Origin of the sequence: Dyella sp. EPa41, from assembly GCF_016586165.1 — a bacterium.
In the GTDB taxonomy this organism is placed as follows: Bacteria; Pseudomonadota; Gammaproteobacteria; order Xanthomonadales; family Rhodanobacteraceae; genus Dyella.
Genome location: NZ_BCPR01000035.1, coordinates 1 through 47748 on the forward strand (window position 1 = coordinate 1; position 47748 = coordinate 47748).

Below are 47748 nucleotides of genomic sequence, written 5' to 3' on the forward strand. Positions count from 1 at the left end.
CCGCCATCGAGCTGCTGCGAGTTGCCCGCGAGCGACCACGGCTCCATCGTTACTGCACCTTGCCCAGGCCCGACTCGCGGCGCGGATCGCTGGCCGCATCGAGCTTGTTGCTCTTGAGGTCCCAGGTCACCACGTTCATGAAGCCCCACGAGCTGCGCTCTTTCAACGTGTGCCCCATGCGGGTGAGGCCTTCGGCGGTGGCGGCGTCGAACGTACCCGACTCGACATCCACGCGATCTGGCATGTACTGGTGATGGAAACGCTTCTGTCCGGCGATGCCGGCAGCATCCTTGCCATCGACGAAGGCGAGGATGCCTTCCAGCACCTGCGTGATGATGGTGGAACCACCCGGCGAACCGATCACGCCCACGCGATCGGCGCCGAACACGATGCTCGGCGTCATCGAGGACAGCATGCGCTTGCCCGGGGCTGGCGCATTCGCGTCGCTGCCGAGCAGGCCGTAGACATTGGGCTTGTTGGGCACCAGCGCGAAGTCATCCATTTCGTCGTTGAGCAGCACGCCGGTGCCGGCCGCGACGAAGGTGGAACCCATCGTGTAGTTCACCGTCTGCGTGATGGAGGCGATATTGCCGTCCTTGTCGATGATCGAGAAATGCGTGGTGTGCATGCCCGGATCGGTGCCGGCGCTCATCGGCAGCATCGACGACGGCGTGGCCTTGTCCATCAGGATGGTCTGGCGCAGGCCTGCCGCGTAATAAGGCGACAGCAGCATGTCCATCGGGATCTTCACGAAGTCCGGATCGCCGAGGTAGTCGTTGTGATCGCGGAACGCGCGACGCATCGCTTCGATGACCAGGTGCGTGCGATGCACCGTATCGAGCTTGGCGAGGTCATAGCCGGAGAGGATGTTGAGGATCTCCGCCACGGCCACACCGCCGGACGAGGCCGGTGGCGCCGTCACCACGCGGTAGCCGCGGTAGTTCACCACGATCGGCGTGCGCTCCTTCACCTGGTAGCCTTCCAGATCCTTCGCGGTCCAGTTCCCGCCGGCGGCGCGCACGGCATCCACCAGCTTCTTGCCGACTTCCCCGCGATAGAACCCGTCGAAACCGTGTTCGCCCAGCAGCTCCAGCGTGCGTGCCTGGTCCGGGTCGCGCCATACCTCGCCCGCGACCGGCGGTTTGCCATCGGGCAAGTACTTGGAAGCGGACGCCGGCCAGCGGCGAATGTCTTCGGCGCGCTCGCTGATGGCATTGATCAGCCGGCCATCCGGCTTGAAGCCGTCGCGCGCGATGCGTACGGCCGGCGCCAGCGAGTCCTTCAGCGGCAACTTGCCGTAATGCGCCGCCAGCCAGGCAAGACCCGCGGCTTCGCCGGGAATGCCCGCGGACAGCGGCCCATTGAGCGCCGTGTCCCGGTTGGGCGTGCCGTCCTTGTTGAGATAGTCCTTGGCATTCACCGCGGCCGGCGCGGTTTCGCGCGCGTCGATGAACACCTCGCGGCCATCGGAAGCACGATGCAGCACGGCCATGAAGCCACCGCCAATGCCCGAGCTCTCCGGTTCGACCACCGAGAGCGTCGCGGCCACGGCGATCGCCGCATCGAATGCGTTGCCGCCCCTGGCCAGCACTTCGTGGCCCGCTTCGGTGGCGTGGAAATTGGCGCTCGCGATACCGGCATGTCCGGGGCGCTGCGCGATGACTTGCGCGGCAGGCGCCGCAGGTGAAGTAGCCGGGCGACTGTCGGCGGCGTAGGCCGCGCTGGTGGAAAGCAGCAGGCTCAGCAGCGCTACGCGCCAGTTGAACGGAGACGTCATGCGTTGTCCTTTGCCATCAGGTGTTGGTACTTCAGCATCAGCTGCTCGTTCGTCTCGGTGTGCCCGGGGTCGATGATGATGCATTCGACCGGACACACTTCCACGCACTGCGGCTGGTCATAGTGACCGATGCATTCGGTGCACAACGAGGGATCGATCACGTAGTACTCCTCGCCCAGCGAGATAGCCTTATTGGGACAGACCGGTTCGCAGACGTCGCAATTGACGCAGGTATCGAGGATTTTCAGGGACATTTGCCCAGTTTACATGGTGAAGCTGGCCGGTGCGCCGCAAGATTTCCCTGCAGGAGCGCACCCGGTGCGTGGCCGCGGAGTTTCGGCGTTGTCGCGCCGCAGGCTTTTCGCGCACCGGATGCGCTCCCGCAAAAGCCCGGCGGCCCCAAAAAGAAAGGCCCGCGGCAAGCATGCCGCGGGCCCTCGCGTTCGCTCCGGAAAAACCGGAACTTAGAAGTTCACGTAGCGGATGGTGGCGCCGGTCGGCTGCAGCGCGGCCGTCACCTTGTCCTTGTCGCCGGCATCGCCGATCACCAGCACGATCACGTCCTTGAAAGCGCCCGGCTTGGCGTCCTTGAACGCATCGGTCACGAACTCGGCGGTCTTGGCCGAATCCGGGCCGGCGAACACCAGCATGTTGCCCGGCAGCACGCCACGGGCCACCGTGTCCTGCACCTGCTCGAGCTGGCGCTGGCGCACCGCGTTGGCGTCGTCGCTGTCGCCAGCCGGCACCAGGTACGGGAACGGACGGTCAGCCGTCATGCCCTGCATGTTCTTCTGGACGATCTGGCCCAGGTAGGTGTTCCACGCCTTGCTGTCGTTCGGATCGGTCGGCTTGGAAACCGCCGCGACCTGTTCGGTCGGCTGCTGGGCTTCTTCCTGCTGGCTGCAGGCGGTGACGCCGGTGAGCGCGAGGGCGGCGAGGAGAGCGTACTTGTACATGATGGTCACCTTGGATGGTGGAATTCTTGGAATGGCGAATCCATTGGATGACGGGACCATCCGGCCGTCGTACGACGGAGCCGGTAACCGGGAGCCCGGGCGGGCCGTAGGCACCCCCTCGTTCCCCTGGTCCGCGGCGACGACTGTCCTGTCCGCAGGATGCCCGCGAGGATACACGACGATGGGCCGGGCCGACACCGCGGGGCGTGCTGCAGTGCGATGCACAACCATCGCGCTCTTGCAGCTGCGCACCCGGCGCGCGACCACAGGGTAGCGGCGTCACCGCGCCGTAGGCTTTTCGCGCACGGGGTGCGCTCCTACAGACACCCGGATAGGGCGCCGCTCAGCGCCAGCGCTGCCGCATCGCCTGCTGCACGGCCGGATGCACGAAGCCGGTGATATCGCCGCCCAGACGGCCAATCTCGCGCACCAGCGTGGAGGAGATGAAGCTGTACTGCTCCGCCGGCGTGAGGAACAGGGTCTCCGCCTGCGGGATCAGGTGGCGATTCATGCTCGCCAGCTGGAACTCGTATTCAAAGTCGGACACCGCGCGCAGGCCACGGATGATCACGCCCGCCCCCACTTCCTCCACGAAATGCGCCAGCAGGCCATCGAAACCGCGCACTTCCACGTTCTTGAGGTCGGCCAGGGCAAGCCGCGCCAGGGCGATGCGTTCGTTGAGGCTGAAGCCCGGCCCTTTGCCCTTGTTGGGGCTTTCGGCGACAGCCACGATGATCCGCTCGAACAGCGGCGCGGCGCGCGTCACCAGGTCCGAGTGACCGTTGGTGATGGGATCGAACGTGCCCGGATAGACGGCAAGACGCTTGTTGACCGGAGGCTTGTCCACGAGAAATCACTGGGGTGCAGGGGCGGCTAGCTTAGGCTCGTTCGCGCTCATCGCCTAGCCCGCGCACGACCTGGAAATCCATACGCCGCCGTCAGGTTGCGGCCGCCCGCCGATAGAGCGCATAGCGGACTTCTCCCGCCGAGCCCTCGCGATGAAGCGTCCATGCGGGAGGCAAGACCAGGCCGGCATGCTTCGGCGATTCCACGTAGATCCACGCGGCGGGCGTGAGCCAGCCGCCCTGCTCCAGCCTCTGGGCCAGCGGTGCCCACAGGTCCATGGCGAACGGCGGATCGAGGAACACCACGCCGAACGCCTGCGGCGTGCCCTGCAGGTAGGCCAAGGCGTCGGCGGTGGCCACCTGCCCGCCCGGCGCCTTCAGACGGGCGAGGTTGTCGCGCAAGGCCTGGGCTGCCCGCGCATCCCGCTCCACGAACTGCACGCCGCTCGCGCCACGGGAGATCGCCTCGACACCCAGCGCGCCGGTGCCGGCGCACAGGTCCAGGCAGCGCGCACCCGAAATCACCGGCGCCAGCCAGTTGAACAAGGTCTCGCGCACGCGCTCGGCAGTGGGCCGCAGTCCCGGCAGGTCGGGCACATCGAGACGGGAATTGCGCAGCTGGCCGCCGATGATGCGGATGCGTCCCGGGGCACGGCCCGTCATGGACGCCACTGCTCAGCGGTGAGTACGGGTGGGGGTGGTAGCATGCCGCCCATTGTCTTTGAATCGCCGCCGCAATGCTCAAGTTCTGGAAGAAGAAACCCGCCGAGACGCCACCGGGCCAGCCTGCCGCACCCGTGGCCGACGAGGCACCGGCCGAGGGTTTCGCGCACGACACGGATGCCGCTTCGCTGGACCAGGGCACGCCCGCGCTCGACGAGGCGCTGGCCGAGACCCCGCCCCGCCCCGGACTCCCCGCCGAGGATGAAGCCTTCGAGCTTGCCGCGATCGCCGAAACCGCCGTGCCGGCCAAGCGCAGCTGGCGCGAACGCCTGTCCGGCAGCGCCTTCGCCCGTGGCTTGTCCTCGCTGTTCGTCCGCCATCCCAAGCTCGACGACGACCTGCTGGACGAACTGGAAACCACGCTGATCACGGCCGACGTAGGCATCGAAGCCAGCACGACGCTGGTCGAGGACCTGCGCAAGCGCATGCACAAGCGCGAGTTCGCCGATGCGTCCGCACTGCTGGCCGCGCTGCGACAGGCGCTGATCGCCCTGCTGAAGCCCGTCGAGCAGCCACTCGACGTCACCGGCCACAAGCCGTTCGTGGTGCTTACCGTGGGCATCAACGGCGTCGGCAAGACCACCACCATCGGCAAGCTGGCGCGCCGCTATCGCGACGACGGCCGCCAGGTGATGCTTGCCGCGGGTGACACTTTCCGCGCCGCCGCGGTGGAACAGCTGAAGACCTGGGGCGCGCGCAACAACGTGCCGGTGATTTCCCAGGGCCAGGACGCCGATGCCGCCAGCGTGATCTTCGATGCGCTGCAGGCCGCGCGCTCGCGCAACGCCGACGTGCTCATCGCCGATACCGCCGGCCGCCTGCATACGCAAGGCGGCCTGATGGACGAGCTCGGCAAGATCGCCCGCGTGATGAAGAAGATCGACGCCGATGCGCCGCACGAAGTGCTCATGGTGATCGACGGCACGACCGGCCAGAACGCGGTGAGCCAGGTGCGCCAGTTCCGCCAGATCGTCGGCGTCACGGGCCTGGTCGTGACCAAGCTCGACGGCACCGCCAAGGGTGGCGTGGTGTTCGCGCTCGCCCGCGAATTCGGCCTCCCGATCCGTTATGTCGGCCTGGGTGAAACCGCTACCGACCTGCGGGTGTTCGACGCCGAGGCCTACGTCGATGGCCTCCTTCCCGCCAGCCTGGGTCAAGGCTGAGGGGGCCGGGCCGGTGCCGCGCTGGCTCCGAATCACCCTGCTGATCGCCAGCAGCGCCACGCTGGTGCTGGTGGCGGCGGCACTGATAGCCGTGCACTTCCTGCTGCAGCCCGAGCGCATCACTGCCGTGCTGCAATCGCAGGCCCGCGAGGCCGGACTGGAACTCAACCTGGCCAGCCCCGCCACGCCTGCGTTGTTTCCCCGTCCCGCGCTGGAGCTGCAGGGCATCACCCTGAGCGCGCAGGGCGCCAGCATGCCGATCCTGCTGGCGGCGCGCGGCACGCTCGCGCTGCCGTGGCGAACGCTGTTCCGCGGCGAAACGATCATCTCCCAGATGCAGATCGACTCGCCGCGCGTCGACCTGGACGCTTTGCAGTCATGGGCCTCCGGCATGCCATCGGGCCCGTCCACGCCGCCGGCGGAAATCCCACGCATCGACGCCGGCGTGCACATCACGCGCGGCAGCCTGGTGCGCGGCAACCAGATGCTGCTGGGCGACATGGAACTCGACGCCGGCAAACTCGCCGCGAATCAGCCGTTCCTGCTGACCATCGTCGCGAAAGACGCGCAAGGCACGCCCACGCAACTGCGCCTGTCGCTCACGCCGAGCATCAATCGCGGCGCGTTGCAGCTCGACAACATCGCCCTGCATCTGGCGCACAGCAGCACGGTGACCTTGCAGCTCAAGGGCAACGCCCGCTGGCGTGGCGCGGCCGATGCCTCGGCGCACCTCGAAGGCAAGCTCGATCACGCCAATTCCGGCGAGTACGCCACGTCGATCGAGTTGGCGCCGGCCAACGAAAGCAATCCGCTGATGCTCGGACTGAAGCTCGATGGCCCGGACAACCATGCCGACCTGCGGGTACCACCGCTCGCCCTCGCCGACTGGTGGTCACAACTCGACCACGACGAAGGTCCTCGTCTCGCCGTGCCTCCCGGCAACGGCCACGCCGAGATCGCCAGGATCGACACCGGCAACGTGAGCATCGAAGGCCTCACCATCCAGGCCGGCACCGACGTGCCCGCGCCCGCGGCCAGCAGCGCGCCTCCCGCGCAGCCGAATGTCGCCAAGCCCGCCAAACCCGCGACGAAGCGCAAATCGCCATGAATCCGTTCGCTGCCGCGCTGCTGGCCTGGTTCGACGACCACGGCCGCAAAGACCTGCCTTGGCAACATCCGCGGGACGCCTATCGCGTGTGGCTCTCCGAAGTGATGCTGCAGCAGACGCAGGTGGTGACGGTGATTCCGTACTTCCAGCGCTTCGTGGCATCGCTGCCCACGCTGCGCGATCTCGCCGCCGCCGACGAGGACACCGTGCTAGCGCTGTGGTCGGGTCTCGGCTACTACCGTCGCGCGCGCTTCCTGCAGCGTGCCGCGCAGATCTGCGTGGAGCAGCACGATGGCGAACTGCCGCGCGATTTCGACGCGTTGGCCGCCCTGCCCGGCATCGGCCGGTCCACGGCAGGCGCCATCCTTGCGCAAGCGCATGGGCTGCGCTTTCCCATTCTCGACGGCAACGTGAAGCGCGTGCTCACTCGCCACCTCGGCATCCACGGGCATCCCGGCCAGGGCGCCGTGGAAAAAGTGCTATGGCAACACGCCGATGCACTGACACCCGCGGAGCGCGTGGCTGATTACACGCAGGCCATCATGGACCTGGGCGCCACGCTCTGCGCGCGCACGCGTCCACAATGCGACGCCTGCCCACTTGCGACCGATTGCGTGGCGAAACGCGACAACCTCACCGCGCAACTGCCCAGCGCGAAGCCAAGCAAGGCAGTGCCCACGCGCGACACGGTGATGCTGATCCTGCGCGACACGCAGGGCCGCATCCTGCTGGAACGCCGCGGCCCGCAGGGCGTGTGGTCGGGCCTGTGGAGCCTGCCGGAGGCGGGCGACCACGACGGTGCCTGGCGCGCCGCGCAATCGCTCGCAAGCATCGACGACGCGCAGGCGCTGCCTACGTTCGTGCATGTGTTCAGCCACTATCGCCTGCAGGTCGAGCCATGGCTGTTCGACGAGGCGACAGCGCACCCGCGCATCGCGGATAATCCATCCCTGCGCTGGTGCAGCGTCGACGAACGCGCCGCCCTGGGCCTGCCCGCTCCCGTCCGCAGCCTGCTGCAGGACCTTTGAACCCACATGAGCCGCATCGCATGAGTCGTATCGTCCACTGCGCCAAGCTCGGCCGCGACGCCGAAGGCATGGATTTCGCACCCTGGCCCGGCCCGCTGGGCCAGCGCATCTACGCCGAGATTTCCAAGGAAGCGTGGCAGCAATGGCTGGCCCACCAGACCATGCTGCTCAACGAATACCGCCTCAATCCGCTTGACCCCAAGTCGCGCCAGTTCCTCACCGCCGAAATGGAGAAATTCCTGTTCGGCGGCGGCGCCGACAAGCCCCAGGGCTATGTCGCCCCCGACACGGAGTCTTGACGACGCGCCCAGCTTCCGATTTAATGCACGGCTCCACGCAGCATCTTCGATGCGCGTAGCCATTCTGGCCGGGTAGCTCAGTTGGTAGAGCAGGGGATTGAAAATCCCCGTGTCGGCGGTTCGATTCCGTCCCCGGCCACCATCGATTTCAGGGGCCTGCAGCGATGCAGGCCCTTTTCTTTTGCCCGTCACTCCGCTGTCCGTTCGCGTGGCTTCGCAACCTCGCCGGGCGGCAAGAGGCACCCCCCGCGGCGCGCAGCCTGGGATGGCACAAACGCCTACGCGCAGCGCCGGCAATGCGCGAACGCTCAACCGTGCCTATCTGCGCTGCCGCCTGTCCCACTCGGCGAAAATCCCGTGCATCGCCTCCAGGCCATCGAACAACGCCGCCGGCCCCGGCTGCAAAATGATCGGCGATTTGATCTCGTAGAGATCGCCGTGGCGCACGGCGGGAATCGCATCCCAACCTTCGCGCGCCGCCACCTTGTCAGGTCGGAAGCGCTTGCCGCACCACGAGCCCAGGATGATGTCCGGCGCCTGCTGCACGACCTCGCCCGGATCGGCGAGGATGCGGTGCTTCGCCAGCGACTCGCCCGACATCCGCGGGAACACGTCGTCGCCACCGGCGAGGCGAACCAACTCGGCCACCCATTGAATGCCGGTGATCAGGGGATCATCCCATTCCTCGAAGTAGACCTTCGGACGACGGGAAAATGCGGCGGCGGCCTTCTCGATCACGGCGATATGCCGCTCTGCCTGCCGTGCATAGACTTCGGCCTTCTCCGCCGCGCCCACCATGGCACCGAGCCTGCGGATGTAGCCGAGAATGCCGTCGACACTGCGATGGTTGCTGATCCACACCTCAACCCCGGCCTTGATCAGCTCGCGCGCGATATCGGCCTGGATGTCGGAAAACCCGACCACGAAATCCGGCTGCAGCTTGAGGATCTCGTCGATCTTCGCGCTGGTGAACGCGGAGACCTTGGGTTTCTCCTTGCGCGCCTTCGGTGGCCGCACGGTGAATCCGGAGATGCCCACGATGCGATCCTGCTCGCCGAGCGCATAGAGCACTTCGGTAGGTTCCTCTGTCAGGCAGACGATGCGTTTCGGATAACGGTCGATGGTCGGCACTACGTCAGTCACGCGTTCAATGTCCCAGCACCGTCACCACCACCTTGCGCTGGTGCGGATCGAGACGGTGCTCCCACAAGTAGATGCCTTGCCAGGTGCCCAGCTGCACCTTGCCCGCATGCACGGGCACCACCAGGCTCACGCCGGTGAGGATGGCGCGCACGTGGGAGGGCATGTCGTCGGGGCCTTCTTCGTCGTGACGGAAGATGGCGTCGCCATCGGGCACCGCCCGCGTGAACCAGCGTTCCAGGTCGTCGCGCACGGCGGGATCGGCATTCTCGCTGATCAGCAACGAGCAACTGGTGTGCAGGCTGAAGATGTTGGCGATGCCGGTGTGCACACCGCTGGCCGCCACCACTTCACCGATCTTGTCGGTGATCTCGGTGAAACCGCGGCCGCGCGTGTGCACGGTGAAGCCATTCTGGGCGACGTGATCGGCGGGCGTGGCACGCATGCTTCAGGCCTCCGGATGGCGGGTGGTTTCAGGGATACAGCAGGCGATGGGTCCAGGTCTGGCCGTGACGGCTCCAGCGCACGCGGTCGTGCAGCCGGAATTCCGCGCCATACCAGAACTCCACCATGTCAGGCTCGATCACGTAGCCACCCCAATGCGGCGGACGCGGCACGTCATGGCCTTCGAACTCCTTCTCGTAGCGGGCAAACCGCTGCTCGAAGGTGTCGCGGTCAGGCAAGGTCTGCGATTGCAGCGACGCCCACGCGCCGATCTGGCTCGCGCGCGGACGCGTCGCGAAGTAGGCATCGGACTCTTCATCCAGCAGCTTTCGCGCCGCACCTTCCACGCGAACCTGCACGCCCTGGCGAAGCTGTTTCCAGTGGAAGCACAGCGCGACCTGGTGGTGCGCATTGAGCTGCGTGCCCTTGTCGCTTTCGTAATTGGTGTAGAAGCGGAAGCCGCGCTCGTCGGCGCCCTTCAGCAGCACGATGCGCGAACTCACGCGCCCGGCCGCATCGACCGTGGCCAGGTTCATCGCCGTGGCATCGGGATCGCCTCCCGCCGCGGCCTCGTCCAACAGTTGCAGGAAGGTGTCAAGGATCTCTTGTTTCAACATGGGGTCTTGAATCGTGGCCGCCGCGCGCCATCATGGCCGGCATGTCTCCAGATGCTAGCACGCAGAATTCGACCTTGGCCGGGCACCTGCTCGACCAGTTTGCAGGTCGCATCGCCCGCTCCCGCCGGCCGTACCTGCTTGGCCTTTCCGGCCTGCAGGGCAGCGGCAAGAGCACCCTCGCCCGGGAAATGAAGGCGCAGGCCGAGGCCCGCGGCTGGCCCACCGAGGTGCTGTCGCTGGACGATTTCTACTATTCGCGCAGCGAGCGCGAGGTGCTGGCCCACCAGGTTCATCCCCTGCTGCGGACGCGCGGCGTGCCGGGCACGCACGAGATCGAGCTGCTGCTGTCACTGCTGGCGGCCATGCCGCAGGCCTCGGACAAGCTGCCGGTAAGCCATCCGCGCTTCGACAAGGGCCGGGACACGCGCATGCCGCCGTCGAAGTGGCCGAATGTGGCGCGGCCGCCGAAGCTGGTGATCCTGGAGGGCTGGGCCATCGGCCTGCGTCCGCAGACCCTGGCCGCGCTGGATGAGCCCGTCAACGCGCTGGAGCGCGACGAAGATCCCGACGGCGTCTGGCGCCACTGGGTGAACAAGCAGTTGCGCGCCTACCAACCGTTGTGGCGCAAGCTCGATGCCCTGATCGTGCTGCAGGCGCCAAACTGGGAAATCGTGCGCAAGTGGCGCAGCGAACAGGAGGAGGAGCTCCTCGCCCGCCACGCCCCCCTGGCCATGGACGCCGAGACCATGGTGCGTTTCCTCGCCCACTTCGAGCGGCTGAGCCGGCACGCGCTGGCGACCTTGCCGGACCTCGCCGATACCACGGTCGAGTACGACGACAACCGCCACGTCATCGCACTCAACCACAGCTGATCAGGCCAGCGGCTCCACCTGCACGGCCGTGCCGTACGCGAGCACTTCGGTGACGCCTTCGGCGACGTCGTTCGCGTCGTAGCGCATGGCGATCACCGCGTTGGCGCCGCGTTCGGCCGCATGGCGCATCATCAGTTCGAACGCCTCCTCGCGCGCCTTCTCGCACAGCTCGGTGTAGATCGAGATATTGCCGCCCACCAACGTCTGCAATGCGGCGCCAAAGTTGCCGATGACGCTGCGTGAACGCACCGTGATGCCGCGCACGATTCCCATCGGGCGAACCACGCGATAACCGGGAAGCTCGTTGCTGGTGCTGACCATGTGAAGCGGGATGTTGGCGGGCATGGGCATTCCTCCGTGGAAAGGATCATTGGCCGCATGGTCATCCGGCCGGGCGGCCGCTTCCAGTGCCGTTGCTCACGGCCCGGTCAGTCGCTGCCTTCGCCGCGCAACAGCGCGGCATAACCCCGCCGCGCATCCGGCCATTGCGGCACGAAGCCGCTGGCACGCAGTCGCGCGTTGCTGAGGCGTTTGCTGCCCACGCCGGCGGGCGCGGGGCCTTCATTCGGCAGGGAGGCGCCAAGCAGCGAAGCGAGGTGGTCGTACAGCACGTCCAGCGGCAATGGCGTGTCGTCGACGCCCAGGTAAAGCGGCTGCGGGTTTTCGATGGCCAGCAAGTGCGCAATCGCGGCCGCGGCATCGTCGACGTGGAAGCGGTTTGCCCAATGCGTCCGCTGCCGTGGCGCGCTCACGCCGCCGGCACGCAGGCGCTCGATCAGCTGCAGGCGGTCGGGTCCGTAGAGCCCCGCCAGGCGCAGCACCACGGAGGCGACCGGCTGCGTCGCCAGCCAGCGCTCCGCTTCCAGCAGCACTTCGCCATTGAATCCCGGCGGGTCGGCGGGCGTTTCTTCGTCCACCCACGCTTCGCCGTGCTCGCCGTATACCGCGGTGGAGGACACGAGCAGCACGCGTCGAAGCGCCGCGCCGCCGAGCGCATCGAGCAGATGGCGCAGGCCCTCCACGAACAACGCGCGATAGACCTGCGCATCCCGCGTGCCGGGCGCCGGCATATAGACGAGTTGCTCGATGTGCGTGGGCAAATCGCGCCATGTCTCCGGGCGCGTCAGGTCGCCCCGCAGCCACTGGATGCCGCCGGTGCCTTCGCTTGCACTGCGCCGCAGCGCCCAGACCTGGTCGCCCCGCGCCAAGAGGCGATGGGCTACGCGCATCCCGACGTCGCCGCAGCCGGCGATTAGTACCCGGGTGCTCATGCGGAACATCCCATGCTGCAGCGCAGCCATGCGCTTTCGCGCCTGTTAGCATTCACCCATGAATCCTTCGTGCAACCTGTTCATCGTCGGCCCGACCGGCGCCGGCAAGACGTCCATCGGACGTCGGCTGGCCGAGCATTATGGGCTGAACTTCCTCGATCTCGACCAGGAGATCGAGCGGCAGTGCGGTGTGCCGGTCAGCGCGGTGTTCGAAATCGAAGGCGAAGTGGGCTTCCGCCGCCGCGAAAGCGCGCTGCTGGACGAGTGCAGCCGGCAACGCGGCGTGCTCGTGGCCACCGGCGCCGGTGCGGTGCTCGATCCGGCCAACCGCCGCTTGCTGGCCGAGCGCGGCTTCGTGCTGTGGCTGCAGGCCACGCTGGAACAGCAACTCGAACGACTCGCCCACGACAAGCAGCGACCGCTGCTGGCCAGCGGCGACCGCGCGGAACGCCTCAGCACCATGGCGCAGGCACGCACGCCGCTGTACCGGGAAATCGCCGACCTGGTGATTCCGGGTGAACACGAACACGTCCACGCTGCCAGCGCGCGCAGCATTGTCCTGATCGACCAGCATTGGCAGCGCCAGCAGGCCGCATGAGCACACACGCCTCCTCCTCCCTCCGTACGATCGACGTCGCCCTGGGCACGCGTGGCTATCCGGTCTGGATCGGCCCCGGCCTGATCACCGACACGGCACGCTGGCGCGCGATGTTGCGCGGCCGGCACGCCCTGGTGATCAGCAATACCACGGTGGCGCCGCTCTACCTCGAGCGCGTTGCCGACGGGCTGGACGGACTGCAGTGGTCGCCCTTCCTGATCGACGACGGCGAAGCGCACAAGACGTTCGCCAACGTGGGGCGCGCGCTCGAGGCGCTGGCCCAGCTCGGCGCGACGCGTGATGCCTGCGTGGTGGCGCTCGGCGGCGGCGTGGTCGGCGACCTCGCGGGCTTCAGCGCCGCATGCTGGATGCGCGGTATCGATTTCATCCAGATGCCGACCACGCTGCTGTCGATGGTGGATTCTTCGGTCGGCGGCAAGACGGGCGTGAACCTGCCCGCGGGCAAGAACCTGGTCGGTGCGTTCCACCAGCCACGCGCCGTCGTGGCCGACATCGACACGCTTGCCACCTTGCCGGAGCGCGAATACCGCGCGGGTCTTGCCGAAGTAGTGAAAGGCGCAGCGATCGGTGATGCGGCTTTCTTTGCATGGCTTGAGCAACGCGCGGCGGCGCTGAATGCGCGCGAGACCGCGCCGCTGATCGAAGCCATCGCACGCAAGGTGCAATACAAGGCCGGCGTGGTGGCGCGCGACGAAACCGAACAGGGTGAACGTGCGCTGCTCAATCTCGGCCACACGTTCGGCCACGCGCTGGAAACCGCCGGCAAATACACCGTGCTGCTGCACGGCGAAGGCGTAGCGATCGGCATGCTGCTTGCCGCCAAGCTTTCCGAGCGCCTGGGCATGAGCGATGCCGGGGACACCGGACGCCTGCATCGCCTGCTCGAAACATTGCGGTTGCCCACGGCGATTCCCGCGGGCATGGATCCGGCGCAACTGCTCGCGCTCATGCGGCTGGACAAGAAGAACCTCGCCGGCACGCTGCGTCTGATCCTGTGGCGCGGCGTGGGTCGCGCAGAGATCGTCAGCGGCGTCGGCGAAGCCGATGTCATGGCCGTGCTGGAAGCGGCCACGCGCTGATCGCCAACGCCCCTTTTGCAGGAGCGCACCCTGTGCGCGACCGGGGAGTGGTGGCGGTACGCTCCGTAGGCTTTTCGCGCACTGGGTGCGCGACCGGGGAGTGACGGCGTTACCGCTCCGTAGGCTTTTCGCGCACTGGGTGCGCTCCTACAGCCAAGGAAAAGCCGCACGCAGGGAATGCCACGCGCCGCGCGTTCGTCCACCCTCCTTTGTAGGAGCGCACCCTGTGCGCGACCGCGGAGTGGCGGCGGTACCGCTCCGTAGGCTTTTCGCGCACTGGGTGCGCTCCTGCAGAGGGAAAAATCCGCGCGAATGGAACGCGGCGCATCGCCACGCTCGCCCCCGCGTGCCAAGCCTTCTAGAATGCGGGCTCCAAGGCCATTCGCCGTCCCTGCTCCGAATCGACCTCCATGCGCCTCTACCTGCAAGCCATGCCCGCCACCTCCGAGGCGCCGCGCTATGTCCAGATCGCGCTGGAACAAGACCTGCTGGGCGGATGGACGCTCTATCGCGAGTCGGGCGTGCAAGGTGGCAAGGCCACGCTCAAGCGTGAGCAGTTCCTCGAACGCGACGATGCGCTCGCCGCGTTCCAGAAGGCGCGCGACGCGCAGATCAAGCGCGGCTTCCGCGTGATGTTCAGCCAGGGCCTGGACGGCCCTTACGGATCCTGAGATGAGTGACACCCTGAAGAACGACCGCTTCCTGCGCGCCCTGCGCCGCGAAGCCACCGACACCACGCCCGTGTGGGTGATGCGCCAGGCCGGCCGTTACCTGCCGGAGTATCGCGCCACCCGCGCACGCGCCGGCAACTTCATGGGCCTGGCGCAGAACCCGGACATGGCCTGCGAAGTGACGCTGCAGCCGCTCGACCGGTTCGAGCTGGATGCGGCCATCCTGTTCTCCGACATCCTCACCATCCCCGACGCGATGGGCCTGGGGCTGAGCTTCGCCCAGGGCGAAGGTCCGCAGTTCGCGCACCCGGTGCGCAACAAGGCCGACATCGAACGCCTGGGCGTGCCGGACATGGAGACCGAGCTGCGCTACGTGATGGATGCGGTACGCCTGATCCGCCGCGAGCTGCACGGCCGCGTGCCGCTGATCGGCTTCTCCGGCAGCCCGTGGACGCTGGCCTGCTACATGGTGGAAGGCCAGGGTTCGCGCGATTTCGCGCGCCTCAAGGCCATGTGCTGGAACGAGCCGGCGCTTGCCCACCGGCTGCTCGACACGCTGGCCCGGTCCGTGGCGGCTTACCTGATCGCCCAGGCCACTGCCGGCGCGCAGGCGCTGATGGTGTTCGACACCTGGGGCGGCCTGCTCGGCCCCGCACCGTTCCGGGAATTCTCGCTGCGCTACATGGCGCAAGTGGTCGACGCGCTGAAAGCCGACGCCGCCAGCCGCGACCTGCCGGTGATCCTGTTTTCCAAGGGCGCGGGCCAGCACCTGGCCGCCATGGCCGACACCGGCTGCGCGGGCCTGGGCGTGGACTGGACCATCGACCTGGCCGATGCACGCCAGGCGGTGAACGGCCGCGTGGCGCTGCAGGGCAACCTGGACCCGGCCATCCTGCTCGCCAGTCCCGAGGTCATTCGCCGCGAAGTCCGGCGCGTGCTGGACAGCTACGGCAAGCACCCGGGCCACGTATTCAACCTGGGCCACGGCATCACCCCGGAAGTCGACCCTGAAAACGTGAAGGTGCTGGTCGACGAAGTCCACGCCTACAGCCGCCAGCTGCGCGGCAGCTGAGCACCCTCCCATGGCCTGGCTGCTGACCAAGTACCTGATCACCGCTGCCGTGGTGGTCGCGGTCTCCGAATTCGCCAGGCGCAGCGACCGCCTTGGAGGCTTCGTGGCCGCCCTGCCCCTGGTGACGGTGCTGGTACTGGTCTGGCTGCAGGTCGAGCACCAGCCGCCGGCCAAGATCGCCAACCACGCCTGGTACACGTTCTGGTACGTGGTGCCTACGCTGCCGATGTTCCTGGCCTTCCCGGCGCTGCTGCCGAGGCTGGGTTTCTGGCCCACCCTGCTGGCCTGCGTGGTGATCACGGTGGCCTGCTTCGGCCTGTTCGCGCTGCTGGTGCGGCGCTTCGGCATCGAATTGCTGCCCTGACCCGCTTTCGGGCGCTTTTGGCACCCCGGGGCCCCGCCCCGTACAATTGCCCTCTTTGCCTTTTTCCTCACGCGCCGGCCCCGGCGCGCAACCGCGAGCCCCCGATGGAAAAGAGTTTCGAGCCCGGCCAGATCGAATCGAAGTGGTATGCCGCCTGGGAAGCCAGCGGCGACTTCAAGCCGTCCGGCCAGGGCGAGCCGTACTGCATCCTGCTGCCGCCGCCGAACGTCACCGGCACCCTGCACATGGGCCATGCGTTCCAGCAGACCGTGATGGACATGCTGATCCGCTACCAGCGCATGCGCGGCATGAACACGCTGTGGCAGGTGGGCACCGACCACGCCGGCATCGCCACCCAGAAGATCGTCGAGAACCAGCTCGCCGTCGAGAACAAGACGCGCCATGACCTGGGCCGCGAAGCCTTCATCGGGCGCGTGTGGCAGTGGAAAGAGGAATCGGGCTCCACCATCACCCACCAGATGCGCCGCCTGGGCGTCGCCGCCGACTGGTCGCGCGAGCGCTTCACCATGGACCCGGGCCTGTCGGAGGCCGTGCGCAAGGTGTTCGTGGAGTGGTTCCGCGCGGGCCTGATCTATCGCGGCAACCGCCTGGTGAACTGGGACCCGGCGCTGGGCACTGCCGTCTCGGATCTTGAAGTGAACAATGTCGAGCGCGACGGCCACCTGTGGTCGATCCGCTACTACACCGTCGACGGCAAGGACAGCGTCGTGGTCGCCACCACGCGTCCGGAGACCATGCTCGGCGACGTCGCCGTGGCCGTGCATCCGGAAGACGAGCGCCACGCGCGCCTGATCGGCCAGAGGCTGCGCCTGCCGCTGACCGGCCGCGAGATTCCGGTCATCGCCGATGATTACGTCGACCGCGAGTTCGGCACGGGCTTCGTGAAGATCACCCCGGCGCACGACTTCAACGACTACGCCATCGGCCAGCGCCACGGCCTGGCACCGATCAACATCTTCACGCTCGACGCCAAGGTCAACGAGAACGCGCCGGAGAAGTACCGCGGCATGGACCGCTACGAGGCGCGCAAGGCCGTGCTGGCGGACCTGGAAGCCGAAGGCCTGCTGGTCGAGACCAAGCCGCACAAGCTGCAGGTGCCGGTGAGCCAGCGTTCCGACGCGGTGATCGAGCCGATGCTCACCGACCAGTGGTTCCTCGATCTCACCAGCGAGGTGCAGGCCGATGGGCGTCCGGGCGGCCGCAAGGCCATTACCGAGCCGGCGCTGGACGCGGTGCGTGGCGGCGACATCAAGTTCGTGCCCGAAAACTGGAGCACCACTTACACGCAGTGGCTGGACAACATCCAGGACTGGTGCATCAGCCGCCAGCTGTGGTGGGGCCACCGCATCCCGGCGTGGTACGACGAGGCCGGCAACATCTTCGTGGGTGAGGACGAGGCCGACGCGCGTGCGCACGCCACCATCGCGCCGGTCGGCGCGCTGCGCCAGGACGAGGACGTGCTCGACACCTGGTTCAGCTCCGCCTTGTGGCCGTTCTCCACCCTGGGCTGGCCGATGGATGGCCCGGTGAAGGACGAGCGCGGCAATGTCGTGGCGAACTGGCAGACCGACCAGGTGTTCCTGCCCAGCGCCGTGCTGGTCACGGGCTTCGACATCATCTTCTTCTGGGTCGCCCGCATGGTGATGGCGACCAAGTACTTCACCGGCCGCGTGCCGTTCAAGCACGTCTACATCAACGCCATCGTGCGTGATGCGGAAGGCCAGAAGATGTCCAAGTCCAAGGGCAACACGCTGGACCCGCTAGACCTGATCGACGGCATCGAGCTGGAGCCGCTGGTGGCCAAGTCCACCCGGTCGCTGCTGATCCCGCAGGTGCGCGAGAAGGTCGAGAAGCGCATCCGCAAGGATTACCCCAACGGCATCCCGGCCATCGGCACCGATGCACTGCGCTTCACCTTCGCCGCCCTGGCCAGCTACAGCCGCACCATCAACTTCGACATCAAGCGCGCCGAAGGCTACAAGGCGTTCTGCAACAAGCTGTGGAATGCGGCGCGCTTCGTGCTGATGAACCTTGATACCCCTCCCCTCTCGGGAGAAGGTGGCGCGAAGGCGCCGGATGAGGGCTCGGGCAGCGCGCAGACTGCCGCTTCGGCCGCTCCTCTCGCCCAGAGGGGCTCACAGCCGGTGACCGAAGCCGAGCGCTGGATTCTCACGCGCCTGAAGCAGACGCTCACCGACGTCGAACAGCACTTCGCCAGCTACCGCTTCGACCTGCTGGCGCAGGAGCTCTACGAGTTCACCTGGAACGAGTTCTGCGACTGGTTCCTGGAGCTGTCCAAGCCCGCCTTGAACGGCGACGACGCAGCCGCCGCGGCATCCACCCGCCAGACGCTGGCGGTGGTGCTGGAAACCATTCTGCGCGCGCTGCACCCGATCGTGCCGTTCATCAGCGAGGAGATCTGGCATTCGGTGGCGCCGAAGCTCGCCCTCGACGCGAAGTTCCTGCTGGAGCGTCCGTGGCCGCGTGCCGACGAGATCGTCGCCGACGAGGCCGCCACCGCCGAGATCGAGTGGTTCAAGAACGTGCTGAGCGGCATCCGCCGCATTCGCGCGGAAATGAACATCGCTCCGGGCAAGACCATCCCGCTGCTGCTCGCGGACGGCGACGCCACCGATCGCGCGCGCGCCGCCAAGTTCGCCGCGCAGATCAGCTTCCTCGCCCGCGTGGAAGCGCCGCAGTGGATCGAAACCGGCACGGACGAACCGGCCGCCGCGGCTGCGGTGGTGGGCTCGATGCGCGTGCTGATCCCGCTCGCCGGCCTGATCGATCTCGGTGCCGAGAAGGCCCGCCTGGGCAAGGAGATCAGCCGCATCGAAGTCGAGATCAAGAAGTGCGAAGGCAAGCTGGGCAACGCCAGTTTCGTAGCCAACGCGCCGGCGGAAGTCGTCGCACAGGAACGCCAACGCATCACCGACTGGACCACCCAGCTCACCGCCCTGCGCGAGCAGGCGCAGAAGCTGGGCTGATGACGCCACCGGGCGCCCTCGCAAGGCGCCCGCATTAGCCCCTCCTGTGGGAGCGCACCCTGTGCGCGACCGCCTTTCGTGGCGACGCCCACGATGCGTGGCGATGCGCCCAGATGGGTCCCATTTCACCAATGCCTGAACGACGCAGCGTTGCGGTCGCGCACTGGGTGCGCTCCTACAGAGAGAGGCTGTCGCTCGCGATGTGCCGCGCAGCGGCACGAGCCTTCGAATATCCCCTGTGTGGCGGTGAGGGGTGGACGAGCAGGCCCCGCAGGGGTGCCCGACAGGACGTCGGGCACTTTTCGTCCGGGCAGGAGCCCGGTCGAAAAGCCCGGCCGCCCCTCACGGACTGGCTGGGCGTAGCCCAGACAGCGCCACGCGGGGTGCCGTTCTCTTTGGTTACTTTCTCTTGGGCAAGCAAGAGAAAGTGACCCGGGCCGCGGCAGCGGCTCGGAAGCCCGCCGTCCCACGGGGACTCCCTTCGGTCGCAGGCGAGCCAGGTCGCGATAAGGAAGAATGCAACCGAAACATCGACAATCTTTGTCTATCGAAAGATGATCATGCAGAAAAGATGATCATGCGGACCGGCGCGAAAGGCGGTCGCGCACAGGGTGCGCTCCTACAAGGGAACGCCACGCAGAATGGACCGAGCCGGACAGTGGCAGTGTGCGGAGGCTACTGCCCCTCGACCAGATCCCGCGCCATCACGATGGCATCCTCGCGCCCGTCCTTGGCCGGGTAGTACTTGGGTCGCCGGCCGATTTCCTCGAAGCCCATGGCGCGATAAAGGTTCTGCGCCACCGGATTGGAGGGGCGCACTTCCAGGAAAACGCGGCCTGCGCCGTTCCAGCGCGCGATGTCCATCAAGCGCCGCAACAGAAAACGCCCGAGGCCAAGGCCTCGATAGTCCGGGCCAACGCACACGTTCAACACATGCGCCTCGCCAGCGGCCACGGACAGCACGCCATAGCCGGCAATCACCCCTTCCACCCACATCGTCCAGCTGGGATGGCCGGCCTTCAGGCAGTCGGTGAAGATGCCGGGCGTCCAGGGAAAATCATAGGACGCCGCCTCCATCGCAGCGACGATGGGTACGTCGTCGCGTCGCATGGCGCGGATCTCAGCATGGGGACGGGCCACCGCGACCATGAGCGATCACTCCGACGGTTGGGACAAGGCGCGCCGCAGGCTGCGCAAGGCGTTCCACAGGCGGCGCTTGCCGGCGCCCGACGACAATACGCCGCTTGGCTCGTCCGCGAGCACGATGTGCGCGCGACTCAGCGTGGCGGCCGGCAGCTCGCGTCCCAGCGCATGGGCCTGGGCCTCGCCGAACACCAGGTACGCGCGTGCCTGCGGTGCCCGCGGCAGTTGGCCATTGCTCACCTCGACGCGCGGCGCCCTCGCCAGCGCCGGGCCGCAGCTCATCAGCGCCCGGCCCACCAGGTCCAACTCGCGCGGCGAGCATCCCGCCGGCAGCACCACCACGCAATCCCCGGCGCCCATGGCCATGGCCGGCACGTCGTCGGCCGTGACGGCGGCGATCGCGGGTGAGGGTATGTGCCGCCGTGCCCACGGCGTGATGCCGAGCGCGCGCAGGACGCGTCCACGATGGGCCTGCGTGGCGTGTGCCGTCGCGGCCATGTCAGGCCACTCCGCGGCGGCGCCGGTGCGTGGCGCGCCCCCAAAGGGTCATCACCGGGCCGGACAGCAGGTAAAGCGTGAACACCACGAACAGCACGCGCGGCGGGTCGATGAAGAACGGCACCAGCACCAGCACGCCGACGATGATCCACAGGAAGGGCACGCGCCCGTCGCCGCCCATGGGCAGCGATTTGAAGCTGTAATAGCGGAAGCGGCTCACCATCAACAGCCCCACCACCAGGGCGAGCACCGGCGTGATGAAGCAGACCTCTTCGCCGATGATGCCGAACTTGTCCATGCTCCATACGAAGGACATGCACACGGCCGCCGCCGCGGGACTCGCCAGGCCCTGGAAATAGCGCTTGTCGATCACGCCCACCTGCGTGTTGAAGCGCGCCAGCCGCAGCGCGGCGCAGGCCGCATAGACGAAGGCAGCCGCCCAGCCGATCTTGCCCCAGGTCGGGCCGTAGGCCTTCAGCGTGGACAGCGACCAGGTGTACATCACCAGCGCGGGAGCCAGGCCGAAGCTGATCAGGTCGGACAGCGAGTCGTACTGCACGCCGAACTCGGTCTGCGTACCGGTGAGGCGGGCGACCCGGCCATCCATGCCGTCAAGCAGCGCCGCCACGAAAACGGCGATGGCCGCCGAGCTGAAGTCCCCGCCGATACTTGCCACGATCGCGTAAAAACCGGCGAACATCGCGCCGGTCGTGAACAGGTTCGGCAGCAGGTATATGCCCCGATGACGCGGGGGACGGACGGGTACGCTATCGCTCATGAATCAATCCGTGACGGAATGCGCGCAGTGTAAACCATCCTCCGCTTGAGTCCGGCCGTGGGGGGTGTTAACAAATGCGCACCTTCTGTCCGATACCCCGGAGTACCCGATGCGCCGCCTGCTGATCGCCACCGCACTGCTGCTTGCCGCGCCTCTGGTCGCCGCCCAGGCCTACAAGTGGACCGATGCCAACGGCACCGTGCACTACTCCGACGCGCCGCCACCGCAGGGAACGAAATACAGCAAGGTCACCACCACGGGCACCATCGAGCCGTTGGCCGAGCCGACGCCGTCCAAGCCCAACGAGACCACTTCGGAGTCCAAGCCGGCTCCCGCGCCGTCGTCGCTGCCCATGGTCGACACGCCGGAGAATCGCGCCAAGCTCTGTGCCAGCCTCAAGAGCAACCTCGAGGCGCTCAAGAGCAGCGGGCCGATCGTGATGCAGCAGAACGGCCAGCAGAAGCTGCTGGACGCCGATCAGCGCCAGGCGCAACAGTCCACCGCGCAGAGCCAGTACCAGCAGTACTGCTCGGGCAACTGAGCCTCCTGCAGGCCGGGCCCGTGCGCGGGCCCGGCCTGCGGCGCCGCGGATCGCTATAATCGGCCTCTTTCACCCGCCGGATCCGCCACATGCGCCTCAGCCAATTCCACTTGGCCACCGTCAAGGAAGTCCCTGCCGACGCCGAAATCGCCAGTCATCAGCTGATGCTGCGCGCCGGCATGATCCGCAAGCTCGCCGCCGGCCTCTATACGTGGTCGCCGCTGGGCCTGCGCGTGCTGCGCAAGGTGGAAAACGTGGTTCGCGAGGAAATGGACCGCGCCGGCGCCGTCGAACTGCTGATGCCGACCATCCAGCCGCAGGAGCTGTGGGAGGAAAGCGGCCGCTGGGCGAAGTTCGGCCCGCAGCTGCTGAAGATCAAGGATCGCAAGGAGCAGGAGTTCTGCTACGCACCCACGGCCGAGGAAGTGATCACCGACTTCGCGCGCAATGAGCTCAAGAGCTACAAGCAGCTGCCGGTCAACTTCTACCAGATCCAGACCAAGTTCCGCGACGAGATCCGTCCGCGCTTCGGCGTGATGCGCGCGCGCGAGTTCCTGATGAAGGACGCCTACTCCTTCCATCTTTCGCAGGATTCGCTGCAGCAGACGTACGACACGATGTATCGCGCGTACTCGAACATCTTCACGCGCCTGGGCCTGAAGTTCCGCGCGGTGCAGGCCGACACGGGCGCCATCGGCGGCAACGCCAGCCATGAGTTCCAGGTGCTGGCCGACTCCGGCGAAGACGCGCTGATCTTCTCCGACGGCTCCGACTATGCGGCCAATATCGAAAAGGCCGAAGCGCTGGCGCCCACCGCCGAACGTCCCGCGCCGTCCGCCGGGCTCACGCGCGTGGACACGCCCACGCAGAAGACCATCGACGAGGTGGCCGCCTTCCTCAAGGTCAGCCCCGGGCAGTGCATCAAGACCATTCTCGTGCGCGGCAGCAAGGGCCTGGTGGCCCTGTGCGTGCGCGGCGACCACGAGGTCAATGAAGTGAAGGCCGGCAAGCTGGCCGAAATGCCGGGCGAATCGGTGCTCGCCACCGAGGAAGAGATACTTGCCGTGACCGGCGCCCGCCCCGGCTTCATCGGCCCCGTGGGCCTGCCGGCGGAGATTCCCGTGATCGTCGACCGCAGCGCGGCGGTGCTGGCCGACTTCGTCTGCGGCGGCAACCAGGACGGCACCCACTACACCGGCGCCAACTGGGACCGCGACGCCCGCGTGACCCGCGTGGAGGACATCCGCAAGGTGGTGGCCGGCGACGCGTCGCCCGACGGCAAGGGCACGCTGCAGATCGCGCGCGGCATCGAGGTCGGCCACGTATTCCAGCTCGGCAACAAGTACGCCGAAGCGCTCAAGGCCACCGTGCTCGATGAGAACGGCAAGGCGCAGGTGATGCTGATGGGCTGCTACGGCATCGGCGTCAGCCGCATCGTGGCCGCCGCCATCGAGCAGCGCCACGACGACGCCGGCATCATCTGGCCCGAGCCCATGGCGCCGTGGCGCGCGGCGGTGTGCGTGATCAATCCCAAGAACTCGCCGGAGATCGCCCAGGCAGCCGAAACGCTGTATCGCGAGCTGCAGCAGCGGGGCGTCGACGTGGTACTGGACGACCGCGGGCTGCGCCCGGGCGCCATGTTCGCGGACATGGAACTGATCGGCGTCCCGCATCGCGTGGTGGTCAGCGAGCGCGGCCTGGCGGCCGGCACGCTGGAATACCGTGCCCGCGACGAAGCCGAAGCCCGCGCCATCACCCAGGACGAGCTGTTCGCTCTTTTGGCCTGACGCGTTCCGACGCGCCCGGCAAAACGGCCGCGAAAGCGGCCGTTTTGCGTTTCCGGACCACTGCCGGATTAATCCGGCATGGGCGGCAATAGGCCATTAAGGAGGCTCTGATTTATCCCCTCTATTGGCTGCCGGTTAATGATCGATAATGCCGCGCCTTTGCAAAACGTCGCAATTATCGGTAAGAATCGAAGAATTCTTATGAATGCGCTGCCTTATATCGCGGCGCCATGCATTAGCCGCACCCACCCCGGGAGTTACCCATGGCAGTTGACATCAAGAATCTCAATCACAACCAGCTCAATGACCTGATCACGAAGGCGCAGTCGCGCCAGCAGGAGCTGCGCAAGGAAAAAGTGGCGAAGCTGCGCGACAAGATCCATGCGCTGATCAAGGCCGAGGGATTTTCGTTCGAGGACGTCTTTGGCCAGGGTCGTGGCGGCAAGGGCCGTCGCGCGGGCGGCACCGTGGCGCCGAAATACCGCAATCCGGCCGATCCCGAGCAGACCTGGTCGGGCCGCGGCAAGCGTCCGCGCTGGTTCAACGATGCCTTGAAGGCAGGCAAGAAGGAAAAGGACCTGGCGATCTGATCGCCATCCCTTTCATGCCGCGCGAAGAAAACGCCGCGCATTTGCCGGCGTTTCTCTTTTGATAATCCGTTACAGCGACCGGCGCGGCGCAATCAGCAAATCGCCGAACAGCAATCCCGCGACCAGGGCAATAAGCAGGGTAATCAGCAGCATGCCGCTATCCATGCCGAGCGTGGTATCGCGTTCCAGCAAATAGGAAACGCTGCGGAAACCCACGCTTCCCGGCACCAGCAGGATAATGCCGGGCTCACGGATGATGGCGCCCGGGCGATGCACGAAGCGCGCATACAGATTGGCCAGGCTGCTGAGCGCCAGGCCGCCAAGGAAAACACCGAATGGCGCGGCCGGCAGCTTGCCCGCCAAGGCGCCGCCCCAGCGCGTGGCGAGATAACCGGCCACCACCGCCGCCATCACCACCAGCCAGTCGCGCCGTGCCGCGCGAAAGGACACGGCAAAGGCGAACGCGCCCACCAGCAAGGCCGGGTAATCGGTCCACGGCGGCAAGGGCGTCAGCGCGTAATCACGCCCTTCGATGCCAAAGGCATTGCACAGCTGCGTCGCGGCGACCGTGCCGAAGGTGAGCTTGATCAGCGTGGCGATGGCGCCCCCCATGCGCGCCACGCCCGCCACGAGATGCTGGCTGGATATCTCGCGCACCGCCGTGGTAAGCGACATGCCGGGCATCAGCACGATGAGGCCGGCCAGGATCACCGACTTGATCGCCAGCGGCACCACGAACTGGCTGACCACGATCGCGATGACGGTGGCGACCAGGGCGCTGATCGCCTCGCTGGCCACGGCCAGGCGCGGGCGCGTGGCGGACAACACGGTGATGGTCCCGATGATGAGTCCGATCAGCGCCGCCGTGAGCAGGTCGGCCCACGAGCTGTGCAGCAGCAGCGCCACCACGCTCGCCGCGGCGAGGCCATAGCTGGCGATCACGCCGGCCTGCTCGCGGCGGGTGTCCGGCCGGCCAAGCTCACGCAGGCGCCGAAAGCCCTCACGCAATTCGATATCGCCGGCGATCACCTTGTCCGCGATGGCATCGGCCTCGCTGAGGCGCGCCAGGTTCACGTCGCCCGGCGCCAGTCGCATCACCTGGGTGACCTGGGCGACGTCGTCCTCGCCCTGGTCCAGGTCGGTGAAGGAAATGATGATCGCGGTGGGACTGGACCACACGTCCGCCAACAGGCCCAGCCGCTGCGCCGCGCCGCCGATGGCGCCCTCCAGGCGCGGCGCGGCCGTGCCGTACTGGTGCAGGCGGCGCGCCAGCTCCAGCAGGAAGGCGATACGGGTATTGAGCGGCGCGGTAGCCAGGGGCGTGACGACCACTGGGTGATTCATCGCGCGCGGGCCCTTTCCGGGATCGCGAAGGGCGGCAAGACAGCGAAACGGGAGGGGTCCATGGGCATGCCGCTAGTAGACCTGATTTGGATGGCCATTGTCAGCGACATGTCTTCGCCAGCCGCCTTTCCCAGATGCGTACCCGCTGCGCGAAAGGCCTGCACGAAGGCCGCGCAAATCATGGCTGGGCCGAAAGGCCACGCCAGGGCGTGGTCGGGCGCACCTGGCGCGCCCCTGCGGCTGGAGAGGGCCCGCGCTGGATTCGGGGGAAACACCCCCATCTAGGACGAGGTAAACTTAGCGGTTCCGCCACCTAGCACGGGTTTCGAGTTTCCGATGTCCACCGATAAAGCCACCGTTGAACCCACCACCTCGCCCGCCACCCCGCAGGCCGAGGGGCAACGGGACTTCATCCGCCAGATCATCCGCGAGGACCTGGCCACGGGTAAGCACCACGACATCCGCACCCGCTTTCCGCCCGAGCCCAATGGCTACCTGCACATCGGCCACGCCAAGGCGATCTGCCTGAACTTCGGCATCGCCAGGGAGTTCACCGGCTGGTGCAACCTGCGCCTGGACGACACCAACCCGGGCAAGGAAGACCCCGAGTTCGTCGAAGGCATCAAGGACGACGTGCGCTGGCTCGGCTACGAATGGCACGACCTGCGCCACGCCTCGGACTACTTCGAGGTGTTCCACGACGCGGCGGTCAAGCTGATCAAGGATGGCGTGGCCTACGTCGACGACCTGAGCCCGGAGGACATGCGCGCCTATCGCGGCACGCTCACCGAGCCGGGCCGCAACTCGCCGTTCCGCGACCGCAGCGTGGAAGAGAACCTCGACCTGTTCCGCCGCATGCGCGCGGGCGAATTCGCCGACGGCTCCAAGACGCTACGCGCGAAGATCGACATGGCGTCGGGCAACATGAACATGCGCGACCCGGCGATCTACCGCATCCGCAAGGTGGCGCACCAGAACACCGGCGACGCGTGGCCGATCTATCCGATGTACGACTACGCGCACTGCCTCTCGGATGCGCTGGAAGGCATCACCCATTCGCTGTGCACGCTGGAGTTCGAAGACCATCGCCCGCTGTATGACTGGTTCGTCGACAAGGTGGACCTGGTCAATCATCCGGAGCTTTGGCAGCACCTGCGCGAAGGCGGTTTCCGCACCGAGCCGGCCAAGCCGCGGCAGATCGAGTTTTCGCGCCTCAACCTCTCCTACTCCATCACCAGCAAGCGCAAGCTCGCGCAGCTGGTGAACGAGAAGCTGGTGGACGGCTGGGACGACCCGCGCATGAACACGCTGCGCGGCCTGCGTCGCCGCGGCTTCACGCCCGGCGGCCTGCGCCTGCTGATCGAACGCCTGGGCGTGAGCAAGCAGAACAGCATCATCGACTACTCGATCCTCGAGAACTGCATCCGCGAAGACCTCGACGCCACCGCGCCGCGTCGCATGGCGGTGCTCGATCCGCTCAAGCTGGTGATCACCAACCTGGCGGAAGGCCATGAGGAGACGCTGACCTTCTCCAACCATCCGAAGGACGAGAGCTTCGGCACGCGCGAGGTGCCGTTCTCGCGCGAGCTGTGGATTGAGCGGGAAGACTTCGCCGAGGTGCCGCCGAAGGGCTTCCATCGCCTCAAGCCCGAAGGCGAGGTGCGCCTGCGCGGCGTGGGCATCGTCAAATGCGAGGAGCTGGTGAAGGATGCCGACGGCAACGTCGTCGAACTGCGGTGCACGCTCGACCTCGAATCGCGCCAGGGCATGCCGGGTGCCGACCGTAAGGTAAAGGGCACCATCCACTGGGTGAGCGCGAAGCATGGCGTCGCCACCGAAGTGCGCGTGTATGACCGCCTGTTCAACGTGGCGGACCCGGACGACGAGAGCGACGGCAAGACCTGGATCGAGCACATCAACCCCGAGGCCAAGCGCGTGGTGCGCGGATGGCTGGAGCCGGCCGCGGCTTCCGCCGACCCCGAGCAGCGCTTCCAGTTCGAACGCCTCGGCTATTTCGTGGCCGATCGCGTGGATCACAAACCCGGCGCCCCGGTATTCAACCGTGCCGTCACCTTGCGTGACGCCTGGGCCAAACAGGGCGGCTGACGCCGACGCCACAGGGAAACAAGAGCCGGCTTATGCTCTCCACATCGCCCGCATCGAGCCGGTGTGCCCATCATCCGGCGGCATTACCCGGTCGTCTATCGACATACACTCCATCGTTCTTACCTGGCTTGCCCGCGAACCGATCCCGGCGCGGGCCAGCTGGAGAGCATAAACAGGCTCTGGCATGCTAAGCCTTCAGATTCACCTGACCCTGCCGCCGTGGATCGGCGAAGTGGTCGACGAGCGAAAGCGCTACGTCACCGACGAGGAGCGCGTGGGTTTGGCGATCGAACTGTCACGACGCAACATCGAGCATGGACAGGGCGGCCCGTTCGGCGCCGCCGTGTTCAATGCGGATGGCCGCGTCGTGTCGGTCGGCGTCAACCGCGTCGTGCCGCAGACCTGCTCGGTCGCCCACGCCGAGATGATGGCGTACATGACCGCGCAGCAACGCCTCGCCGCGTTCCGTCTCAACCAGGACGGCGGCAGCTACACGCTCGCCACCAGCGCCCAGCCGTGCTGCCAGTGCTACGGCGCCACCGTGTGGGCCGGCGTGGATGCGCTGCTGATCGGCGCGCGCGCCGAGGACGTGGAAGAACTCACCGAGTTCGACGAAGGCCCGCTGCCGGCAGACTGGGTGGGCGAACTCGAGCGGCGCGGCATCGCGGTGCGACGCGACATCCTGCGCGACGAAGCGCGCGGCGTGCTTGCGGCGTACGGCCAGACCGGACAGCACTATTGAGCCGCCTGCGCGCTGCCTTGCCGTTGATCCTGCTGGTCATGGCCGGCATCGTGCTGTTCAGCTCCGGCGCGCTCGACCGGCTGCATCCCGAACAGCTGGTGATGCACCAGGCGCAGCTGCGCGCGGACATCGGCAACGCGCCTTGGCTCAGCCGCATCGCCTTCATCGGCCTGCTCACCCTGGCCATGTCCACCGGCATCCCCGGCACGGTCGTCATCATCATGGCCGGCGGCTTCGCCTTCGGGGCATGGGAAGGGAGCATCTACGGCTCCATCGGGCTCACGCTGGGCACGCTGATCCTGTTCCTGGCCAGTCGTTACGCCTTCGGCACCGGCAGCAAGCATCCGCCCGCCATCGTGGACAAGCTGCACCACGGTTTCGAGCGCCACCCGGTGGCCTACACCATGTTCCTGCGCTTCATACCGGTGGCACCCTTCGGGTTGATCACGGTGGGGCTCGCCTGGCTGCGCTGCCCGTTGTGGCTGTTTCTCGGCGCCAGTTGGTTGGGCGGGACCGTCTCCCTGATTTTCGAGACGTCCATCGGGGCCGGACTCGGCGAGGCACTGGCTCAAAGCCAGGGCCATTTCGGCCTGGGCCTCCTGATGCAGCGTTCGATCTGGATGCCCTTGGGCGCCATTGGGCTGCTTGCCCTGCTGCCCTTGCTGGTCGAACGCTTCAGCCGGCGCCGGCGCTCGTCCGGACTCGCCGCGTCAGCAAAATCCCACGATCGCTAAAGCAATAGTCCTCGGCCAATGGGCTAGCTGCCCTACTCCATGAATCGCGCTAGGCTGGCAGCGCCTGGCGCATGGACGCCGGAAGGGGTCAACGGCCGATGGGTGCAGGGGCGAACTCCCGAGCGGGACGGTGGTGGCGGCGCACGTCGCTGATGCAGCGGCTGGCCCTGGTCGCGCTCGTGCCCACGCTGGTGACCGCCACGCTGCTGGTCGTGATCCTCACCCAGCATCAGCTCAACAGCCTGCGCGGCATGGCGCAGATCACCGCCGACGCCATCGCGACCCAGGCCGCTTCCGTGTCCACCACCGCGCTGCGCGACATGCAGCGCCGCGAATTGGTGCGCATCGCCGAATCGATCGGCGATCTTCCCCATGTGGCGCGCGTGCAGATCCGCGCGGCCGACGGCGAGATCCTCGCCGACAACCTCGGCCGCAGCGGCGGCGGCAACGCCGAGACGCTGACCGTGGTGCGCGACGTCATCGACACCGAACAGCCCGGTCGTCCGGTGCTGGGTTCGGTCATGGTGGATGTCAGCCTGAGCGATGCGATCGCGGCGCAGCAGGCCAGCCTGCGCAATGCGCTGTTCGCCCTGGCGCTGAGCGTGCTGGTGGCCGCCGTGATCGGCTGGCAGGCCGCGCGCTGGATGAGCGCTCCGCTGCGCCGCCTCGTGTCGGCGGTGCACCAGCTCGGTCGCGGCGATCGCCACGTCGAGGTGGAAGTCACCGACCAGACCGAAATCGGCGAACTGCAGCGGGGCTTCAACAGCGCCGCGCTGGCCTTGTTCGACGTCCAGCGCAGCATGGAAAAGGAAATCGAACACGCCACGGTGGAACTGGCGCGCAAGAACGCCGCGCTGGAAGCCGCCAGCGTGGCCAAGGCGCGTTTCCTCGCCGCGGCTTCGCACGACCTGCGCCAGCCGCTCTATGCCCTGACCTTGTTCTCGTCTTCCCTGGCCGAGGACGAACGCGATCCCATTCGCCTCGATCGCATCGCGCACATCCAGGAATGCGTCGAGGCGCTGGATCATCTCTTCAGCGAACTGCTCGACCTGTCGCGACTGGAAACCGGTGCGATGCAGATCGAGATCACCGAGTTTCCGCTCGACCAGGTGCTGGAGGAAGTCAGCCGCAACTTCCGCATGATCGCCGAGCAGCATGGCCTGCGCCTGATCATGCGGACGACGGACGTCTGGGTGCGCAGCGACCGCACGATGCTCGCACGCATCCTCAACAACCTGGTGAGCAATGCCCTTCGCTACACGCACGAAGGTGGCGTGCTGGTGGTCGCCCGTCGCCGCGGCGACGCCACGGTGCGACTGGACGTGTGGGATACCGGCACCGGTATCGCGCCCGAGCACCAGGCCCGCGTGTTCGACGAGTTCTATCGCGTGGAATGCCATGGCAACCACGAGCACGACACCGGGCCCCGGCGCGGCCTCGGCCTGGGCCTCGCCACCGTGCAGCGCCTGGCGGAACTGCTGGATACCCAGGTGCAGCTGAAGTCGACGCCCGGGCGCGGCAGCGTCTTCACCTTCCATCTGCCGCAAGTGCCGGCGCAGCACGTTCCGCACGGCACGGACGAGGAAGCCCCGCTCGACGTCACCGGCATGCGCGTGCTGGTGATCGACGACGAGCCGGCGATCCTCTCGGGCATCCGTTATCTGTTGCGGAGCTGGGGGTGCGAGGTGGCGGTCGCCGAAGACCGCACGCAGGCCATGCTGGCTGCCGAGGAGTGGCCCACGCCGCCCGACATCGTGATCTCCGACCTGCGCCTGCGCGACGGCGAGAGCGGGCTGGATGTGCTGGCCGCGCTCGACCAGCACTATCTGCGCGACGGCAACACGCCCTTCTCGCGCCTGCTCATCACCGGCGAAACCCGCAGCGATCGCCTGCGTGAAATCATGGCCGCGCGTATCCCCGTGCTCTACAAGCCGGTGTCGCCCGAACAATTGCGCGAAGCAATGGTGGCGGCCTGGACGGCGAACCGGGCAACGGTGGCCTGAGCCGATCGCCCTGGATCAACTTTCCGCCGCGATGCGGCGCGCAAGCAGGCGATCCGCCGGCAGGAAGCGGCCGAACAGGTCATCGACGAAATCGCCGCTGGGCGCGCTGGGCCGCGCGCCGCCCGTAAGGTAGAGGCCGCACCAGAGCAGGCGGCGACCCGCGCTGCCTTCTCCCGCCATCAGTCGATCGAGAAACACCTGCAGCCCGCGCTGCAGCATCGGCAGCGATTGCAGGAAGGCAAACACTTCACGGCGTCCATGGGCGTGGCGCTGCACGGCCAGCGCCGCCATGGCGGCGCCTCGCAGCCGATAGCCCACTTCCTCGCCACGGACGTCCAGACGTCCATGAAGTGCCGGCGATCCCGCCGAAAAGCCGACGCGCCACCCCAACGCGCGCCTGAACACCGCGGACGGCAAGGTCGATCTGACCGCCGCATGCCCGGGCAATGCCTCCAGGCCGGTCACGACGACATAGAGCGGCAGCTGGAGTTGCAGATGCCGCGTCGCCTCGCTCGCCATGTCCTGCAAGCGAGTCGCGCGGGCACTGATCTGCGTCGTCGATTCGAGCAGGCTCTGCGCCGAGACGCACAGCACCATCCCGTCCAGCGGCAGCTTGCGCCGCTCGCGCGCCAACAGCGCGACGGCCTGCGACCAGGGCGAGAGTTGTCCATGCGGCTCGCCCGTTGCCTGCAGCAGATGACCGCCAGGCTCGATCGCCACCACCGAACGGAAGATCCACCAGTACCACGGCCGCGCTTCCGTGTTGGCGGCGGATTTGCGTGCATGCGGCGCGTGGGCCGCGGCCTGCAGCAGGCTGCGTACCTCCGTCGGGCTGTCGCCGAGGAACATCAGCCAGGGATGCCTCGACAACCTGCGCCATTCGCCACGGCGGCGGAAGGGATGCAAAACGGCGCCGCGCACGTGACGCGCGGCATCGAGCAGCGCGGACCACACGTCGCCGATGCCATAGCTCGCCTCGGGGTGCGCCGCCACCCGCGTGTGCCCGCGCATGACCACCAGCCGATGCCATGCCAGCGCCCCGGCCCAGGCCAGCGCGCTTGCCGCCACGACACCAAGGCCAAGCAGTGACCAGGTTTCCGTGGAAACCACATGACTGAAAGCCGGCGCCACGAACGCCACCAGCACGAGCAGCACCACCGCCGCGGCGACGAACTGCATCGAGCGCCGCCCCACCCACGAGGCGGGCAACCGCAGCGGCGGCGATCCCGGCGCGAGGTACGGCTGCGGCGTGATGGGCTCGCGCTGCAGCGACTGCAGCACGCCAGTGGCCGTGATGCTGGGGCGGCAGTACAAGGCCTTGATCCTGCCCAGCTCGCCGCTGTCGTCCTGCTCGTAGTAGTACTGGCCGACGTAGCCGAGCATCAGCGCCATGCCGAACACTTCATGCACCTCTTCCGCCGAGGGCGACAGGCGCGCGAGATGGTCGAAGAATTCGCTGGCGGCGCTGGCGGTGCCGAACAGGTCCAGCTGCAACGGACTGGCGAGGTGCTTCCACGCGTCCTGCCGCATGACGACCTCGTCGAACCAGGCGATGGCGGCGAAGCCCGCCATCTCGACGTCGGCGAGAGGCTTGCCTGCCGCAAGCGCCTTGCCGCGGGCCTCGTCCATGAAGGCGCGCGCACGCGCCTGCACCGTTGCCAGCTCACCCGGGCCGTCAGGCGTCGCTGCCTGCTCCTCGATGAGCAAGCCATACGAGAACAAAGGTGCGTAACACTCCAGCAGCCGCATGACACCCATGGCTCCGGAGTCAAGGCAAGGCGCCACGCGCATCACCTGACCCGTTCGCACCGTCTCCCATCAAAACCCATCATACGCAGCGTGTTGCCATCTGCGCCGCCCCTGTCGCTTGGTGCAATAGGCGACTCCCCTCGCACCCGGCCGATTTTCTCGGCCGCCTGCGTGGTGGGCCATATGACCTTGTGACTATACCGTTCGTAAGCGCCGCGAGGTTGCCGTATTTGCGGGCTGGGGCTATGTTGCGTTCGCGAATGTGCGGCGATGGGAGCGCCGTGCGCGCGTCTTGGGGAACGACATGCGCATACTGATTGCGGACGACCATCGACTGATCGTCGAAGGGGTCAAGCTCAAGCTGGCCGAGCTTGGGCCAGACACCGACTTTGTCACCGCCATGGACATGGCCGAGCTGCGCGATGCGATCCACGCGCCCGAGGCGGCGTCTCTTTCGCTCGCCTTGGTCGACCTCGCGATGCCCGGCGTGCAGGGCAGCGAACACCTGACCGAAGTGATCGAGCAACTGCCCGAGCTGCCCGTGATCGTGCTTTCGGGCGTGGAAGACCCGAACCTCATGAAGAACCTGCTCGCGATGGGCGTGCAGGGCTTCATTCCCAAGGCGTATTCACCCGAGGTGATGCTGTCGGCGGTGCGCCTCGTGCTCTCCGGCGGCGTGTACGTGCCCCCGCTCATGCTGCAGGAGCGCGCCGACGGCGCGGGCAATGGCGCGGCCACCACGCCCACCCAGTCGCCCACGCCGATGCCGGCCTCGTCGGACTCGCTCGAGGAACGCCTGCGCAAACTCCTCACCGAGCGCCAGATCGACGTGCTGCGCCTGCTCTCGCAGGGCAAGCCGAACAAGTTGATCGCGCGCGACCTGGGTATCAGCGAAGGCACGGTGAAGATCCACCTGGCCGCGATCTTCCGCGCGCTCAACGTGCGCAATCGCGTGGAGGCGGTCGTGGCCTCGCGGCGTATCAGCGGCCTCTAGCATTCACCCGGCCATGACGATTGCCGCGTATGCTGCCCCACGCCGGGCGCTGATTGCCGCCTGACGCGCCTGATGCTTTCCGGGGGAATGCCGTCTTGCCGAAGGGATGGATGACGAACCTGAGGCCCCGCTCCCTCCTGCGAGCCGCCACCGGCCTCGTGCTGGCCTGCCTGATCGGCCTGCCGGCGCTGGCTGCGGGGCCGGCCAGCGCTCCCCACGATGCCAAGCACATCAGCGCGCTCACCTTCGGCATCCTGCCGATCGGCGGGCCTTCTGAATCGCTGGCCGCGTGGCGGCCGATGCTGGACGACCTGAGCCATACCCTCGGCTTGCCGATCCGCAGCATTTCGGTCAGCACCTATGAAGGCCTGGGCCAGGCCCTGGCCGAGGAGCGCGTCGATTTCGCGTTCGTGTCCGGCCGCCTGGCGCTCGACGCCGTGACCCACGATCGCATGCGCGTGATCGCCCAGCTGACGCGCACCAATGGCTCGCGCGGCTACTACTCCGTGCTGCTGGTGTCCAAGGATTCGCCGCTGCGCAACATCGACGACATGTTCCGCCAGCCCGGCCACCTGCGCTACGCGCGCGGCGAGGTGCTCTCGGTGTCAGGCTACCTGGTGCCGGAAACACAGCTGTTCGCCAATCGCCGGCTCGACTCGGACACGTTCTTCGCGAATGTCGTCGTCGACAACCACCAAAACAATGCATTGGCGGTGGCGAACAACGAGGTCGACGTCGCCACCAACAACACGGCGGACATGGAGCGTTTCGCCAAGCGCTTTCCCGACCAGTACGCACGCCTGCGCGTGCTGTGGATGTCGAGCCTGATTCCGCATGCGGTCGTGGTGATCCGCGAGGACCTGCCGGCCGAGCTTCGCCAGCGCGTCACCGCCGCGCTCACCTCCTACGGTACCGGCAGGAACGCGCAGGCCGAGCTGGCCAAGTTGCAGCTGATCCACGACATCAGCGGCTTCGCGCCGGCCGGCAACGAAACACTGGTGCCTTTTGCGGACATCGAATTCAACCTCGACCGGCGCCGCGCCTACAGCGCGCAATGGGTCAGCGACGCCGCGATGCAGGCGCGCCTGCACAAGATCGATGCCGAGCACCAGGCGCTGGTGCGCCAGCTGATGGCGCCGACGACACCCTGAATGCAGCAGGGCCGGCATGATGCCGGCCCCGACGCGGGAACCAAGGCGACCGCGCGACGACGGGTGCCCGCGGGCGCAGCGCTCAGTGGTGCTGCATATCCTTGATGTTCATGGTGCTGCCGTTGGGCATGACCATGTCGCCGGGCTTCTGGCCGGCCGGACATTCGCCAACCCAATGGCCGGCGCTGCTCATCGCCATTTCGCTCTGGCCCATCACCGCCGGCTCGTACTTCATGTGGCCCTCGGTGCGATAGGCCGTGTCGCCTTCGAACCTGGTCTCGCTGTGGCTGGTCATGTTGACCGCGCCATTGGGCGTATTGAGCTTGCAGACGGCATCGGACACGACCGTTGCGCCCTGCACGTTGACGTTGAACTTGCTGCACATCTGGCCGCTCATCTGCGAGCCCATCTTGTACATCGCCTGGTCCGTGTCGGCGTCCAGGCAAAGCTTCATCACCTGCGCGTGGCCGCCCATGCCGGAGGTCTGCATTTCCCACAAGCCCGGCTTGCGCTTGGGCATGTTGGCCGGAAGATCCTGCGCCACGGCCACGGTAGCGAGGCCAAGCAGGGAAAGGGCAAGCAGCAGACGGCGTGGTGCGGACATGAGGATCTCCATGAGGCCGGGTCGGCCATGCGGTTGTGCAAGGTAACGCCAAACGGCCCCGGCGTCATGCCGCGGCCACTGCGTGCGATTCATCCCGGATCTTGCGCTGCAACATGCGGCCCGGCGGGTGGATAGGCCGTTCGAACTATGGCGCCTCGCGCTAGAACGAAGTGGCTATCGTTGGTTCCCGGCGAATTCTTTAGAGTGCATCCCAGGGCATTTCACCACGATGACGTGCCGCCAAGGGCCGTTCCTATCGCCGATCGCCGCGAGTCACACATCATGCAGCCGACGCCAGCCATGCCGTGCCAGAGGACGTCCAGGCGATGTGCGGAGCGGCTTTCCCCGTTGCAGCCGGCCATGGAGGCCTGACGCATGGAATCGCGCCAGCGACTGCTTCCGCGCCTCTTCATCGACGTCATCCTGCCCAGCACGATTGCCGCGCTGGCGCTGGTGCTCGCGTTGTGCGTGCAGCAGACGCACACCATGGGCGAACGCGCCGATGCGGCCATCGGCCTGCGGCTGGAGCGCCTTGCCGGCGAGCTGGGCAACGGCATGACGACCTCGCCACAGGACGTGCTCGACCGCGCCCTGAGCGACGGTGCGGTGGACCAGTTGCGGCGCATCGAACTGCACCGTCCCGACGGCAGCCTTTTCAGCAGCGGCGTGTCCCTCCCGCAGGGCGGCGCCATCTACCGCAGCCAAATGCGCGGCAGCGGCGATCCGCCGTCGTGGTTGAGCATGCAGGTGGACACCCGCCCGTTGCGCCTGGCGCAAAGCCTGGTCTGGCTGCTGGGCGGCCTTTGCGCGGCGGGCATCCTCGTGCTCGCCTGGCTGGCGCGCGTCACCCTGCGCCATCACGTGCTCGATCCCCTGTCGCATGTACAGGACGCGCTGCACGAAATGGTCAACGCGCGCCATCCCGCCATCGACGCCACGCCTACCGGGCCGGAATTCAGCGATATCCGCCTGACCCTGCAGCGGCTCTCCGAATTGCTGGAAGAGCAGCGCCGCGACTGGACCACCATGCAGCACGACAACGCCGTAGAGGCGCTCGATCGCCTGCGGCAGAGCCAGGCAGCCACGCGCAGCAAATCGCAGTTCATCGCGCTGGTCAGCCATCATTTCCGCCAACCGCTGCAAGCGCTCGAACTGTTTGCCGCCGGCGTGGACAGCGGCAGCGAAGAGGAACGCCAGTCGCTGTTCCAGCAGATGCGCACCAGCATCGCCGCGATGACGCGACTGCTCGGCGCCCTGCTGGAGATTTCGCGACTCGATGCCGGCGTCATCGCGGTCAAGCCCACCGGCTTCTCGGCCGCCGAGCTTTTCATGCGCGATCGCACCTCGCTCAACCACCAGGCCGCGGAGCATCACGTCACGCTGGTATGGCGCGGCAGCCACCACCAGTTGCACGGCGACGCCGATGTAGCCGCCAGCCTGCTCTACCAGCTGGCCAGCAACGCGATCATCAATGCGCCGGAAGGACGCGTATTGATCGCTGCGCGGCGACGCGGCCAGGCCGTGCGCATCGAAGTGCGCGACAACGGCCCGGGCATCGCCGTCATCCACCAGCAGCGCATCTTCGAGGAATTCGTGCAATTGCAGGCCGGAGAAAGCGAGCGGCGCGGCGGCTACGGCCTCGGCCTGGCGATTGCCGAACGTCTCGCCCGACTGCTCGGCACGCGCATCGGCCTGCGTTCCGAGCCCGGCCGTGGCAGCACGTTCTGGTTCGAACTGCCTCGCATGCCGGTGATGGAGCGCCATTCCACGCCTCGCAAGCAAACATCGCCCGCCTGGCGGCAAGCCGGCTGAGCCACGATCCGAGCGCCGTCTCGCACGCCGGCAACCGTGGCGTGGAGCGGACGCGCCTGGCGTCACGGGCATAAAAAAAGGACTCGCCGACAGGCAAGTCCTCGATGCTTTGGTGGGTCGTCCGAGATTCGAACTCGGGACCAATAGATTAAAAGTCTACTGCTCTACCGACTGAGCTAACGACCCGTCGCCAAAGGCAAGCCCGTAATTTTATGGACTATAGGTCCATGGCACAAGCGAAACCCGTTCAGACATAGCGCGTCGGGTCGGGCAGCCCGGCCGTCTTGAAGCCCTGGGCGCGCAGGTGGCAGGCGTCGCAGTGGCCGCATGCGCGGCCCTGGGCGTCGGCCTGGTAGCAGCTCACGGTTTCAGAGAAATCCACGCCCAGTCGCTGGCCTTCGCGGGCGATGTCGGCCTTGCTCATGCGCATCAGCGGCGCGTGGATGCGAATGCCCGCCCCTTCCACGCCGGCCTTCGTCGCCACATTCGCCAATTGCTCGAACGACTCGATGAAGGCGGGACGGCAATCGGGATAACCGGAGTAATCCACCGCGTTCACGCCGCACCAGATGTCCGTGGAACCCAGCACCTCGGCCCAGCCCAGCGCAATGGACAGCATGATGGTGTTGCGTGCCGGCACGTAGGTCACCGGGATGCCGGTGTCGCCCGTCTGGTCCAGCGGTACGTCGATATCCGCGGTAAGCGCCGAACCTCCGATGGAGCGCAGGTCCACCCGCACGGTCTTGTGCTCGACCGCGCCGAGCGTGCGTGAAACCCGCTCCGAAGCCTCCAGCTCGGCGCTGTGGCGCTGACCGTAGGCGACGCTGAGTGCGTGCACCTGGTAGCCCTGTTCGCGGGCGATGGCGATGGTGACCGCCGAATCCATGCCGCCGGAAACGAGCACGACGGCTTTGCGGGGAGACGATTGAGACATGGGTAGATCCACTCCTGGGTTCAGGCCGGTGATCCGGCCGAAGAGCGCCACCGGCAACACAGGCCGGCGCGCGAGAATCTATTGTGCGGCATGAGCCGGCCGAGTCGCGCACAGGGTGCGCTCCCACAGGATGGCACCGGATCCGCTGCGCCTCAGTGCCCCGGCTCGTCATTCCACAGCAGCTTGTGCAGCTGCAGCTGGAATCGCACGTCGAGCTTGTCGTCGATGATCCACTCGGCCAGCTGGCGCGGCTGGATCGCACCGTGCACCGGCGAGAACAACACCATGCAGCGCTCGGCAAGCCGGTGCTCGGCAACCGTCTCGCGCGCCCATTCGTAATCCGCGCGGCTGGCGATCACGATCTTCACCTGGTCGTGCGGCAGCAGGTGGTCGATGTTCGACCACAGATTGCGCTTGGCTTCGCCGGAATCGGGCGCTTTCAGGTCCATGACCTTGCGTACGCGCGGATCGACCAGGGAAACATCGAGCGCGCCCGAGGTCTCCAGCGATACGTCGTGGCCGGCGTCGCACAGGCGTGTCAGCAGGATGAGGCAACGCTTCTGTGCCAGCGGCTCACCGCCGGTCACGCAGACATGCTTGGCGCCGTGCGAGGCCACTTCGGCCACGATGTCGTCGATCGAACGCCAGTTGCCGCCATAGAACGAGTACTCGGTATCGCACCACACGCAGCGCAGCGGACAACCGGTCAGGCGCACGAACACCGTACGCCAGCCGATCGCGTCGGCCTCGCCCTGGATCGAGTGGAAGATCTCGGTGATCCGCAGTCGCTCGGACCGCGCTGGCGTGGATGCCACGCTCGTGCTGGTACTGCTCACACCGTCAACCTCAGTTGGCCGACGACGGCACCTGCAGGCGACGCAGGCGCTCCTGGGCCAGGCCAGCAGCCTTCGTACCCGGGAACTTGGCAGAAACGTTCTTCAGCGTGGCCTTGCCGGCGTCGACCTGCTTGAGCTCGATCTGGCTGTAGCCGACCTTGAGCATGGCGTCGGGCGCCTTCTCGCTCTGCGGGAACTGGCTGAGCAGGCGCTGGAATGCCTCGAGCGCCACCGAGTAGTTCATGGTGACGTAGTACGACTCGCCCAGCCAGTAATAGGCATTGGGCAGCAGCGGGCTGTCGGGATACTGCTGGATGAAGCCGCGGAAACCGCGGGAAGCCGCCACATAGTCGCCGCCGCGCAGCGACTTGAAAGCTTCGTCGTAAGCCGCCTGGGCGCCAGCGGCATTGACCGGGGCCGTGCCGCCCTTGCCATTGCCGGCAGCGGCAGCACCTGCAGCGGCACCTGCCGCCGCGGGCTTGCCACCCTTGCCCGCATCCTGCGCGGGGGCGGGAGCCGCCGGCGCCTGGGGTGTCGGGGCCGCCGCCGGTGGCGGATTCGTGTTGGCTGCATTACCCGGATTGTTCGTCGCTGCTCCGGCACCGCCTTCGAGGCGGCCCAGGCGCGAATCGATATCCACGTACTGCGCCTTGTTCTTGTCGTTCGCTTCCTGCAGCTGGTGCTGCAGTTCTTCGATCTGGCCCTGCATCTGCTGCAACTGCGACTGCAGTGCCTGCACCTGGTTCACCAGGCTCGTGCCGCCCTGGTTCTGGTTCTGCGCCTGCTGCTCCAGCCGCGATACGCGATCGGCGAGGCTGAGGCGGGAATCCTGCGCGAATGCCGGGACGACAAAAAGCATGGCGGACGCGATCGCGCCCGCCATGCCCATCCTGGCCGTGAAGCTGTTAGCCAGTTGCTTCTTCATTACTTCGCCGTGTAGACGATCTCGACGCGACGGTTCTTGCTCCAGCAGTCTTCGTTGTGCTCACGGCACACCGGCTTTTCCTTGCCGTACGAGATCACGTTGATCTGGCTGGCGGAGCCGCCGTTCGACTGCAGGGCGCTGGACACGGCGTTGCCGCGGCGCTCGCCGAGGCCGAGGTTGTACTCGCGGGTGCCGCGCTCGTCAGCATTGCCTTCCAGGCGGATCTGGGCCATCGGGCGGTCCTGCAGGTACTTGGCGTGGCACGCCATGATCTGCTGGAACTCCGGCTTGATTTCGTCCTTGTCGAAATCGAAGTACACAACGCGCTGACGCAGGCACGCGTCGGTGTCGAGGTCAGCCGGGGTGTACTTGGTCGGGCCGGAAGCCGGGGCGGTCACCGGAGCCTGTTCCGGCTGCGGCTGCGGCTTGACTTCCTGCTTCTTCGAGCATGCGGCCGCGCCAACGCAGAGCAGGGCGACCAGGGCGACGCGAACGGTCTTATTCATGGTGGACGTTCCTTCAAACGGGTTTGAGTTCCGACAGTCAGTAGTGATTGCGGTTTCGGGACAGTGTTCGCCGGTGAACCGGCTGTTATTTTGACATTTTTGCTGCCGGCGGTGCGCTGTCTCGCAACCACCTGACCCGCCAGCCGCGACGGATTGCCACGGCCGGCAAGCTGTTTTGACCCGGATTGTGACGTTTATGGCTTCACGCCCGGATCACATGACCCTGACGCTCGCGCGCCAGGGCATGAACTGGTCAACGTTGACGATAGGGACCCCAGGCCGGCTCGCGAACATCGCCGTCGGCCAACACGAGACGCTGCCGCACAAGACCATCGGCCGATACGGCGTAGAGGACACCACGTCGACCTTCGGAGGCGGCATACAACAGCATGCTGGCGTTGGGCGCGAAACTCGGGGTTTCGTCGATCGGACCCGGCGAGATGAAGCGCACCTGCCCACCCAGACTGCGATCCATAATGGCGATACGATACACGTTCCCGTTGCCCTGCACCATGGCGATCTGCTTGCCGTCATAGCTGATCGAGGCGTTGGCGTTGAACTGGCCCTGGAAGGTGATGCGGTCCGCGCCGCCGCCGCCGGCAGGCATCTGGTAGAGCTGCGGGCGACCGGAGCGGTCGGACGTGAAGATGATGCCCTGGCCGTCCGGCGTCCAGCGCGGCTCGGTATCGATGGCCAGGTTGTTGGTGAGGCGGGTCTCCGCGCGGGAGCCCACGTCCATCACGTAGATCTCCGGATTGCCCTGGTAGGACAGCGCCAGCGCGAGCTTGCTGCCGTCGGGCGACCAGGCCGGCGCGCCGTTGATGCCCTTGGCGCGGGCCGAGATCAGCTGGCGCGAACCCGTCGTAATGTCTTGCACATAGATGGCCGAATTGCCGCTTTCGAACGACACGTAGGCGATCTTGCGGCCATCCGGCGACCACGAGGGCGACAGCAGCGACTCGCGCGAACGCGCCACCACCTGCGGGTTGTAGCCATCCGAATCGGCCACGATCAGCGAATAGGTGGTGTTGTTGCCCAGGCCCACGGCGGTGATGTACGCAATGCGGGTCCAGAAGGCGCCACGCACGCCGGTGATCTTCTCGTAGATCGCATCGGCGATCTGGTGGGCCACGCCGCGCAGGTCACCGGCGGGCGCGGTGTACGCCTGGGCCAGCAGGCTCTGCTGCTTGTTGACGTCCCACAGCTCATATTCCACCCGCAGCATGCCGCCACCGGCATCGCTGATGCGGCCGATGGTGAGGTAGTCCTGCTTGAGCAGGCGCCAGGTGGCGAAGTTGACGTCCGAGCCCTTGGACGGGGTCTCGACGATCTCGCTCTTGGCCAGCGAACGGAATTTGCCCGAACGGTTGAAGTCGTTGCGGATGACGTCGGCCACGTCGGTGGGCAGCGGCGCACCGCCCGCCTGGGCGAACGGGACCACCGCGATCGGCGTGGCGGTCACTACGCCCTTGGTGATTTCAACGTTGAGGGATTGTGCTGCCGCCGGACCAGCGACCAACGCGGCCACGGCGAGCAGGACAAAAGCGAGGCTTGAGCTCAGTTTGGACATGGGCTTCATCACTACGGCCTGAAAGTGAAATCGATCTGACGCTGGAATACAGTCTCAAAACCCTTGTAGGGCAAGGGCTGTGCGCGCAGCACGGCGTTTTCGATGGAGCGTTTACCGGCCTCGTCGTACGGACAGCTCGAGTCGACCTTGGCGCTCATCACGTCGCCGCCCGGCAGCTGCACGATGTGCACGATGCACGGCGTGCTCGGCATGTTATCCGGGCGTAACCAATTCTGCGTGACCGCGTTCTGAATCGCAGCCAAATATTGCGCCAGCAGGCCGGCATCGGGACCGTTGTTGCCGGTCTGCCGCTGGGCGGCATTGGGCACGTTGGCCAGGCCATTGTCCTGGGCGTTCTTGAGGTCTTCCATCTGCTGCTTGGCCTGCTTGGCCTTGTTGTCCGCCCGCTTGGTCTGCTGGTCGGCCGCGTCCATCTTGGCGAACAGCTCATCGAGCTGCTTCTGCTTTTCCTGTTTCTGCTTGGCCGCCTGGGCGTCCAGTTCGGCGGCGCGCTGGCGCTGCTTCTCTTCCTGCTCCTTCTTGGCGTCCTCGGCCTTCTGCAAGGCATCGGCCACCACCTTTTCCTGGTCCTTGGTGTCGGGATGCTCGGGCGGCGGCGGCAAGGTCTTCACCTTGGGCGCCTCGGGCACCGGCGGCGGCGGCACGGTCGGCGGCGGGGGCACGGTGTCGGGCACCGGCTTCACCTTGACCGCCTTCGGCGGCGGCGCGCCGGTCGGGCCGACCAGGGTGGCCTCGATGATTTCGCCCGGCAGCTCGATCGGCTTGGCGCAGGTGATCGGATTCCAGCTCGCCGGCAGGTGCAGGGTTTCGAACAGGCCCTCGTAGAACGAGCACGGGATCACCGCGAGGGCGAGGAAGCCCACGATGCCCAGATGCAGGACGGCGGAAAGTACGACCGCCTTGGATGTGCCCTTCGGCGAGTCGGCCCTCATTTCTTGCTGCCCGACTCCGGCTGGCTCATCAGACCCACCTTGGCCACGCCGGCCTGCTGCAGCTGGGCCAGCACTTGGTACACGCCGTCGTACTTGCCGTCGCGGTCGCCGGCCACGAGCACGCTGACCTCGGGGTTCGCCTTCACGAAGGCGCCCACCTTGGCCTGCATGGTCTGGGCATCGATCGGCTGCTTCTTCTCGGTACCGAGCGTGAGATAGAGCTGGCCGTTGTGGTCGACCGACACGATCACGGGTTCCTTCTTGTCCTGCAGCGACTTGGCATTGGCCTGCGGCAGGTTCACGTCGACGTTGGCGTTGAGCATGGGCGTGGCGACCATGAAGATGATCAGCAGCACCAGCATCACGTCGATGTAGGGAACGACGTTGATCTCGGACTTGAGCTTGAAGCGCTTGTGGCGCGCAGAGCTACGCATCGTTTAGAGCCTGACTATGGTCTTCACGTTGCCCGCGCCGGGATCTGTTTGCGCGCAAGCCAAGGAAGAACGATGGAATGTATGTCGATACACGACTGAGTGATGACGCAGGATGGCGGGCAAACAGACCCGGCCCGAAGGGTTGAGCCCGAATGCCCGGCTGGGTGCGACGCGCGTCTTGACCTGACAGCCAGTCAGCTGCGGCGCCACGCACCACACCCAGCCGGGCATTCGGACTCAACGCGGGCGACGTGAAGGCCATAGTCAGGCTCTTCTCCTCAAGCCGTCGGGTCGTCGGTCTGGATCTGCCGCTGCAGCACCGAGGAGAACTCTTCCTGGAACACCTCGTAGCGGGAGGCGACACGCTCGACCTTGTTGGCGAAACGGTTGTAGGCCCACACGGCCGGGATCGCGGCGAACAGGCCCATCGCGGTGGCGATCAGCGCTTCGGAGATGTGCGGGGCCACCACGGCGATGGTGACGTCCTTCATTTCGCCCAGGCCCTGGAACGCACCCATGATGCCGATGACGGTGCCGAACAGGCCGACGTACGGGCTGATCGAGCCGACGTTGGCGAGGAATTCGAGGTTGCGTTCCAGGCGGCCGATCTCGCGGGTGCCGGCCACGCGCATGGCGCGCTCGGAACCTTCGATGACGATGCGCATGTCGTGCGTCTTGCGCTGGCGCTGGCGCACGAACTCGCGGAAGCCCGACTCGAACACCGTCTCCATGCCACCGTTGCCGGCGCCGCGGTTGCTCACCTCGCGGAACAGCTGGGCCAGATCGGCGCCGGACCAGAAGCGCTCCTCGAAGCCCTCGGCCTCTTCCATCGCGGATTTCAGCTGCGCGTGCTTGCGGATGATGATCACCCACGAGAGGAACGAGAACACGAGCAGCACCAGCATGACCGCCTGCACCAGGACACTCGCCTCGGCGATCAGCTTGAAAATGTTGACTCCACTGTTCATTGCTCGAAGGTTCTCCAGCGCACGTGCTTATTGAGGGGGAAGGCCGGGGATGAGGTCGGCCGGAATCTGCACCGGACGCATGCGGTTGACGTCGACGCACGCCACGCGCACCTTCGCGCGGATCAGCTCCACGCCGTCCGCCCGGCGGATCGTTTGGGCGAAAAGGATACTGGCTGCGCGCCGCTCTTTGACTTCAACGCTTACCGACAGTTCATCATCCAGCAGGGCCGCCCGGAGGAAGTCGATCTGCATCTCGCGGACGAGGAAGGCCAGGCCGGTCGATTCCTTGACGGCCGACTGGCTGATGCCCATGCCTCGCAGCCACTCGGTGCGGGCACGCTCCATGAAACGCAGGTAGCTGGCGTGGTAGACCACCCCGCCCGCATCGGTGTCTTCCCAATAGACGCGGACCGGCCACTGGAACGGGTCGGCGGCGGGCACGGCTGCATGATCAGACATCGGCATTGTCGGCAGTGAAGAGATCGGCGGAACCGGCTTGGCGCGGCGGCGTCAGGCCGAGATGGCGCCACGCCCTGGCGCTGGCCATGCGGCCGCGCGCGGTGCGCACCAGATAGCCCTGCTGGATCAGGTAGGGCTCGACCACGTCTTCGAGCGTGCCCCGATCTTCGCTGAGCGCCGCGGCCAGCGACTCCACGCCTACCGGGCCGCCATCGAAGCTCTCGATGATGGTGGACAGCAGCCGCCGATCGAGTTCGTCGAAACCCTCGGCGTCGACCTTGAGCATGTCCATCGCGGCGCGCGCGGCATCGCGGGTGATCTGGCCACCGGCACGCACTTCGGCATAGTCGCGCACGCGGCGCAGCAGGCGGTTGGCGATGCGCGGCGTGCCGCGCGAGCGACGAGCGATCTCCTGCGCGCCCTCCGGCTCGCAGGCGATGCCCAGGATGCGCGCCGAGCGCCGCACGATGGCGGTGAGCTCGTCGGGCGTATAGAACTCCAGACGCTGCACGATGCCGAAGCGGTCGCGCAGCGGCGCGGTGAGCAGGCCGGCGCGCGTGGTGGCGCCGATCAGCGTGAAAGGCGGCAGGTCGAGCTTGATCGAGCGGGCCGCGGGGCCCTCGCCGATCATGATGTCGATCTGGAAATCCTCCATCGCCGGATAGAGCACTTCCTCCACCACCGGCGAGAGACGATGGATTTCGTCCACGAACAGCACGTCGTGCGGTTCGAGGTTGGTCAGCAATGCCGCAAGGTCCCCTGCCCGCTCCAGCACCGGGCCGGAGGTCGAGCGCAGGTTGACGCCCAGCTCGTTGGCGATCACATGGCTGAGCGTGGTCTTGCCCAGGCCCGGCGGGCCGAAGATCAGCACATGGTCGAGCGCGCCGCCGCGCTTCTTGGCCGCCTCGATGTAGATCGACAGCTGTTCGCGCACCGCCTGCTGGCCCAGGTACTCGGCCAGCCGTTTCGGACGGATGGAGGCTTCCAGGGCCTCATCGTCCAGCTGGGACGCGGTGGTAACGATGCGGTGTTCGGTCATGGCCTGGATGCAGGGAATAGGGAATCGAGAATAGGGAATCGGCCAAACACGGCCATTCTACCCATTCCCTATTCCCGATTCCCGATTCCCGATTCCCGGCTCAAATCTCGACCTGTGCGCCCAGCTCGATCAGGCGGTTGCCCGGAATCTGGAAGAACGCCGTGGCCGGCAGGGCATTGCGTGCCATGAAGGCGAAGAGCTTGTCCCGCCACAGCGCCATGCCGGGGCGACGGGCATCCGCAATGATGGTCTCGCGCGACAGGAAAAACGTGGTGTCCATCATGTCGAACGGCAGGCCCACCTTGGAGCACTTGGACAGGGCCAGCGGAATGTTGGGATCCTCGGCGAAGCCAAAGCGCAGCGCCAGGCCGAAGAAGTCGCCGCCCAGCTCGCTGATCTCGATCCGCTCGCCCTGATCGGCGGTGGGGATTTCCAGCATCTCCACCGTCAAAAGCACATTGCGCTCGTGCAGCACCTTGTTGTGCTTGAGGTTGTGCAGCAGCGCATGAGGCACGGCGTGCTGGTTGGCGGTGAGGAACACGGCCGTGCCCGGCACGCGCAGCGGCGGGTGTTCGGCGATGTTCTCGATGAAGGGCTCAAGCGCCAGGCCCGACTGCTTGATTTCGCGCACCACCAGCTCGCGTCCGCGGCGCCAGGTGGTCATCACGATGAAGATGCCCACGCCCAGCACCAGCGGGAACCAGCCGCCGTACTCGATCTTGATCAAGTTGGCGCCCAGGAAGGACAGGTCGATGGTCAGCAGCAGCAGGCCGGCAAAGATGACGGTGAACAGGCTCCAGTTCCACTGGCGGCGCGCCACGATCAACGCAAGGATGGTGGTGATCGTCATGGTGCCGGTCACCGCGATGCCGTAGGCCGCGCTGAGGTTTTCCGAGCTGCGGAAACCGAGCACGGCCGCCAGCACCATCACCAGCAGGAAATTGTTGACCCACGGCACGAAGATCTGGCCGGACATCTCGCGCGAGGTGTGCACCACGGGCATGCGCATCGAATAGCCCAGCGACATGGCCTCGCGCGTCATCGAGAACGCGCCCGAAATGACCGCCTGCGATGCGATCACCGTGGCCACGGTGGCCAGGCCGATCATCGGATAGAGCAGCGGCGCGGGCGTGAGCTTGAAGAACGGATTGTCGATGGCTTCGGGATGATCGAGCAGCAACGCGCCCTGCCCGAAATAATTGAGCACCAGCGCAGGCAGCACGAAGCTGAACCAGGCAAAGCGGATCGGCCGCTTGCCGAAGTGGCCCATGTCCGCATACAGCGCCTCGGCGCCGGTCAGCGCCAGCACCACGCCACCCAGCGCGATGAAGGCCTGCAGCCCGTGGCTGACGAAGAACTTCAGGCCGTAGACCGGATTGAGCGCCCACAGCACATGCGGGTTGCGCGCAATCATGTGCACGCCGAGCAGCGCGATCACGATGAACCACACCACCATCACCGGACCGAACAACCGGCCTACCCGCTCGGTGCC

Annotated in this window: 48 protein-coding genes and 2 tRNA genes; 22 read left to right on the forward strand and 28 right to left on the reverse strand. The window is 66.7% G+C overall.

Annotation, left to right across the window (positions count from 1 at the left end):
- Positions 1–49: 49 nt before the first annotated feature.
- The 5 genes from ggt to rsmD all read right to left on the reverse strand — a co-directional run bounded on the left by ggt (position 50) and on the right by rsmD (position 4241).
- On the reverse strand, positions 50–1777 hold the full coding sequence (gene ggt / locus JMF82_RS12450) for a gamma-glutamyltransferase (RefSeq protein WP_201314889.1): 1728 nt from the start codon (positions 1775–1777) through the stop codon (positions 50–52).
- Positions 1774–2031, reverse strand: a complete 258-nt coding sequence (locus JMF82_RS12455) for a YfhL family 4Fe-4S dicluster ferredoxin (RefSeq protein ID WP_201314890.1) — start codon at positions 2029–2031, stop codon at positions 1774–1776. Before JMF82_RS12455 ends, ggt begins: the two co-directional genes overlap by 4 nt.
- 210 nt (positions 2032–2241) lie before the next feature.
- Positions 2242–2733: a hypothetical protein gene (locus tag JMF82_RS12460; RefSeq protein ID WP_201314891.1), complete on the reverse strand. Its 492-nt coding sequence runs from the start codon at positions 2731–2733 to the stop codon at positions 2242–2244.
- Between the two features lie 343 nt (positions 2734–3076).
- Positions 3077–3580: a pantetheine-phosphate adenylyltransferase gene (gene coaD, locus JMF82_RS12465; protein ID WP_201314892.1), complete on the reverse strand. Its 504-nt coding sequence runs from the start codon at positions 3578–3580 to the stop codon at positions 3077–3079.
- A gap of 91 nt (positions 3581–3671) precedes the next feature.
- Entirely contained in the window at positions 3672–4241 is a 570-nt protein-coding gene (rsmD, locus tag JMF82_RS12470; RefSeq protein WP_201314893.1) for a 16S rRNA (guanine(966)-N(2))-methyltransferase RsmD, read from the reverse strand.
- A 74-nt stretch (positions 4242–4315) separates the two neighbouring features.
- Between rsmD and ftsY the strand changes: the two genes are divergently transcribed.
- From ftsY to JMF82_RS12495, 5 genes are all read left to right on the forward strand, one after another.
- Positions 4316–5464: a signal recognition particle-docking protein FtsY gene (gene ftsY / locus JMF82_RS12475; protein ID WP_201314894.1), complete on the forward strand. Its 1149-nt coding sequence runs from the start codon at positions 4316–4318 to the stop codon at positions 5462–5464.
- Positions 5465–5477: 13 nt separating this feature from the next.
- On the forward strand, positions 5478–6572 hold the full coding sequence (locus JMF82_RS12480; protein ID WP_201314895.1) for an AsmA family protein: 1095 nt from the start codon (positions 5478–5480) through the stop codon (positions 6570–6572).
- Complete coding sequence (gene mutY / locus JMF82_RS12485) at positions 6569–7600, forward strand: A/G-specific adenine glycosylase (protein WP_201314896.1); 1032 nt, start codon at positions 6569–6571, stop codon at positions 7598–7600. Before JMF82_RS12480 ends, mutY begins: the two co-directional genes overlap by 4 nt.
- A gap of 20 nt (positions 7601–7620) precedes the next feature.
- The gene (locus tag JMF82_RS12490) at positions 7621–7899 is read left to right on the forward strand and encodes an oxidative damage protection protein (protein WP_201314897.1); all 279 of its coding nucleotides are present in this window, start codon (positions 7621–7623) and stop codon (positions 7897–7899) included.
- Positions 7900–7965: 66 nt separating this feature from the next.
- Positions 7966–8041 (forward strand) — tRNA-Phe (locus tag JMF82_RS12495).
- Positions 8042–8217: 176 nt separating this feature from the next.
- Here the strand turns inward: JMF82_RS12495 and JMF82_RS12500 are convergent.
- From JMF82_RS12500 to pdxH, 3 genes are read right to left on the reverse strand one after another with little or no spacing between them, the layout of a single operon-like run.
- Entirely contained in the window at positions 8218–9042 is an 825-nt protein-coding gene (locus JMF82_RS12500; protein WP_201314898.1) for a cobalamin-binding protein, read from the reverse strand.
- Between the two features lie 4 nt (positions 9043–9046).
- Positions 9047–9484 carry a secondary thiamine-phosphate synthase enzyme YjbQ gene (locus tag JMF82_RS12505; RefSeq protein WP_201314899.1) on the reverse strand — a complete coding sequence of 146 codons (438 nt, stop codon included), beginning with the start codon at positions 9482–9484 and terminating at the stop codon, positions 9047–9049.
- Between the two features lie 28 nt (positions 9485–9512).
- Positions 9513–10100, reverse strand: coding sequence for a pyridoxamine 5'-phosphate oxidase (pdxH, locus tag JMF82_RS12510; protein ID WP_201314900.1), 588 nt, complete (start codon positions 10098–10100; stop codon positions 9513–9515).
- Positions 10101–10141: 41 nt separating this feature from the next.
- On the opposite strand from pdxH, the gene JMF82_RS12515 reads away from it, so the two are divergent.
- Positions 10142–10972: a kinase gene (locus JMF82_RS12515; protein WP_201314901.1), complete on the forward strand. Its 831-nt coding sequence runs from the start codon at positions 10142–10144 to the stop codon at positions 10970–10972.
- Here the strand turns inward: JMF82_RS12515 and JMF82_RS12520 are convergent, their stop codons facing one another.
- Both JMF82_RS12520 and JMF82_RS12525 read right to left on the reverse strand, forming a co-directional pair.
- Positions 10973–11317 carry a YbjQ family protein gene (locus JMF82_RS12520; RefSeq protein ID WP_201314902.1) on the reverse strand — a complete coding sequence of 115 codons (345 nt, stop codon included), beginning with the start codon at positions 11315–11317 and terminating at the stop codon, positions 10973–10975.
- Positions 11318–11400: 83 nt separating this feature from the next.
- The gene (locus JMF82_RS12525; protein ID WP_201314934.1) at positions 11401–12243 is read right to left on the reverse strand and encodes an NAD-dependent epimerase/dehydratase family protein; all 843 of its coding nucleotides are present in this window, start codon (positions 12241–12243) and stop codon (positions 11401–11403) included.
- Between the two features lie 58 nt (positions 12244–12301).
- Between JMF82_RS12525 and JMF82_RS12530 the strand changes: the two genes are divergently transcribed.
- The 6 genes from JMF82_RS12530 to JMF82_RS12555 all read left to right on the forward strand — a co-directional run bounded on the left by JMF82_RS12530 (position 12302) and on the right by JMF82_RS12555 (position 19056).
- Positions 12302–12841, forward strand: coding sequence for a shikimate kinase (locus JMF82_RS12530; protein WP_201314903.1), 540 nt, complete (start codon positions 12302–12304; stop codon positions 12839–12841).
- Positions 12838–13941 carry a 3-dehydroquinate synthase gene (gene aroB, locus JMF82_RS12535; RefSeq protein ID WP_201314904.1) on the forward strand — a complete coding sequence of 368 codons (1104 nt, stop codon included), beginning with the start codon at positions 12838–12840 and terminating at the stop codon, positions 13939–13941. Before JMF82_RS12530 ends, aroB begins: the two co-directional genes overlap by 4 nt.
- Positions 13942–14351: 410 nt before the next feature.
- Positions 14352–14612: a WGR domain-containing protein gene (locus tag JMF82_RS12540; RefSeq protein WP_038615533.1), complete on the forward strand. Its 261-nt coding sequence runs from the start codon at positions 14352–14354 to the stop codon at positions 14610–14612.
- A gap of 1 nt (position 14613) precedes the next feature.
- Complete coding sequence (gene hemE, locus JMF82_RS12545; protein WP_201314905.1) at positions 14614–15684, forward strand: uroporphyrinogen decarboxylase; 1071 nt, start codon at positions 14614–14616, stop codon at positions 15682–15684.
- A 10-nt stretch (positions 15685–15694) separates the two neighbouring features.
- Positions 15695–16048, forward strand: a complete 354-nt coding sequence (locus JMF82_RS12550) for a DUF3147 family protein (protein WP_201314906.1) — start codon at positions 15695–15697, stop codon at positions 16046–16048.
- 104 nt (positions 16049–16152) lie between these two features.
- Positions 16153–19056, forward strand: a complete 2904-nt coding sequence (locus JMF82_RS12555; protein ID WP_201314907.1) for a valine--tRNA ligase — start codon at positions 16153–16155, stop codon at positions 19054–19056.
- Between the two features lie 675 nt (positions 19057–19731).
- Here JMF82_RS12555 and rimI read toward each other — a convergent pair.
- Genes rimI through JMF82_RS12570 form a run of 3 tightly spaced genes read right to left on the reverse strand, consistent with a single transcriptional unit; the run spans position 19732 to position 21475 of the window.
- Entirely contained in the window at positions 19732–20205 is a 474-nt protein-coding gene (gene rimI, locus JMF82_RS12560) for a ribosomal protein S18-alanine N-acetyltransferase (RefSeq protein WP_201314908.1), read from the reverse strand.
- A gap of 6 nt (positions 20206–20211) precedes the next feature.
- Positions 20212–20697, reverse strand: a complete 486-nt coding sequence (locus JMF82_RS12565) for a hypothetical protein (protein ID WP_201314909.1) — start codon at positions 20695–20697, stop codon at positions 20212–20214.
- Between the two features lies 1 nt (position 20698).
- On the reverse strand, positions 20699–21475 hold the full coding sequence (locus tag JMF82_RS12570; RefSeq protein ID WP_201314910.1) for a phosphatidylcholine/phosphatidylserine synthase: 777 nt from the start codon (positions 21473–21475) through the stop codon (positions 20699–20701).
- 109 nt (positions 21476–21584) lie between these two features.
- On the opposite strand from JMF82_RS12570, the gene JMF82_RS12575 reads away from it, so the two are divergent.
- The 3 genes from JMF82_RS12575 (at position 21585) to JMF82_RS12585 (ending at position 24393) form a co-directional block, all read left to right on the forward strand.
- Positions 21585–22016 (forward strand): DUF4124 domain-containing protein, encoded by a 432-nt coding sequence (locus JMF82_RS12575; protein WP_201314911.1) that lies wholly within the window; start codon positions 21585–21587, stop codon positions 22014–22016.
- Positions 22017–22105: 89 nt separating this feature from the next.
- Positions 22106–23803, forward strand: a complete 1698-nt coding sequence (locus tag JMF82_RS12580) for a proline--tRNA ligase (RefSeq protein ID WP_201314912.1) — start codon at positions 22106–22108, stop codon at positions 23801–23803.
- A 263-nt stretch (positions 23804–24066) separates the two neighbouring features.
- Positions 24067–24393: an H-NS histone family protein gene (locus JMF82_RS12585; RefSeq protein ID WP_201314913.1), complete on the forward strand. Its 327-nt coding sequence runs from the start codon at positions 24067–24069 to the stop codon at positions 24391–24393.
- Between the two features lie 69 nt (positions 24394–24462).
- Here the strand turns inward: JMF82_RS12585 and JMF82_RS12590 are convergent, their stop codons facing one another.
- On the reverse strand, positions 24463–25737 hold the full coding sequence (locus tag JMF82_RS12590) for a threonine/serine exporter family protein (protein ID WP_201314914.1): 1275 nt from the start codon (positions 25735–25737) through the stop codon (positions 24463–24465).
- 336 nt (positions 25738–26073) lie between these two features.
- Here JMF82_RS12590 and JMF82_RS12595 point away from each other — a divergent pair, with 336 nt between their 5' ends.
- The 4 genes from JMF82_RS12595 (at position 26074) to JMF82_RS12610 (ending at position 31322) form a co-directional block, all read left to right on the forward strand.
- A complete protein-coding gene (locus JMF82_RS12595) occupies positions 26074–27843 on the forward strand; it encodes a glutamine--tRNA ligase/YqeY domain fusion protein (RefSeq protein ID WP_201314915.1) in 1770 nt (589 codons plus the stop codon).
- Positions 27844–28027: 184 nt separating this feature from the next.
- Complete coding sequence (locus JMF82_RS12600) at positions 28028–28585, forward strand: nucleoside deaminase (RefSeq protein ID WP_201314916.1); 558 nt, start codon at positions 28028–28030, stop codon at positions 28583–28585.
- Positions 28582–29319 carry a VTT domain-containing protein gene (locus JMF82_RS12605; RefSeq protein WP_201314917.1) on the forward strand — a complete coding sequence of 246 codons (738 nt, stop codon included), beginning with the start codon at positions 28582–28584 and terminating at the stop codon, positions 29317–29319. The genes JMF82_RS12600 and JMF82_RS12605 overlap by 4 nt, the downstream gene beginning before the upstream one ends.
- Before the next feature lie 152 nt (positions 29320–29471).
- The gene (locus JMF82_RS12610) at positions 29472–31322 is read left to right on the forward strand and encodes a hybrid sensor histidine kinase/response regulator (protein ID WP_201314918.1); all 1851 of its coding nucleotides are present in this window, start codon (positions 29472–29474) and stop codon (positions 31320–31322) included.
- A gap of 15 nt (positions 31323–31337) precedes the next feature.
- Here JMF82_RS12610 and JMF82_RS12615 read toward each other — a convergent pair whose 3' ends face one another.
- The gene (locus JMF82_RS12615; protein WP_201314919.1) at positions 31338–33071 is read right to left on the reverse strand and encodes a type VI secretion protein IcmF/TssM N-terminal domain-containing protein; all 1734 of its coding nucleotides are present in this window, start codon (positions 33069–33071) and stop codon (positions 31338–31340) included.
- A 304-nt stretch (positions 33072–33375) separates the two neighbouring features.
- Here JMF82_RS12615 and JMF82_RS12620 point away from each other — a divergent pair, with 304 nt between their 5' ends.
- Positions 33376–34065 carry a response regulator transcription factor gene (locus JMF82_RS12620; RefSeq protein ID WP_201314920.1) on the forward strand — a complete coding sequence of 230 codons (690 nt, stop codon included), beginning with the start codon at positions 33376–33378 and terminating at the stop codon, positions 34063–34065.
- Between the two features lie 110 nt (positions 34066–34175).
- A complete protein-coding gene (gene phnD, locus JMF82_RS12625; protein ID WP_201314921.1) occupies positions 34176–35216 on the forward strand; it encodes a phosphate/phosphite/phosphonate ABC transporter substrate-binding protein in 1041 nt (346 codons plus the stop codon).
- A gap of 82 nt (positions 35217–35298) precedes the next feature.
- Here the strand turns inward: phnD and JMF82_RS12630 are convergent, their stop codons facing one another.
- Positions 35299–35820, reverse strand: coding sequence for a DUF3617 family protein (locus tag JMF82_RS12630; RefSeq protein ID WP_201314922.1), 522 nt, complete (start codon positions 35818–35820; stop codon positions 35299–35301).
- A gap of 375 nt (positions 35821–36195) precedes the next feature.
- On the opposite strand from JMF82_RS12630, the gene JMF82_RS12635 reads away from it, so the two are divergent.
- Entirely contained in the window at positions 36196–37632 is a 1437-nt protein-coding gene (locus JMF82_RS12635) for a HAMP domain-containing sensor histidine kinase (RefSeq protein ID WP_201314923.1), read from the forward strand.
- Positions 37633–37742: 110 nt separating this feature from the next.
- Here JMF82_RS12635 and JMF82_RS12640 read toward each other — a convergent pair.
- The 12 genes from JMF82_RS12640 to JMF82_RS12695 all read right to left on the reverse strand — a co-directional run.
- Positions 37743–37818: transfer RNA gene (locus JMF82_RS12640), tRNA-Lys, on the reverse strand.
- Between the two features lie 61 nt (positions 37819–37879).
- Positions 37880–38566 (reverse strand): 7-cyano-7-deazaguanine synthase QueC, encoded by a 687-nt coding sequence (queC, locus tag JMF82_RS12645; RefSeq protein WP_201314924.1) that lies wholly within the window; start codon positions 38564–38566, stop codon positions 37880–37882.
- Positions 38567–38718: 152 nt separating this feature from the next.
- Entirely contained in the window at positions 38719–39402 is a 684-nt protein-coding gene (gene queE, locus JMF82_RS12650; protein WP_201314925.1) for a 7-carboxy-7-deazaguanine synthase QueE, read from the reverse strand.
- A 10-nt stretch (positions 39403–39412) separates the two neighbouring features.
- Entirely contained in the window at positions 39413–40327 is a 915-nt protein-coding gene (gene ybgF / locus JMF82_RS12655; protein WP_201314926.1) for a tol-pal system protein YbgF, read from the reverse strand.
- The gene (gene pal / locus JMF82_RS12660) at positions 40327–40833 is read right to left on the reverse strand and encodes a peptidoglycan-associated lipoprotein Pal (RefSeq protein WP_038620971.1); all 507 of its coding nucleotides are present in this window, start codon (positions 40831–40833) and stop codon (positions 40327–40329) included. The genes ybgF and pal overlap by 1 nt, the downstream gene beginning before the upstream one ends.
- 253 nt (positions 40834–41086) lie before the next feature.
- Positions 41087–42403 carry a Tol-Pal system beta propeller repeat protein TolB gene (gene tolB, locus JMF82_RS12665; RefSeq protein ID WP_201314927.1) on the reverse strand — a complete coding sequence of 439 codons (1317 nt, stop codon included), beginning with the start codon at positions 42401–42403 and terminating at the stop codon, positions 41087–41089.
- Positions 42404–42414: 11 nt separating this feature from the next.
- Positions 42415–43356, reverse strand: coding sequence for a cell envelope integrity protein TolA (tolA, locus tag JMF82_RS12670; protein ID WP_201314928.1), 942 nt, complete (start codon positions 43354–43356; stop codon positions 42415–42417).
- Positions 43353–43790 carry a protein TolR gene (tolR, locus tag JMF82_RS12675; RefSeq protein ID WP_201314929.1) on the reverse strand — a complete coding sequence of 146 codons (438 nt, stop codon included), beginning with the start codon at positions 43788–43790 and terminating at the stop codon, positions 43353–43355. The genes tolA and tolR overlap by 4 nt, the downstream gene beginning before the upstream one ends.
- Positions 43791–44068: 278 nt before the next feature.
- Complete coding sequence (tolQ, locus tag JMF82_RS12680) at positions 44069–44758, reverse strand: protein TolQ (RefSeq protein ID WP_201314930.1); 690 nt, start codon at positions 44756–44758, stop codon at positions 44069–44071.
- 27 nt (positions 44759–44785) lie between these two features.
- A complete protein-coding gene (gene ybgC, locus JMF82_RS12685) occupies positions 44786–45217 on the reverse strand; it encodes a tol-pal system-associated acyl-CoA thioesterase (RefSeq protein WP_201314931.1) in 432 nt (143 codons plus the stop codon).
- Positions 45210–46256, reverse strand: a complete 1047-nt coding sequence (gene ruvB, locus JMF82_RS12690) for a Holliday junction branch migration DNA helicase RuvB (RefSeq protein ID WP_201314932.1) — start codon at positions 46254–46256, stop codon at positions 45210–45212. Before ruvB ends, ybgC begins: the two co-directional genes overlap by 8 nt.
- Positions 46257–46356: 100 nt before the next feature.
- Positions 46357–47748, reverse strand: a 1392-nt coding sequence (locus JMF82_RS12695) for a KUP/HAK/KT family potassium transporter (protein WP_201314933.1), incomplete at its 5' end; no start/stop codon positions are given.

What these genes read in the sequence shown, in the direction of transcription:
- ggt (WP_201314889.1), bottom strand. Translation starts at nt 1,777, where the DNA reads ATGACGTCTCCGTTCAACTGGCGCGTAGCGCTGCTGAGCCTGCTGCTT.
- JMF82_RS12455 (WP_201314890.1), bottom strand. Translation starts at nt 2,031, where the DNA reads ATGTCCCTGAAAATCCTCGATACCTGCGTCAATTGCGACGTCTGCGAA.
- JMF82_RS12460 (WP_201314891.1), bottom strand. Translation starts at nt 2,733, where the DNA reads ATGTACAAGTACGCTCTCCTCGCCGCCCTCGCGCTCACCGGCGTCACC.
- rsmD (WP_201314893.1), bottom strand. Translation starts at nt 4,241, where the DNA reads ATGACGGGCCGTGCCCCGGGACGCATCCGCATCATCGGCGGCCAGCTG.
- ftsY (WP_201314894.1), top strand. Translation starts at nt 4,316, where the DNA reads ATGCTCAAGTTCTGGAAGAAGAAACCCGCCGAGACGCCACCGGGCCAG.
- mutY (WP_201314896.1), top strand. Translation starts at nt 6,569, where the DNA reads ATGAATCCGTTCGCTGCCGCGCTGCTGGCCTGGTTCGACGACCACGGC.
- JMF82_RS12490 (WP_201314897.1), top strand. Translation starts at nt 7,621, where the DNA reads ATGAGTCGTATCGTCCACTGCGCCAAGCTCGGCCGCGACGCCGAAGGC.
- JMF82_RS12505 (WP_201314899.1), bottom strand. Translation starts at nt 9,484, where the DNA reads ATGCGTGCCACGCCCGCCGATCACGTCGCCCAGAATGGCTTCACCGTG.
- pdxH (WP_201314900.1), bottom strand. Translation starts at nt 10,100, where the DNA reads ATGTTGAAACAAGAGATCCTTGACACCTTCCTGCAACTGTTGGACGAG.
- JMF82_RS12515 (WP_201314901.1), top strand. Translation starts at nt 10,142, where the DNA reads ATGTCTCCAGATGCTAGCACGCAGAATTCGACCTTGGCCGGGCACCTG.
- JMF82_RS12520 (WP_201314902.1), bottom strand. Translation starts at nt 11,317, where the DNA reads ATGCCCGCCAACATCCCGCTTCACATGGTCAGCACCAGCAACGAGCTT.
- JMF82_RS12525 (WP_201314934.1), bottom strand. Translation starts at nt 12,243, where the DNA reads ATGAGCACCCGGGTACTAATCGCCGGCTGCGGCGACGTCGGGATGCGC.
- JMF82_RS12530 (WP_201314903.1), top strand. Translation starts at nt 12,302, where the DNA reads ATGAATCCTTCGTGCAACCTGTTCATCGTCGGCCCGACCGGCGCCGGC.
- aroB (WP_201314904.1), top strand. Translation starts at nt 12,838, where the DNA reads ATGAGCACACACGCCTCCTCCTCCCTCCGTACGATCGACGTCGCCCTG.
- JMF82_RS12540 (WP_038615533.1), top strand. Translation starts at nt 14,352, where the DNA reads ATGCGCCTCTACCTGCAAGCCATGCCCGCCACCTCCGAGGCGCCGCGC.
- hemE (WP_201314905.1), top strand. Translation starts at nt 14,614, where the DNA reads ATGAGTGACACCCTGAAGAACGACCGCTTCCTGCGCGCCCTGCGCCGC.
- JMF82_RS12550 (WP_201314906.1), top strand. Translation starts at nt 15,695, where the DNA reads ATGGCCTGGCTGCTGACCAAGTACCTGATCACCGCTGCCGTGGTGGTC.
- JMF82_RS12555 (WP_201314907.1), top strand. Translation starts at nt 16,153, where the DNA reads ATGGAAAAGAGTTTCGAGCCCGGCCAGATCGAATCGAAGTGGTATGCC.
- rimI (WP_201314908.1), bottom strand. Translation starts at nt 20,205, where the DNA reads ATGGTCGCGGTGGCCCGTCCCCATGCTGAGATCCGCGCCATGCGACGC.
- JMF82_RS12565 (WP_201314909.1), bottom strand. Translation starts at nt 20,697, where the DNA reads ATGGCCGCGACGGCACACGCCACGCAGGCCCATCGTGGACGCGTCCTG.
- JMF82_RS12570 (WP_201314910.1), bottom strand. Translation starts at nt 21,475, where the DNA reads ATGAGCGATAGCGTACCCGTCCGTCCCCCGCGTCATCGGGGCATATAC.
- JMF82_RS12575 (WP_201314911.1), top strand. Translation starts at nt 21,585, where the DNA reads ATGCGCCGCCTGCTGATCGCCACCGCACTGCTGCTTGCCGCGCCTCTG.
- JMF82_RS12580 (WP_201314912.1), top strand. Translation starts at nt 22,106, where the DNA reads ATGCGCCTCAGCCAATTCCACTTGGCCACCGTCAAGGAAGTCCCTGCC.
- JMF82_RS12585 (WP_201314913.1), top strand. Translation starts at nt 24,067, where the DNA reads ATGGCAGTTGACATCAAGAATCTCAATCACAACCAGCTCAATGACCTG.
- JMF82_RS12590 (WP_201314914.1), bottom strand. Translation starts at nt 25,737, where the DNA reads ATGAATCACCCAGTGGTCGTCACGCCCCTGGCTACCGCGCCGCTCAAT.
- JMF82_RS12595 (WP_201314915.1), top strand. Translation starts at nt 26,074, where the DNA reads ATGTCCACCGATAAAGCCACCGTTGAACCCACCACCTCGCCCGCCACC.
- JMF82_RS12600 (WP_201314916.1), top strand. Translation starts at nt 28,028, where the DNA reads ATGCTAAGCCTTCAGATTCACCTGACCCTGCCGCCGTGGATCGGCGAA.
- JMF82_RS12610 (WP_201314918.1), top strand. Translation starts at nt 29,472, where the DNA reads ATGCAGCGGCTGGCCCTGGTCGCGCTCGTGCCCACGCTGGTGACCGCC.
- JMF82_RS12615 (WP_201314919.1), bottom strand. Translation starts at nt 33,071, where the DNA reads ATGCGGCTGCTGGAGTGTTACGCACCTTTGTTCTCGTATGGCTTGCTC.
- JMF82_RS12620 (WP_201314920.1), top strand. Translation starts at nt 33,376, where the DNA reads ATGCGCATACTGATTGCGGACGACCATCGACTGATCGTCGAAGGGGTC.
- phnD (WP_201314921.1), top strand. Translation starts at nt 34,176, where the DNA reads ATGACGAACCTGAGGCCCCGCTCCCTCCTGCGAGCCGCCACCGGCCTC.
- JMF82_RS12630 (WP_201314922.1), bottom strand. Translation starts at nt 35,820, where the DNA reads ATGTCCGCACCACGCCGTCTGCTGCTTGCCCTTTCCCTGCTTGGCCTC.
- JMF82_RS12635 (WP_201314923.1), top strand. Translation starts at nt 36,196, where the DNA reads ATGGAATCGCGCCAGCGACTGCTTCCGCGCCTCTTCATCGACGTCATC.
- queC (WP_201314924.1), bottom strand. Translation starts at nt 38,566, where the DNA reads ATGTCTCAATCGTCTCCCCGCAAAGCCGTCGTGCTCGTTTCCGGCGGC.
- ybgF (WP_201314926.1), bottom strand. Translation starts at nt 40,327, where the DNA reads ATGAAGAAGCAACTGGCTAACAGCTTCACGGCCAGGATGGGCATGGCG.
- pal (WP_038620971.1), bottom strand. Translation starts at nt 40,833, where the DNA reads ATGAATAAGACCGTTCGCGTCGCCCTGGTCGCCCTGCTCTGCGTTGGC.
- tolB (WP_201314927.1), bottom strand. Translation starts at nt 42,403, where the DNA reads ATGTCCAAACTGAGCTCAAGCCTCGCTTTTGTCCTGCTCGCCGTGGCC.
- tolA (WP_201314928.1), bottom strand. Translation starts at nt 43,356, where the DNA reads ATGAGGGCCGACTCGCCGAAGGGCACATCCAAGGCGGTCGTACTTTCC.
- tolR (WP_201314929.1), bottom strand. Translation starts at nt 43,790, where the DNA reads ATGCGTAGCTCTGCGCGCCACAAGCGCTTCAAGCTCAAGTCCGAGATC.
- tolQ (WP_201314930.1), bottom strand. Translation starts at nt 44,758, where the DNA reads ATGAACAGTGGAGTCAACATTTTCAAGCTGATCGCCGAGGCGAGTGTC.
- ybgC (WP_201314931.1), bottom strand. Translation starts at nt 45,217, where the DNA reads ATGTCTGATCATGCAGCCGTGCCCGCCGCCGACCCGTTCCAGTGGCCG.
- ruvB (WP_201314932.1), bottom strand. Translation starts at nt 46,256, where the DNA reads ATGACCGAACACCGCATCGTTACCACCGCGTCCCAGCTGGACGATGAG.